The organism is Clostridium sp. KLE 1755, from assembly GCF_000466465.2.
GTDB lineage: Bacteria > Bacillota > Clostridia > Lachnospirales > Lachnospiraceae > Eisenbergiella > Eisenbergiella porci.
On the sequence record NZ_KE992738.1, the window covers coordinates 201,242 to 258,912 of the forward strand.

Consider the following 57,671-nt stretch of genomic DNA (forward strand, 5'->3'; position numbering starts at 1 on the left):
GTATCGGCGGCCATGTGAAGCATTCGGTCCTGTTTGCCGGCGTTATTGTGGAGCCTGGCGCAGATGTGGAGGATGCGGTTGTTATGGGCGGCACGGTGATCAAGGCGGGCGCGGTGGTTAAGCACTGCATCATTGCGGAAAATGTGGTTATCGGTGAAAATGCCGAAGTGGGCGCCATGCCTGAGGGTGCGGAAAATGGCGTGGCCACAGTGGGGGCAGGTGTGTATATCGGCGACGGCGCCAAGATAGGCACCAATGCCATGATCGATCATAATGTAAAGGATGGTGAAGTAGAATGGTAAACTCCAATGCAAATGCACTCGGCATCATTTTTCCCAACAGCTATGATTCCCTGGTACCTGAACTGGTTGCGGAGCGTCTGATGGCCTCCATTCCCTTTGCAGGGCGTTACCGGATGGTTGATTTTGTGTTGTCCAGCATGGTCAATGCCGGAATTGACAACATTTCCGTGATTGTCCGCAAGAATTACCATTCTCTTATGGACCATCTGGGTTCCGGGCGTGAATGGGATCTGACACGTAAAAACGGCGGGCTGAACATCGTCCCCCCCTTTGCGGAAAAAACGGTGAAGGTCTACAACGGACGTGTGGAGGCGCTGGCAAGCATTCTGGATTTTCTGAAGGATCAGAAGGAAAAATACGTGATTATGTCCGAGGCTAACTTGGCCGCCAATTTTGATTTCAAGGCCATGCTGAATGCCCATATTGAAAGCGGCGCCGATGTGACCCTGGCCTATGCCCAGGAGGAAATCCCGGAGGGGCTGATCAAACCCTTCGATGTGAATAAGGATCTGTACTATACCCTGGATATCGAGGACGGACGTGTCAGGGAAATCCAGATCAATCCGGAGGAGCCGGGGATTCAGAACCTGTCCCTGAATATTTATATTATTGAAAGGGAGCTGCTGATCAGCCAGATCTCCGCCGCGTTTGTCAGGGGCTATGTGTATTTTGAGCGGGATATCCTGGCGCCCCAGCTGGATAAGCTGAATGTGCGCGGCTATAAGTTCGGCGGTTATATTGCGCGTATCAGCAGTATTAAGAGCTATTTCGATGAAAATATGAAGCTTCTGGATGAGGAAAACCTGGACGCGCTCTTCGGCGGCAACCATATTTACACCAAAATCCGTGACGACAACCCGACCCGCTATATAAAAGGAGCGAAGGCGAAAAATATTATGGCCGCTGACGGCTGCATCATAGAAGGGGAAGTGGAAAACAGCGTTCTCTTCCGTGGCGTCAGGGTAGGAAAGGGCGCAAAGGTAAAGAACTGTGTGCTGATGCAGGATACCGTGATTGAACCGGGAGTGAATGTGGAATACATTATTTCGGATAAGAATGTGACCATCACTGCCGATAAGGAAATCAAGGGAACGGACAGCTTCCCTGTTTATGTGGCGAAGTATCAGGTGGTATGATATCAGGCAGTTATTTGCCGGATATGCAGGCAGGACAGCCTGAATAAACTGAAAAATGAATCCTGCGGCGGTTTTTTCTTAAACAGCCGCAGGACAGGAAAAAATATCCCGGATTTACTGCGGCGGACATTCCTTTACCGGAAAAGGCCCTGCAGCCCGGGGTATTTTTTTATTTACGGAAGGTTTGGCAAAAGGGCGGGATGTCAGGCAGATTTCCGCATGATACAGATTTGATGCATCTTTGATGCAGATTTGATGCCTGTGCGCTGTAATTTATTATTATAATCCTGACTTCGTATATGCCGGATGCGTAGGTATACACGATCTATTTGGTTCCGGCATGTACGAAGTGAGGGTTAGAAACTGTTAAAAGCGCAGCGCGCAGAGGAGAGCACAGATGAAAAATAAAGGAAACTGGCTGGGAATTATTTTTACAATGCTTATTTTGACAACCTGTTCCATGACGGTTCATGCAGCGGGAACAGACGGGGAGGGTGACACTACCCTCGCCCCATATTTTCTTATTGAAGGGACGGAGGCGTCGGCGGACAGCTTTCCGCTGAAGAAAACGGAGGTGGTGACCAATATCAACGGTGTCATTGCGGAAACCTTTGTGACTCAGACCTATACAAACGAGGGAGAGATCCCCATCAATGCAAGCTATGTTTTTCCGGCTTCCACAAGAGTGACCGTCCATGGGATGACGATGCAGATTGGGAATGAGGTAATCACTGCCAAAATCAAAGAAAAGCAGGAAGCAAAGCAGGAATATGAGCAGGCGAAAAGCGAAGGGAAAAGCGCTTCTTTGCTGGAGGAGCAGCGGCCCAATGTATTCACCATGGATGTGGCCAATGTAATGCCGGGGGATACCATACGGATAGAACTGCATTATACGGAGCTGATCGTTCCTTCCGAGGGGACGTATCAGTTTGTTTTTCCAACGGTTGCCGGGCCGCGTTATTCCAGTCCCCATGTACCCAAAACCATGGAAACGGACGGTTGGATAGCCAGTCCTTTTCTAAAGGCAGGGGAAGAACCATCAGAAAGGTACAATATTACCGTCAATCTGTCCGCGGGGGTACCTATTTCGGACCTGACCTGCAGCTCCCATGCCGTGGATGTGGCATGGACCGGTGATTCGGCGGCACAGGTGACGCTTTCCAATCCGGCGGAATTTGCCGGGGACAGGGATTTTATCCTGGATTATAAGCTGACAGGGAATCAGGTGAACTGTGGTCTGACGCTGGGAAAAGGGGAGAAGGAGAACTTTTTCATGCTGATGGTACAGCCGCCGGAACGCTATCAGACAGAGGACATTACGCCCAGGGAATACATTTTCGTACTGGATGTGTCAGGCTCCATGTATGGATATCCCCTGGATACTGCCAAGAAGCTTATCAGGGATCTGGTAACAAACCTGCGGGAAACGGACCGTTTTAACCTGATATTGTTTTCCGGCGCCTCGCTTCAGATGTCGCCGGTGTCGGTTCCGGCAACCGTTGAGAACATCGGGAAGGCGACGGCGCTGATTGATGCCCAGGAAGGCGGCGGCGGGACGGAGCTGGTGCCCGCGCTGGAAAATGCACTGGCTATTCCGGCGGAAAAGGAGGTATCACGCAGCATTGTAGTTATCACAGACGGTTATATTGCGGAGGAAAAAGAAATTTTTGATCTGATAAACAAGAATGCGGGTGCGGCCAGCTTTTTCTCCTTCGGCATAGGCTCTTCCGTGAACCGGTACCTGATAGACGGCATTGCCCAGACCGGAATGGGAGAAGCCTTCGTGGTTACCGATGACCAGAAAGCCGCGGAAACAGCCGAAAAATTCAGAACCTATATCCAATATCCGCTTTTGACGGATATCCAGGTGGATTATGAAGGCTTTGACGTATATGAGGTGGAACCCTCCGTACTGTCTACCCTCTTTGCCCAGCGTCCCATTGTCCTGTTTGGAAAATGGAGGGGAGAGCCTGCCGGGACGATCCGGATTACGGGAAAATCAGGCAGCAGGGATTATGTGCAGGAGATTCGGGTTTCAGACGCGGAGCCGCTGGAAGAAAATAATATAATCCGTTATCTCTGGGCCAGAAAAAAGGTGGAGAGGCTGACGGATTACGGTTTCAGCGAGGATCTGAAAGGAGCGGCAAAAAAAGAAGTAACGCAGATAGGCCTGGATTACAGCATGATAACGCCATATACCTCCTTTATCGCGGTGACGGAAACGATCCGCAATGAAAGCGGTGAAAGCACGGATGTGAAACAACCCATACCACTGCCCCGGCAGGTGTCGGATCTGGCTATAGGAGGCTATACCGTGGGTTCGGAACCGGGCTTCATGCTTCTGCTGGCATTTGCCGCGGCTGCGGCGGAGATAAACGTCTATTCCCGGAACAGGAGAAGAAGGACGGCAGGAAGGGATGATTAACATGGCAGGAAGCAGATGGAAGGCGGTGCTCAAAGAAAACCTGATATTTTATGCCGCAGGCTTTGTGGTGCTTTCATGTCTGAAGTTTTTTTACAGCAGGGCAGGAAGCGATGAACTGAGATGGATTCTGGCTCCCACGGCCCGGTGGGCAGGGAGCCTGGGCGGGATTTCCTTTGCCTATGAAGCGCAGCGGGGCTATGTAAATCATGAACTGCGTTTTATCATTGCTGCCTCCTGTTCCGGAGTCCAGTTTATGCTTGTGAGCATGGCAGCGCTTATTTACGGCTGCATACACCGGATGAAAACAGGAAAGAAAAAGACTATTTGGCTGGCGGGAAGCATGGTATTTTCCTATCTGTTTACTGTTTTTGTCAATGGTATCCGTATTGTGTCAGCCATATATCTGCCGCTTCGGCTGGAGGGTGTTTTGGCCGGAGGCGGGTGGCTGACGGCACAACGTCTTCATACGCTGATTGGGATTGTGGTTTATTTTATGGCGCTGCTGTTGGTTTATCAGGTGGCGGATTTTATGGCGGGGATAGTTGCAGGGGAGGTAAGACGCCAACGCAGACGAATCAAGTGGGCGGTACCGGTATTCTGGTATTTTGCCATCGTACTCGGCATTCCGTTTTTGAACGGAGCCCGGGGAAAAAACAGAGACGGATTTGGGGAATATGCGGCGCTTGTAACAACTGTGATTGTGGGAATAATTCTGCTTCTTTGGTTAGCTTCTCTGGTCAGGAACGGAAGAACAGGATGTGGAAGCGCTGACGCAGGCACCGGCAGAGGAGAAGAGCTGCCATAAATACTTTGTGAGGCGGTAAAAGCAGCGGCGGCAGGGAGAAATTTTACGGAAGTAAAGTTCTTTCCCTGCCGCTGTTTTTTTTGCAGGATTATGCTATATAAAACAGCTTGCGGGCTGAATGATTTTGTGATAAAGTATTTTCACGGCGGTTACCATTTCCCGGTAATCCGTTTTTCCATTTCAAAGGCCGTATGTAAGACGGCATCATGGCGAATCAGCCGGTATGAATTCCAATTTTTACGGAACAGGTCGGACAAAAGAAGGGAGAGATGCCTATGGACTGAGCTTCTGGTGTATTTTTTGCGCTCATTTTTTGGTTTGGCGCTTAAATATGCTTTTGGTGCTTAGATTTATTTATCAACCCTTTAAGGGACTTTAGAATCTCAATTTACACAACAATGAAGGAGGTATCCTATGGGATTACAAACGATAAGAAAAATAGCCTGGCTGGGGATTATGGCAGGCATTCTATGTCTGGCACTGATAACGGCGGGCCTGGGCGGACTTAAAATATCGGCGGAAGAAGCTGATGGCAGTGTATCCGCGTCCATAGTCCATCGACATGATGGCAGTGAGGAGAACGGAGGAAGCTGCTTCCGGGAATTGTTTCATGAGCATTCCGAGGAGAAGGGATGTTACCGTACCGTCAGCTGTACGGTTACCGTACATGGGAACGGCGGCTTCTGGTCGCAGGGGGATGCACACTGCGACTGCCATGGACAGGTACATGAAATCTATCAGAATGTCATTAAAAAACACAGTGCCTGCGGTGCGGCGGATCAATACACACAGATACATTTTACAGAACACCACGGTCCGGGAACGGACGGCTTCAAAGGCTACGACAGCACTACGCATACAGATAAAAAACTGGACTGCAGCCATGAAGGCGAGGTGACAGGTTATGAAATGTCCTGCGGTGAAACGGAGGGAGCGGAGGTCGCAGTATTGACGGTGCATCCGGATACCACGCAGTGGACAAGAGAAGTGAAGCTGCAAGCAGGGTATGAAATAAAAGGCAGCATTGCGGTTGCCTCCGACAGCTTTATCTGGAATGGAGGGGCTCCGTCCGCACAGAATGAATTATCTGTGGAAAGCAACGGAACCTATACCTGCAGGCTGAATGCCGGAAGCAACAACAATTGTGCGGAAGCGGAGGTATCTGTTGCTGTCAATAATATAGACAGAAGGGGGCCGGAGATTACGGAGCTTACCTATGCCGGAGACTGGACCGGCGGCGGTGTGGAGGTAACCGTAAAAGCACAGGACCTCCAGGAAAACGGCAATTCGGGATGCGGAATCGCTGAAGCGGGTTACAGCTATGACGGGGGAACCACCTGGAAGGAGAACATACATACATTTACGGAAAACGGTACTTATCTGATTAAGGTGCGGGATAAACTGGGCAATGAAGGGGAGAAGAGCCTGGTAATTAATACGATAGACAACACGGCGCCTAAAATTCATATTGACTGGGATACCGCGGCTAATGTCAGGGTAAACCGGGTGACAGTCCAGGCCGAGGATCTCCAGCCGGATGGCGGAGCGGGAAGCGGCCTGGCAGAGGAACCGTTTTCCTTTGACGGCGGTAAAACCTGGGGAAAAAGCAGCCAAATCGATATCAGGGAAAACGGTATCGTTACGGTTGCAGTGAGAGACAAAACCGGGAATATAGCAAAGCAGACGATTGATATTCAGAATATCGACACGACCCCGCCGGAATTTACCTTGTCCCTGGAACCGGAGGGCTGGAGCCGTGAATGCATCATAGTTGTGGATGCATCGGATAAAAATAATGCCGGCCTGCCGGGTTCCGGTGCAAAAGAATATTCCTGTGACGGCGGGAAGACCTGGGCGGAGGATAAAAGGTTACAGGTGAAGGAGAACGGTACCTTTCATATAGCAGTGAGGGATGGCTTCGGCAATCAGGCCACAGGGGAAATCCGTGTGGTTAATATTGACAGAACCGGCCCAAGGCTCAGTTTTACCCAGAAACCACAGCTATGGCTGTATGGTAAGGCAAGGATTATTCTGGAAGCGCAGGATTTGCAGCCGGATGGTGCCCCTGGCTGCGGATTGGCCCGAAAGGCCTTTTCAACAGATGGCGAGGAATGGACGGATACCGGAGAATATGAATTCAGCGAACCGGGCACCTATCATTTTTATGTGAGAGACAGACTGGAAAATATTACGGAAGCTTCATTTACCCTGCGGCGTATGCAGATACCGGACGAAGGCGGCGATGGAGGAAATCAGGGAGGCGGCGGGAACAGCAACGGCGGTAATGAAGACGGACCACCGGACGGCGGCCAAACGGATAATAACGATATGGATGATAACGAAACTGTTACTGCGCCTGATGATGGCGGGACAGATAATCCACTATTGGAACCTGACTTATCAGATGAAAAAGGCGCAGGAAAAGAACCTGGAAGAAAAAAGAAACCGGAAATTTCAGATAATAATATGAAGCAGCCGGATCGGAAGCACAAACCGAAGAAAGATAAGCCGGAAATAGAAACGTATACTGTGGAGGAAAGAAACGAAGGAGCAGACGAAAGGGTAGTGTCTGCTCTGGAAGAAACGGAAGAGCCGGCGGAATGTACCTGCCTTACCAGATGCAAAAAGAATAATCCTGACTGCCCGTTATGCAGCATTAACCCTGAAAACTGCCGCGCGGAGCAAGCAGGCTGGATGAGAACACTGAAGGCGGTAATATGCGCAGCAGTAGTTTTACTGCTTCTTGCAATCGTATTACTGTTTTTTGTCAGGCCGGCTCTTCTTTATGAAAAGGGAGAAGATGATAAATATCGCCTGCGTTCGGTAACAAGAATCGGCAGGAAAAATGGCGTATTTACAGTAATGCTTGGAGAACTCCGGGATATGCGCTGCGGGACGGGAGAGTTTATTCTCTTATGCGGAATCGTAGGAGGTATTTATGAAGGAGAGCTGCTTATTATAATGACAGCTGATGGTGAAAAGAGCGAAAAGGCACTGAAAAGAAAAGTTGAGTTTTTTCTTTAGAAAGATATCTGAGTAAAAGTTATAAGATGCTACACTAAGACATTTAATGGGCAGAGGACGTAAACAACTAATCCGCTTGCGTCCTCTTTTACTTTTAATATCCATGATAAAGGTTTGTTAAAAAATGAACAATATATTCATTTCCCAATATTATATATAAGTTTGTTTTATAGCTATAAGGATTGATCTGATTTTTTTACAGGTATCCAAATTTCGTAATGTCTTTTTCTTTTTTCATTTTTAGAATATAAATAATAAACCTCAATCTCATTATCCCGCGTTTGAATATATCCTGAGTCAGGTAACCATGAATCAAAAATCAATTCTCTGAGTTTTGGTAGTTCATCTCCGGCAAAGCCACCGCAATCTGTGGAAAAAACAGCATATGTACCGGAGGCAATTTCGTAAGGGAGAGTATTGGCTGGGACAGCTTCCATTTCATTTTTCGCAATCCAATAAGTTCCGCGCTCCCATATCCCATACCATATTCCCGGAATATCTTTATTGATCTGTTTCATGTAATCATCATATTCGTCTGCCCACATAATATGTTCCTGTTCAAAACGGTCAGCAGCAATTCCGATGAATTGTTTTGGTAAACCACGCAATCTGATGGGGGCTGTTTCCATAATTCTGAAGTTCATTTCTGTTGCTCCTTTTATTAAAATGTGAAATGAAATAGGCGGATATACTCTTAGCTGTTGATGCAGGCTGCGTGCCTGTGTTGGAGTGATGCCATGCTGTTTTGCAAACGCTTTTGCAAATGCATCGGCGCTATTGTAGCCGTACTTCACAGCAACATCGATAATTTTGATATCTGAACTGCGTAATTCATATGCAGCAAGTGTCAATCGTCTTCGACGTATGTACATATTCAGCGTTACACCACTCATATAGCTAAAAAAACGTAAAAAGCTATCTGGCGTTATACAGACAATTCGTGCAAGCTCATCCATATCAATCTCATTACACAGATTTGCTTCAATATAGTTTACTGCATTGTCGAGTTGTTTAAGAATATTCACCATCTCACCTCCAATAATTATTTTATTTGAGTTGTAAATTGATTACCCGACATTTCAGGGGCAGAATATTCTTTAATAGCAGAATTATTTTTAGATCTTGCTTCATTTTAGATGAAGGCACGGTAGTTTTATTAAAGACAGCATATCATGTGTATAGCTGTTTTTCCAATATATTACGTTTAGGCTTATAAAATGGACTTGTTTATACAATTAAATAAGGCTTTAATTAAAACGTAGTTGTTGATTTATTTTCAGAGTATTCACACAGAATATGTATTCTTTCATGTCTTTCTACTTATTTTATAAAAGTAAGAATTTTGTCTTTAAAAATCTTCAACCATCTATATTTCTTCCGATTCTCTTTGATATATCAGTTTATTGTAATTATATATATAAAAATAAGTAACTTACTATTGCATTGTAGAAAAAATGTTAATATAATGGAGGTAATTAATTGGACGTAAAAGTGAACAGAGTTTATAAGGACCGTTTATTCCGGTTGATTTTCAGCAGTAAGGAAGAACTTTTAGCGTTATATAATGCCGTGAGAGGTACACAGTATAAGGATGCCGAGGCATTAGAGATAACGACGTTAGATGATGTTTTGTATATGGGAATGAAAAATGATCTGTCCTTCCTGCTTGACGATGTGCTGAATTTATATGAGCATCAGAGTACCTATTGTCCCAACATGCCGCTCCGGGGAGTTTTCTATTTAGCGGATATATACAGGAAGTATGTGGATGCTTCCGGAGGAGATTTATATGGAAGCAGAAGGCTGATGCTGCCGTTACCTCAATATCTGGTTTTTTATAATGGAACGGCACAGCTGCCTGATCGAATGGTTTTAAAGCTGTCGGAATCTTATTATTTGCCGGAAGGGCTGGCGGCGGAGCCTTCCCTGGAATGCAGTGCGCTGATGCTGAATATTAATCTGGGCCATAATCGGGAGCTGATGGACAATTGCCGGAAATTATGGGAATATGCGGTGTTTGTGGAACGCATCAGGGAACGCCTTGCTGCAGGAGAACAACTGGAGGACGCTGTAAAGCAGGCGGTGGATATCTGTATGAAAGAGGGAGTTCTTGCGGATATTTTGCGGACACAGAGAGCGGAGGTGGAGGAATTAATGTGGGCGGAATTCAATGAAGAACGCTTTATAGCAAAGGAAAAGGAGTACAGCTGGGAGGACGGCAACAAAGCAGGAAAAGTCAAAGGAAGAGCGGAAAGTATTCTTGAAATACTGGAAGAGCTTGGTACAGTTCCGGAGGAACTGCGCAGAAGGCTTCTGGAGGAGACTGATTTGCAACGGTTGAAGAACTGGCTGAAGGAAGCAATTAAAGCCGCTTCAATAGAAGACTTTGCTGAAAATATGGATAAATAGGAAACATACATAACAATAGGGGAAGCCGCTTCTTCATTTCAGCGTATCTGAAGAACAGCTTCCTCTGTTTTTTGACCTGATTTTATGGTATACTTAAAACGTTTTCATGAAAGAAACGGCGTAAGACGGCCGCTTCCAATGCTGACTAAGCCGCGTGTGCTGCGGTGATGCGAAACTTTTGGACAGACAGCCTCTGCGAACTGGCCAGGCCATGAAAATATAAAAGGAACATAACTGTAAAACTTATACAGCCAGTATAAATCATCTAATTCATTCAACAGTCAGGATAAGATATGAAAAAATTAGTTATAGGAATTCTTGCTCATGTAGACGCCGGAAAGACAACCTTATCGGAAAGCATTCTATATCGCAGCGGCCTGCTGAGAAAGCCGGGCCGGGTGGATAACGGAGATGCCTTCCTGGATACTTATGCCCTGGAAAAAGCCAGGGGGATTACCATATTTTCCAAACAGGCAAATTTTAAATGGAAAAGTATGGAGGTATCCCTCCTGGATACGCCGGGACATGTGGACTTTTCTGCGGAGATGGAACGCTCGCTTCAGGTGTTGGATGCCGCTGTGCTGGTAATCAGCGGAGCGGACGGGGTACAGGGACATACGCAGACGCTGTGGCAGCTGCTGAAGCGGTATGGGATCCCTGTTTTTCTTTTCATAAATAAGATGGATCAGCCGGGGACGGACAAAGAGGCGATTCAGAAGGAACTGAAGGACAGGCTGGATGAGGGCTGCGTGGATTTTTCCGGGGAAATGGATGAAGCGTTTTATGAACAGGCGGCCATGTGCGATGAGGCGGCGCTGGAGCAGTTCCTGGAAGAGGATCGGCTGGAGGAAGAACAGCTGATACAGCTGATCCGGGAACGGAAGCTTTTTCCCTGTTTTTATGGTTCTGCGTTGAAGCTGACCGGTGTGGATGAGTTTTTAGACGGATTGGATCGCTATACTGTACAGCCGGTTTATCCGCAGGAATTCGGCGCCAAAATATTTAAAATCGTCAGGGATGACCAGGGAAACCGTCTGACCTATATGAAAATAACCGGCGGAAGCCTGAAGGTAAAAAGTATGCTGACCAATGCAGGGGCGGAGGATAAGCTCCGGCCGGGTCAGGAGGTCTGGGAGGAGAAGGTCAACCAGATCCGTATATACTCCGGAGATAAATATGAGCTGATAAACGAGGCGCAGGCGGGGACGGTCTGTGCCGTGACAGGCCTGGGACATACCCGTCCCGGAGAGGGGCTGGGCGTGGAGCAGGCCTCCGCAGCGCCATTGCTGGAGCCTGTCCTGACTTATCAGGTGAAGCTTCCGGAGGGCTGTGAGGTGCCGGTCATTCTTCCCAGGCTGCGGCAGCTGGAGGAAGAGGAGCCTGCGCTGCACATCGTATGGGATGAGCGGCTGCAGGAAATCCAGGCCCAGGTTATGGGAGAAGTGCAGATTGAAATTTTGAAAAGCCTGATTCAGGATCGATTTGGCGTGGCGGTGGAATTCGGGGCCGGACACATTGTATATAAGGAAACGATTGCGGATCGTGTGGAAGGCGTGGGACACTTTGAACCGCTCCGGCATTACGCCGAGGTCCATCTGCTGCTGGAGCCGGCAGAGCGGGGAAGCGGCCTGCAGTTTGCCTCCGACTGCAGTGAGGATATTCTGGATCGGAACTGGCAGAGGCTTGTGCTCACCCATCTGGAGGAAAAGGAGCACAGAGGCGTGCTGACCGGCGCTCCCATCACGGATATGAAAATCACGCTGCTCACCGGGCGTTCCCATCTGAAGCATACGGAGGGCGGAGATTTCAGGCAGGCAACCTACCGGGCGGTGCGGCAGGGACTGATGCAGGCTCACAGCATCCTTTTGGAGCCCTGGTATGCCTTCCGGCTGGAGGTGCCGGAAAAGCTGGTGGGCCGGGCCATGACGGATATTGAAAAAATGAACGGCAGCTTCAATGCGCCATTTACGGAAGGAGACATGGCCGTATTGACCGGTGTCTGCCCTGTGGTGACGATGCGGGATTACCAGAAGGAGGTAATCGCCTATACGAAGGGCTATGGCAGGCTGTTTTGTTCGTTAAAGGGCTATGAGCCCTGCCACAATGCGCTTGAGGTTATGGAGCAGAGCGGCTATGATCCGGAGAGGGATACGGAAAACCCTACCGGTTCGGTATTCTGTGCCCATGGAGCAGGCTTTGTGGTGCCATGGGACAAGGTGACCGACTACATGCATTTGGAATGCAGGAGGTTTGATGATCTGCTGCCGGGACAGGAGGGCGCTGACGGAAGTGATGGAGTGTTTGGCACAGATAGCCCCGGCGGAGAGAGAAGCGGGGACGGCAATGGGAATGCGGAAGGAAATCCCGGAGGAATAAAAAGGGCCGATGCCGGAAAAAAGGGAAATGCGGCGGCCGGGGAGTGGATTGATGTGGAAGAAATTGACGAGATTCTGTCCCGTACCTTCCATGCCAATAAAAGAAATAAGGAGCTTCCAAGGAAGGACGGCTGGAACCGTTTTGGACATAAAACAGCCGTACCGTCCAGGGAAACCGTATATACGGGAAGCAGAAAAGACGGGGCGCCCAGGGAAAAGTATCTTCTGGTGGACGGCTATAATATTATTTTTGCCTGGGAGGAGTTAAAAAGCCTGGCGGAGGCGAATATTGACGGGGCGAGAGGCCGCTTGCAGGATATTCTGTGCAATTACCAGGGCATGGTGCATTCACAGGTTATCGTGGTATTTGACGCCTACCGTGTGCAGGGGCACACAACAGAAGTGCTTGACTATCATAATATTCATGTGGTATATACCAGAGAGGCGGAAACCGCGGATCAGTATATTGAAAAGTTTACCCATGAAAATGGGAAAAAATATGATATTACAGTGGCTACCTCGGACGGCCTGGAACAGATTATAATCCGCGGCCAGGGCTGCCGGCTGCTTTCTGCAAGGGATTTGCAGGAAGACATTGAACTTGCCGCGGCCAGGCTCCGGGGAGAATATCTGGAACAGCAGAAAACAGAAAAAAGCTACCTGTTGGATTCCATGTCCGAGGAGGTACGCAGGCAAATTTCTGCTTGCCAACAGATGGAAACAATACAAGAGGATGAGTAAATTTGAAATTTATATATGAGATTCCTGGCTCCTTCTGGGGCCTTTTCCGGTCCGTAAACCGGGATATCTATATGGAAGCGCTCCTTACCATAGATGATGAATATCAGTACAACAACTTCTTTTTAAGCAGGGAAGCATGTGTGCAGATTCTGGCGGATATGTGCGCCCGGCGGAGGTTCCAGCTGGAAAAGGAAGAAACGGAAACAGAAGAGGAGGCGCTGGAAGCGGTTCCAAAGCGTATCCTGAACTGGCTGCTGCGGGCAAAATGGCTGCGGAAAATAGAAGATTATACCACGATGACCACCAACATAGTCATTCCCGACTATGCGGCGGTTTTTATCGCTGCCTTTGAACAGCTGGTGAACCAGCCGATGGAGGATACGGATATTTATATCCAGAACGTATATGCCACTCTTTTTTCCTTCAAAAATGACTCCAGGATGAATATTGCCATGCTAAAGACCGCCCTGGTCAATACCAGGAAGCTGAATAAGGCGCTTCAGGATATGCTCCATAATATGGATAAATTCTTTGACCGCCTGCTGGCAAAACAGTCCTATGGGGAGCTTCTGGAGGAGCATCTGGAGGGCTACGTGGAAGAGGTGGTAAAGAGAAAATACCACATCCTGAAAACAAGCGATAATTTTTACATCTATAAAATGGATATCAAACGCTGCCTGAAGGAAATGCGTGAGGATGATGTATGGATAGAGCGGATCAGGGCAAAGCAGAGCGCGTCTCAGGACAAAAAGGAAAAGGAGCCGGAAGGCTTTTTTAAGAAGCGGCAGGATGACGATGTGCTGGATCTGATTGACCAGATCGAGAGGGGCTTCGAATCTATTGAACACAGGATAACCAATATGGATCGGGAGCACAGCAAGTACATCCGCGCTACGGTAAGCCGCCTGAATTATCTTTTAAGCGATGAAAGCGACCGTCATGGCCTGGTGATCCAGCTGCTGAACAAGCTGGGAGAGCAGGAGGAGGACGGAGCGCAGCTTGCGCGGATTAACAGGGTGGCGGAGAAGATGAATCTTTCCGCCTGGGAGGTACTGAATGATAATCCCCTGTACAGGCGGAGGCGTCGGAAGAATTTTGCCGGAGATCTGCTGCCGGAGGAAGAAAACAGGGAGCTTTCCAAAGAAGAGGTACTGCAGCTGAACAAGATCCATCACCGGTTTACCAAACAGCAGATTGAAAGCTTTATTGAAGAGCATATGAAGGACGGCGTGATGGAGACAGGGACGATGGCCCTTGAGAGTGAAGAGGATTTTGAAAAGCTGATCCTTGCCTATGACATCTGCATGCGTAAAAACAGCCGTTTTGAGGTGCTCACCTCGGGAGAACAGGTGGAAGGCGAACGCTTTGCCTACCCCGCAATGATATTCGTTAAGAGAAAAGGGGAAAAAGAGGATGCTGGAAATATATGAACAGCTGACGCAGGAGGAACAGGAAAAGCTGCAGGATGTCATCAGGCAGCTGTACCGTCAGACCTTCCTGCTGGAAAGAAAATATGATAAAAAAGCAGGCCGGCTGATTGCCAATAAGGATTTTTATTTCTGCGACAAGCATATGGAGTTTTTGACGGCATATTTTGCGGTGGCGGGCGTACGGCTGAACCAGAATACGGAGCTGGGAACTATCTGGCTGCAGGGGGAGGCTACCATGGGCGAACGGCTGCCCAAGCTTGCAACCATCTATCTGCTTTTGCTGAAGCTGATTTATGATGAACAGATGGCGGCGGTATCCTCCAGCGTGAACATTGTCACCACCTTTGGGGAGCTGAACGGGAAAGTGGGAGAGTTCCGGCTGGCAAAAAGCCTGTCCTCCCTTACAGAGATAAAAAGGGCGCTGGCGCTGCTGAAAAAATACCAGATGATAGAACTGATTGACGTGCTGGAGGAGCTGAACGAACACACCCGCATTATTATCTATCCCTGCATCAACCTGGTGCTGATGCGGGAGGATATTCTGAAGCTGCTTAATAGCTTCAGTGAGGAAGAAGCCGTCCCGGATGCAAATGAGGAAGAAGAAGGAGAAATGCCAGATGGAGATACAGCAGACACAGACAATGCTGCCGGAGAGTTCACAGATCCGGACGCCGGATACACAGACAGCGGTGATGCAGATGCCGGATACACAGACGCCGGATACACAGATGCCGAGTACACAGACACAGCAGCTGACTGAGGCCGGCCGCCAGTCCTTCAAGGCGATTACCAGAATCGCGCTGAACAACTGGCATTACATTGATCATAAAATACTGACGCTGAACAAAAGCATCAACTTTTTTACCGGCCATTCCGGAAGCGGCAAATCCACGGTCATTGACGCCATGCAGATCGTCCTGTATGCGAATACCGACGGCCGGGGTTTTTTTAACAAAGCGGCAGCGGACGATTCGGATCGAAGCCTGCTGGAATACCTGCGCGGCATGATCAATATCGGGGAAAACAACCAGGCTGAATACAAAAGAAACCACAATTTTTCCACCACCATCGTCCTGGAGCTGGAGCAGACCGGGAGCGGTGAAAAGGAATGTGTGGGCGTTATTTTCGATGTGGAAACGGCAACCAATGAAATCGGCAGGCTGTTTTTCTGGCATCGGGGAGGCCTGCTGGAAAACAGCTACCGGACGCAGGAGCGGGCTATGGCCATCGGGGAACTAAAGAGTTACCTGCAGCACAATTTTGCCAGGGACGACTGGTTCTATACCTCCAATAATGAACGGTTCCGCAGGAATCTGTACGATGTTTACCTGGGCGGGCTGGATATGGAGAAATTCCCCCGGCTGTTCAAGCGCGCCATTCCCTTCCGCATGAATATCAAGCTGGAGGATTTCGTAAAAGAGTATATCTGCATGGAGCAGGACATTCATATAGAAGATATGCAGGAGAGCGTCGTCCTTTACGGCCGTATGCGCCGAAAAATTGAGGACGCCATGCAGGAAATCAACGAGCTGACAGGAATCAAAAATCAGTTCGACCGTTTTGTGGAGGGAAAAAGAAATACCGAAAGCTGCCGTTATCGTCTGGATAAGCTGACAATTCTCCAGCTGACAGAGCTGATCGGGGAGCTTGGGCTGCGGGTGGAGGTAGGGAAAAAGGATCTTCTGGCCCAGAAGGAAGCCCTGGACGCACAGCTTGCACTGAAGGAGGAATATGGGGCCGCCTACGATGAGATCAACCGCCAGATCATAGGCAGCGGGTATGCCGAGCTGGAAGCCAAGCAGAAGAGCCTGGAGGAGAACCTTGCTCTGCTTGAGCGAAGTGAACGCAGGTGGGCCGCGCTTTCTGAAAAAATCGGCAGCTGGGAGGAGGAAGAGAACATTTCCAACCAGACAATCTGGGATATTGATAAATTCCGGAAAGGAACCATCTCCGGCGAGGAGCTGGGCCGTCTGAAAAAGAGCCTGCAGGAGGTGCGGACCGACCTGGAGAAACAGCACCAGGAGGCGGCAGCCGAGTGTAAGAGCCTGCAGAAGGAAGCGGATCTGATTCAAAAGGACCTCATGGAAATCATGCTGGGACGGAAAACCTACCCCAAGGAGCTGGAGGAGGCCAGAAGAGAAATCCAAAAGGGCCTTTACGAGCAGTTTGGCAAAAACATACCCGTCCGTATCCTGGCAGATCTTCTGGATATCCGGGATGAAAAATGGAGAAACGCCATCGAAGGCTATCTGGCCTGGAACAAGCTTGCCCTGATTGTGGAGCCGAAATATGTGAAGGCGGCCATGGAGATTTACGAACAGCTGGATGCCAAAAAATTCTGGCGGGTTTCCCTTGTGGATACGGAAAAGCTCATCGCCCAGGAATATCCTGTCCGGGAAAACGCGCTGGCAGAGGAAATCGAATGTAAAGAGCCTTATGTGAAGTCCTTCATTCAATTTTTACTGGGAAATGTAATCAAATGCGAGGATGTTGCAAAACTGCGCCAGTGTAAAATCGGCGTGACCGCAGACTGCCTGCTGTACCAGAACTTCCAGCTGCGCCGCCTGAATCCGGAGAACTATACCAGGCGCGCCTTTATCGGTGAAAAAAGTATGCGTAAGCGCCAGAAGGAGCTGCAGGAGCGTCTGGAGGAGCTGAACCGCAGCCGGGAAGAATATGAAGCCATGGCAGCGGCCGCAAAGCGCCTGCTGGATTTTGAATATCTGCAGGAACCTTCCGAAAACTATCTGGAGCTGTTCCAGGATATGGAGGAGAAAAGGAAAAAAGAAGCCCAGCTGCGAAAGCTGGAAAAAAGGATGGAAGAACTCGGTGCGGGAAGCGTGGATATCCTCCGTCAGCAGCGTAAGGAAATCATGGAAAAGCAAAAGGTCCTGGACGGTCATATCGACAGCCTGAAGCTGCAAATCCATGACCGGGAGAAAAAAATAGAAGCGGACAACGCCGCCTACATCGAGAAAAACGAGGAGCTTCTTGACAGACAGAGACAGCTGATTGGCGCCCCTGCCTGGGAGGAGGATTTTGACGCCTGGTTTTCCCAGGTGAAGAATCCCAGATACGATGCGCTGATCCGCCAGACACTTTCCGCAATCACCGAATCGGAGGAACGCCTGGAGGCGGAGAAAAACCGCCTGGTTGACGTCCGCTCCGAGTACTTAAGACGCCACCCCAACCGGGATTTCTCCGCCAGCGCGGAAAATAACGGGGAATATCAGCAGCTGCTGGATGAGCTGGCCTGCGACCGGATCCGGGATTACGAAGAAAAGGCGATGGAGCAGGCCAGGGTGGCCGTGGAGCATTTTAAGGAAGACTTCATTTACAAAATCCGAAGCGCCATCAAGGAAGCCTATATCCGCCGTGACGAGCTGAACCGCATTATCCGCAAGCTGAACTTCGGGAAGGACCGCTATCAGTTCAGGATAAGCAAAAACAAGGGGCTGGATGGGGAATATTACGATATGTTCATGGATGAATCCCTGGAAATCGATCCGGCCACCCTGTCAGGATCCGTGGAGCATCAGATAAACATGTTTTCCATGGATCATGAGAGCAGGTACGGCACATTGATGAACGACCTGATCCATATTTTCATCCCTCCGGAAAATGCCAGCGCCAGGGAGCAGGAGGAAGCCAAAAAGAATATGGAAAAATATGCGGACTACCGCACCTATCTTTCCTTTGAAATGGAACAGATTGTGGAAGGCGAGGAACGTCTTGTCATAGGCTTAAGCAAAATGATCAAGAAAAACTCCGGCGGGGAGGGGCAGAACCCGCTGTATGTGGCCCTTTTAGCCAGCTTTGCCCAGGCCTACCACATCAATCTGTCGCCCAAGCTGTCCCGCCGTCCCACCATCCGCCTGGTGGTGCTGGATGAGGCTTTTTCCAAAATGGACGCCGAGAAGGTGGCCAGCTGTATCGAACTGATAAGGGGGCTGGGCTTCCAGGCTATTATCAGCGCCACAAATGACAAGATCCAGAACTATCTGGAGAACGTGGATAAGACCTTTGTTTATGCCAATCCCAATAAAAGAAGTATTTCCATACAGGAATTTGAAAAGAAGGACTTTTCCCAGCTTATAAAGGAAGAATAAGTTGTGTGCGCCATGCGGCCCCTGAGTCCGCCACCTTCCCTGTCCCCGCCGGCTTCTGTCCGGGCCGGGCGCCGTTCTGTGCGGTCAGACGCAAAAACAGGAGGAGCTGATAGGCAGCAGGGAATGGAAACCCTGGCTGCTGGACAGCCTGGAGGAACTGAGGAAGCCGCTGGAAGCTGGAAAGATACCCAGAGTGTATGAGAAAAAAGAGTATTATTTGAAGGCTCTTGCCGGGCTGAACCAGTTAAATGAACCGATTTACAAAAGGGTGTTCAGTAAGCATTTCCTGGGAAAATCGAAGGTATTTGAGAATGAAATTCAGGGAGTTGTAATCAGCGCTGCCAGGAGGTTCCATCCTGATGTGGATTCTGATCCGGAGGTAATGAGCGCCGAAGAGGTTCTGAGTCAGATTTTTGTGGAAACCTATAGTCAGGAATTGTGGATAAAGGGACCGCTCAGGCTTCAGGTATGTGGAAAAGTTTCCGGTTTTTCGGAGTTTCCGTTTGGCGTCGGGCTGAATGCGGATATGCTGAAAAATGCGGAGATTTGCCAGGAACAGGATATATGTAAGGTAGTTACCGTGGAGAATAAGGCAAATTTTATGAAGATGCCTTATGAAGAAGGCGCCCTGTTGGTTTATACCCATGGATTTTTTTCCCCGAAGGAACGATTTTTTCTAAAGAAGCTGGAGACGGTTCTTAAAAAGAAACGTGTGGAATATTTTCATACGGGCGATCTTGATTATGGAGGAATCCGGATTTTCCAGCATATTCAGAAAAATATATTTCCAAAGCTTCAGCCGTTGTGGATGGATGAAGAAACTTTTTTGAAGTATGCGGAGGAAGCAGCGGCGGTAGAGGAAGCTTACCTGGATAAGCTTCGTAAATTGAGTGTGCCGGAAACTCTGGAAGGACTGAAAAAATGTATTCTGGAAACCGGTAAGGTGATTGAACAGGAATGTATGCTATGGAAGGAGTAAGCCTGCCCTTGTAAGAGGGACTCAGGCAGGATCCGGGATAAATACCTGCAGGGGATCATGCAGGCAGGGAAGCAGTGAAACTTTCAGATATTATAGTAAGAAAAAAATGTCCTGCAGCCGGCGGGGGTATTCTGAAAATACTCCCGCATGCTGCGGGGCAGTTGTATTATAGGGGAGTTTTTTCCGGATTCTGTGAGGTGTAAGATCATACAAGACAGCCCTTCCGGCGTATGGTAAAGTGGATATACATGCTCTGAAGCGGAACTGTGGATGGTGAACCGGACAGGGCGGAAGGAAAGGAGAACGGCCATGCTGCAGGAACAGGAACAAAGGCATGTATATTATGATCGGGATCTGGATATTGAGGCTTATAATCTGAGCGGTATTGTCCAGAAATTTCCCAATCATTTTCATGAATATTATGTGATTGGCTTTATTGAGGGAGGAAAGCGCCATCTGTGGTGCAAGGGGAAGGAGTATGATACGTCGGCGGGGGATCTGATTTTGTTCAATCCCAGGGATAATCATTACTGCGCGCCTGTAAACGGGGAGCTTTTAGACTACCGGGCGGTGAATATCAAGCCGGAGGTGATGTCGCGGGCGGTGAAGGAAATTACGGGCGAGGCTTATATGCCTTATTTTACGGAAACTGTGGTCTATAAGAGCGATATTGCGCAGTCCGTACAGGATCTTTACCGGGCGGTGCTGAATGATGCGCCTTTGCTGGAAAAGGAGGAGAACCTGTTTTTCCTGCTGGACCAGATTCTCAGGGAGTATGCGTCCGATTTTGAATCGGCGGATGTGCTGCGTCCGAACCGGCAAATCCAGAGCCTGTGCCAATACATGGAGGAGCATTTTGCAGAAAACGTGACGCTGGATGATCTGCTTTCCATGACGGATTTCGGGAAATCCTATCTGCTTCGTTCCTTTACCAGGCAGACCGGGGTGTCGCCTTACCGGTATCTTCAGACGATCCGGCTGGACAAGGCGAAGCGCTTCCTGGAGGAAGGGATTGCGCCTATTGATGCGGCAGGGATGGCCGGATTTTCGGATCAGAGCCATTTTACCCACTTTTTTAAGGAGTTTATCGGGCTGACGCCCAAGCAGTACCAGCGTATTTTTCAGGATAAGGAAAAAGACAGCAATGAGACAGGAGAGGGCGAAGATGAAACAAAGTGATATGAAAGGGCATTTGGCGGCGTTTGTAACGATTTTTATCTGGGGGACCACATTTATTTCCACCAAGGTGCTGCTGAAGAGCTTCAGCCCCATTGAGATACTTTTTATCCGTTTCCTGATAGGCTATGCCACGCTGTGGCTCGTATATCCACATCAGTTGAAGCCTGCGGAGAAAAAACAGGAATTGTGCTTTGCGGCAGCGGGACTTTGCGGCGTTACGCTTTATTATTTAATGGAAAACATGGCGCTGACGTATACGCTGGCCTCCAACGTGGGGGTGATTATTTCCATAGCGCCATTTTTTACGGCGATTTTCAGCTTCTTCCTGCGCAAGGGGGATAAGCCGGGAAAAAGATTTTTCCTGGGCTTTGTGATGGCCATGGCCGGAATCTGCCTCATCAGCGGCAGCAGCGGAGCGGCCCTTTCCCTGAACCCTCTGGGGGATGTCCTTGCCATAGGCGCTGCCATTATATGGGCGGTCTACTCTTTGCTTACCAGAAAAATCGGGGATTTCGGCTACCATGTGGTGCAGGCGACCAGAAGGACCTTTTTCTACGGGCTTATTTTTATGATCCCTGTTCTTTTCCTCATGGATTTCCACGTGGAGGCCGCACAGCTTATGCAGCTGTCCAATCTGGGCAATCTGCTGTTTCTGGGGCTGGGAGCCTCGGCGCTTTGCTTTGTAACCTGGAATTATGCGGTCAGGGCGCTGGGAAGCGTGAAAACCAGCGTGTACATTTATATGGTTCCGGTCATTACCGCGGTGACCTCGGCGCTGATACTGGGAGAGAAAATAACCGCAGCCTCCGCCGTGGGCATCCTTCTGACGCTGGGCGGCCTGTTCCTGTCCCAGAAATGGGGGAAAGAAACGGCTAAGGATGCCGCGGAGGCGGCCGTACAGCCGGAAGGTGAGCAGCAGGCGCTGGAATAAAACAGAAAAGAAGGAAATGAGGACAGAAACGATGGAAGCTGAAAACAGAAAATGTGTAATGATACTGGATGAGGAGCTGCCTGCGGGTGTGCTTGCCAATGCGGCGGGAATCCTGGGGATGACGCTGGGAAAACAAATCCCGGAGGTAATCGGCCCGGACGTGCTGGATAAAAACGGAAGGGAGCACCTGGGAATCACCGCTTACCCCGTGCCGATCCTGAAAGCGGACAAGGAAAAGCTCAGGCAGATCAGGGAACAGCTTTATCAGCCGGAATTTGCAGAATGTGTGGCGGTTGATTTTTCCGATGTGGCGCAAAGCTGCAGGACCTATGATGAATTTATCAGCAGGGCCGCGGCGGCAAGAGAAGAGGATATCACCTATCTGGGCATCGGCATCTGGGGAACGAAAAAGCAGGTAAACCGGCTGACAGGGAGCCTGCCGCTGCTGCGATAGGGCAGTTTTTAAACATGCCTGAGCCGGTTTGTGAAACATAACCATATTTTTCCAGAGAACACCTGAAAATTTATTGGCAAAAAGGGATGAAAAAAGAACCCTGATTTGTTATACTATAACGTGAGGGCAGAGGGACAACCTCTGTGACAAGGAACAGCAACGGAAATTTACAGGTGCGCAGATAAATATGATAAAGTTAAAATATATGACCATGGTTCTTCTATGCAGTCTGTGTATGGCAGTGCTGCCGGCCTGCGGGACAGGTAAGCAGGAGAATATCGACCAGGGCATGAAGCTGATTGAGCAGCTGAATTATGAGGAAGCGCTGAAGTGTTTTGATGCGGCGCTGCTGAATAAGGAGGATGCAAGGCTTTCCTACCGGGGACAGGGACTTGCCTATATGGGGCTTACTGAATACGACAAGGCGGCGGAGTATCTGGAAAAGGCGCTCAGCTACAGTGACTTTAATGTGGAGCAGATGGATTTTGATATCAATTATTATCTGGCCACTGCTTATTACAAGCTGGGTGAGCTTGACAAGGCCAAGGCCGTCTACGATTCGATTACGGCGCTTCGCCCCAAGGAAAAAACGGCGTATTACCTGAAAGGGGTCATCGAGATCGAACAGGGTGACCAGGAGGCGGCGAAAGCTGACTTTGACAAGGCGGTGGAAATTGAGCCGCAGGATTACGACATGCGGATTAACATTTTCTGCAGCTGTGCGGAAAACGGGCTGCAGGAGCTGGGAGAAGGGTATCTGCAGACGGTTCTTGACAACGACGATAAGAAGCTGAGTGATTATAACCGGGGCAGGATGAGCTTTTACCTGGGAGATTACAACAGCGCGAGGAACAGCCTGGAAAAGGCAAAGGATTCCAACGCCGGTGTGGATGTGGTAAGCCTGCTGGGACAGACCTATGAAAAGCTGGGCGATTATAATTATGCGGCAAGTGTGTACAGCAATTACCTGAGCAATACGCCGGACGCGCAGATATATAACCAGCTGGGGCTGTGCGATTTGAAAATCGGTGAGTACGAAGCGGCGCTGAATGCCTTTCAGGCGGGGATTGCAATTGAGGGCAACGAGCTGATGCAGGTGCTCAAATTTAATGAAATTGTGGCGTACGAATATCTGGGAGATTTTAAACAGGCAACCGTACTGATGCAGAAATATATCAGTACCTATCCGGATGACGCAAAGGCCCAGAGAGAGTACGAATTCCTTCAGACACGGTAAAATATTCAGACACCGGAGAACGCCTCCGGTGTCATTTCGCACTACATTTATGTCAAGATTTTACCACTAATACAATATGTTGTGTTGTCCATTGACTTCACCTGGGAATGGTGATACAATGATTCCAACGCCCGATAAGGGGGCAAGTGTTCATCCGGAAAGGATGGACACTTGCTATTTTTAAGCATAAAGGACTGATGAACATGTTAAAGGAAAGCAGTAAAATCACAGAGGGGGAAGCAATATGTTCCATGTAATTAAGAGAAACGGCGATACGGCAGACTTTACGCTCACTAAGATCAATGATGTCATTATGAAGGCATTTAACGCCACAGGTATGGAATTCAGCAACGACATTATTGATTTGCTGGCGCTGCGTGTTACCGCAGATTTTCAGGATAAAGTAAAGGACTCAGCGGTGCATGTGGAGGATATCCAGGACAGCGTGGAAAAGATTCTGGAGCAGGCGGGCTATACAGAAGTAGCCAAGGCTTATATCCTTTACCGCAAGCAGCGTGAGAAAATGCGTAATATGAAGTCCACTATCCTGGATTACAAGGACGTAGTGAACAGCTATGTGAAGGTAGAAGACTGGCGCGTGAAGGAAAATTCCACCGTCACCTACTCGGTGGGAGGTCTTATTTTAAGCAACTCCGGCGCTGTAACTGCAAATTACTGGCTTTCTGAAATATATGACGAGGAAATTGCCGAGGCACACAGGAATGCGGACATCCATATCCATGATCTTTCCATGCTTACCGGATATTGCGCGGGCTGGTCCTTAAAGCAGCTGATCACCGAAGGCCTGGGCGGAATCACCGGGAAAATCACTTCGGCTCCTGCGGCACATCTTTCCGTGCTCTGCAACCAGATGGTTAACTTCCTGGGAATCATGCAGAACGAATGGGCGGGTGCGCAGGCTTTTTCTTCCTTTGATACCTACCTTGCCCCTTTTGTGAAGGCTGACAACCTGACCTATCCGGAAGTGAAGAAATGCATTGAATCCTTTATTTACGGGGTCAATACCCCCAGCCGCTGGGGAACGCAGGCGCCCTTCTCCAACATCACGCTGGACTGGACCGTGCCGGATGACCTGGCGGAGCTTCCTGCCATCGTGGGCGGCAAAGAAATGGATTTCAAATACAAGGACTGCAAGCCGGAGATGGATATGGTGAACAAGGCTTTCATCGAAATCATGATCGAAGGCGACGCCAACGGCAGAGGCTTCCAGTATCCGATTCCCACCTACTCCATTACCAGGGATTTTGACTGGTCCGATACAGAAAACAACAGGCTCCTTTTTGAAATGACTGCTAAGTACGGCACCCCGTATTTCAGTAATTATATCAATTCCGACATGCAGCCCAGCGACGTGCGCTCCATGTGCTGCCGTCTCCGCCTGGATCTGCGTGAGCTGAGAAAGAAAACAGGCGGATACTTCGGCTCCGGCGAGAGCACCGGAAGCGTGGGCGTGGTTACTATTAATATGCCCCGTATTGCCTATCTGGCCGCTGATAAAGAAGATTTTTACAGACGTCTGGATAAGATGATGGATATTTCCGCCCGTTCCCTGAAAATCAAGAGACAGGTGATCACCAGGCTGCTGAATGAAGGCCTGTATCCTTATACAAAGAGATATCTTGGAAATTTTGACAATCATTTTTCAACCATCGGCCTCATCGGAATGAACGAGGTCGGCCTGAATGCGAACTGGCTGCGTGAGGATATGTCCAGCAAACATACGCAGGATTTTACCAAGGAAGTGCTGAACCATATGAGGGAACGCCTTGCCGACTATCAGGAGGAGTACGGTGATCTTTACAATCTGGAAGCAACTCCTGCAGAAAGCACCACCTACCGTCTGGCAAAGCATGACAGGAAAAGATGGCCCGGAATCAAAACCGCAGGAAATCAGGGAGATACGCCTTATTACACCAATTCCTCCCATCTTCCGGTTGACTATACCGTTGATATTTTTGACGCGCTGGATATCCAGGATGAAATCCAGACGCTTTACACCTCAGGCACCGTATTCCATGCGTTCCTGGGCGAGAAGCTTCCCGACTGGAAGGCGGCGGCCAACCTGGTGAGGACCATTGCTTTAAATTACAAGCTTCCTTATTATACCCTGTCACCCACCTACTCCATCTGTTCTGAGCATGGTTATCTTACCGGCGAACAGAAGGTGTGCCCGAAGTGCGGCAGGGTAACAGAGGTCTGGAGCCGTATTACCGGCTACTACCGTCCCGTGCAGAACTGGAACGACGGAAAGGCACAGGAATTTACCAACAGAACGGAATATGATCTGTCCAGATCCGAACTGAAGCATTCCTCCGCGGTGGTTACCCTGGCGGATTACGAGAAGAATGCCGCTATAAAGGCGGAGTCTGCGGATGATGTGAAATATCTCTTTACCACGAAGACCTGCCCCAACTGTAAGCTGGCGAAGGAATATCTGAAGGATGAAAGCTATATTCTGATCGATGCGGAAGAAAATGCGGAGCTGGCCGGCAAATACGGCGTGATGCAGGCGCCTACCCTGGTTGTGGTGAACGGGGAAGAGTATCGTAAGATTATCAATGCATCCAATATTAAGAAATATTCGGAGCAGAAGAATGTGGTGAACGCATAGGACTCCTTCTGCCCTGTATGGAATTAAAAAGAAAAGCTGTTGTTTCCTGCCCGTAGTTACGGTAAGGGGATGGCGGCTTATCTTTTTTTGTTATAAAATAGAAGGTAACTGTTCAGTATCTTACAGTTACGATAGAAGCATCAAAAGCGGGAAAGAGGAGGAACGTATATGAAGCTTTATATGCCAACCAAAGTTTATAATGAAAAGAACTGTGTGGAAAACCACAGCCGCGAACTGGCTGCGCTGGGGACAAAAGCCCTGATAGTGACCGGAAAGCATTCCTCACGGATCAACGGCTCTCTGGAGGATGTGAAGGGCGCGTTAGAAAGAGAGAGGATACCTTATGTTATTTTTGATGAAATAGAAGAGAATCCTTCCGTGGAAACGGTGATGAAGGCGAGGGCGCTGGGAGTCAGCGAGGGTGCGGATTTTGTCATCGGCGTGGGCGGCGGTTCTCCCATGGATGCTTCCAAGGCCATTTCACTGATGATGGCGAACCCGGAGCATGATGAGAGGCTTCTGTACACCAAAGTGCAGACCTCCGCGGACGGCCCGGTCAGGGAGGCATTTCCGGTGGCTGAGGTGCCCACCACGGCAGGAACCGGTTCCGAGGTGACGCCTTATGCCATTCTGACGAAAAATGTGCTTCCGGATATTGTGCTTACCACGGTTCCCCTGGAAAAGGACCGGGAGGCCTTTGCCCATCTGGAAAAACGGACGAAGCAAAGCATCAGCCATCATATTTTCCCGGCGCTGGCCCTTGTGGATGTAACTTATCTTCAGACGGCCTCCCGCACCGGCTGCATCAATACGGCGGTGGACACACTGGCCCATCTGATAGAAAGCCACCTGAATACCAACAGTACGGAATACAGCAGGATATACAGTGAAATGGGGTTACGGACCTGGGCGAAAATCAAGGATAAGCTGCTGCGTTTTGAAATCGGTGAAGAAGAGCGCCAGGCGCTTATGCGTGCCTGCACGTTGGGCGGCATGGCAATTGCCCATACCGGAACGAGCCTGCCGCATGGACTGAGCTATCCCATTACCACTGAAATGGGAGTGCCTCACGGCAAGGCAGTGGGTATCTTCCTGCCCGGCTTTATCCGGAACTATGGAAATCAGGAGGAAGCAATGAAGGTGCTGTACCTGCTGGATTTCGGCGGAGAGCAGACCTTCTGCGAATATATCAGGCAGCTGCTGGGAGAGGTGGCGATATCAGAGGAGCTGTGGGAAAGAACGATGGATGAGGTGCTGGCCAATCCGGCGAAGCTGAAGAACTATCCGTTTATGCTCGATCGGGAAAAACTGCAGGGATACCGGTAGATTTTACCTGGTTTTACATACTTTTTGCGTGAACACGTCAATAGATTTAAGGTTGGCTCTTTATAATGAACCTGTCGATTGTACATACTACAATATGGAAGGAGATTATGAAGAGAGTGAAAAAGAAATTGGTTTCGTTATTGATGACAGGAATGCTGCTGGCGGGTGCGCTTACCGGGTGTTCGGGAGCGGGCGCATCGCCGGAGGCTCCGAGTGAGGCGGGCAGCGAAACGGTGCCGGGGACGCAGGCTGTGGGGGATATTCAGGCTGTGGAGGATATTCAGACTGCGGCAGGCGCGTCGGCGGTTGAACAGGTTGGGGCGCAGGACTCTGTGCAGGCGGGAGCGCCTAAGTATGTGTTCCTTTTTATCGGGGATGGGATGAGTTATCCTCAGGTGCAGCTGACCAATTATTTTTTGAGCGCTTCCCAGGCGGACGCGGGGAAAACGGTCGCTGTGGACGGGGAGGAAAAGACGATCCTGCAGAGTAAAAATCATCTGGCCATGATGGATTTCCCGGTGGCCGGATCCGCGCAGACCTTTGACAGCACCTCCTTTGCACCGGATTCCGCATCTACGGCGACCTCCATAGCCACGGGCAAAAAGACCTGGAGCGGAAGCATCAATGTAAGTGAGGATTTTACGCAGACCTATGAAACGATTGCGGAAAAGCTGAAAGCACAGAAGGATTATAAAATCGGCGTGCTGTCCACGGTAAATTTAAACCATGCCACGCCTGCCGCATTTTATGCGCATCAGGCGTCCAGAAGCAGCTATTATGACATCGGCCTGGAGCTGATTGAGAGCGGCTTTGATTATTTTGCCGGAGGAGGCCTTTTGCAGACAACCGGCAAAAATGAGGATCAGGAGGATCTTTACACACTGGCGGAAAACGCAGGCTACCAGGTGGTAAAAACACAGGCGGAGGCGGAAGCGCTGGGCGCGGACAGCGGAAAGGTCATCGTTATCGACGAACATCTGGCAGACAGCAGCGCCATGTCCTATGAGCTGGATCGCGGGCAGGAGGAATGGGCGCTTGCTGATTATGTGGAAAAAGGCATTGAGGTGCTGGATAATGAAACTGGCTTTTTCATGATGGTGGAAGGCGGAAAAATCGACTGGGCCTGCCATGCCAACGACGCCGCTTCCACAATTACGGATACCATTGCCCTGGATAATGCGGTGGAGAAAGCCGTGGAATTCTATGAGCAGCATCCGGAGGAAACCCTCATCATCGTCACCGGGGATCATGAAACCGGCGGTTTGACCATCGGCTTTGCGGGAACGGATTATGATACCTTTTTAAAGAATTTTGAAAACCAGAAAATCTCCTATGCAAAATTTGATTCCGACTATGTATCTGTTTACAAGGAAAATAAAACGGATTTCGCGCAAGTCATGCTGGATGTGACAGAGCTGTTCGGCCTGCAGGCGCCTGCCGGGGAAGGAAGCAGCGCCACACAGCAAAAGGACAGCGCAGATTTGCATCCGGAATCAGGAAATGACGGCGCCCTGGTCATGACGGATTATGAATACGGGCTTCTTAAAGGTGCTTACGAAACGACCATGTCCCGCACCGGGGAGGAAGAGGAGTTCGCGCAGGACGAATATATCCGTTACGGCAGCTACGAACCGCTGACCGTAACCATCACTCATATTCTTAATAACAAGAGCGGCGTAAATTTTGGCTCCTATGCCCATACAGGGCTTCCCGTGGAAGTGCTGGTTAAGGGAACCGGAGCGGACAGCTTTGACGGCTACTATGATAATACGGATATTTATAACCGTCTGGCCGCCCTGTCAGGAGTGGAATGATGAAAATAATGTCTTTTTTCAAAAGGCAGAATTCCGTAGTACTTACCACAATTTTCGGACTGATAGTCATCGGTATCCTCATATGCCTTCCCACAGGCTATGAGGATGCCCTTATTTATCAGGGGACGGAGCGCGCCGTGGGCAAGGTAGTGGGTACGGATAATTCTGCGATTATTACTTCAGGCCTGATCCAGTCCGGCGAACAGCTGTGCACCCTGGAAATCGGGAACGGAATTTTTGCGGGGCAGACCCTGGAGGGCGTGAATTTCCTCAGCGGTTCCCTGGAAAAGGATAAAATTTTTAAAACAGGGGATCGCGCCCTGCTTACCATAAGCTACAAAGGGCAGGAAATAAAATCCGTAATCCTGTCGGATCATTACCGGCTGGACAAGGAGTTTATCCTTCTGGCGGTTTTCGCCGTATTCCTGGTGGTTTTTGCAGGAAAAATCGGGTTTCAGGCGATTCTTTCCTTTTTTATTACCATATTAATGATATGGAAGGTTCTTGTTCCCTGCTATCTGAAGGGCTGTTCCCCGGTCTGGACAGGCATCGCCATCACGGCTGTTCTCACTGCCATTATCATCTTTTTTGTATACGGCCCGGACAAACGTACCCTGTCCGCAGTCCTGGGCGCGCTTCTCGGCGTAGCCACCACCTGTATACTGGGAATCCTGTTTACGGATCTGTTTAAAATCCACGGCGCGGTCATGACAAGCTCCGAATCCCTCCTTTACAGTGGCTACCAGGATCTTGATCTGACCTCTATTTTTATGGCGAGTATTTTTATCGGCGCTTCCGGCGCCATGATGGACCTGGCTGTTGACATTACCTCGGCCGTATACGAGGTCATTTCCAAAAAGCCGGATATCCTGCCCGCGGAAGCAGTTCTGTCAGGCCTGCGCGTGGGCCGCGCAGCCATGGGCACCATGACGACTACCCTTCTTCTCGCCTATTCCGGCGGCTATATTTCCCTCCTCATGGTTTTCATGGCCCAGGGAACCCCCATCGATCACATCCTGAACTATAAATATGTGGCCGCCGAAGTCCTGGATACCGTGGTAGGCAGCTTCGGCCTGGTAACCGTTGCTCCCTTCACCGCCCTCATGGCAGGCCTGCTCCTGACAAGAAAAAAAGGCAGCATGCCATCTTAAACTTCTGCTTTTCCTGTCCCTCAAACATAAGCTGTGTGTTCCATCCGGCCAACTAATCTCTTGTGCGATACCTGTAAATATGTTACAATTCTCATAACTGTTCAGCAGGTCAGCGCATTTACTGCGTTGACCGTAAGAAAGTGATTCAAGAGTGCTAAAATCCATCGCCAAAGGCGATTTAGGATGGATTTTAGCAGTAACTGTGAGGGGTACTGAACAGTTACAAATTCTCATAACTGTTCAGCAGGCCGGACAACGGTAGACGAACCGCTTCCGGGCGGTTCTGTTTTTGCGGACAAAAGAAGCTTCGTTCGTAACTGTGAGGGTACCACGCAGTTACCTTCGTTTAATATCTATAATGGAAAGGAACGAATGTATTATGATTAACAAGCTTGTGGAAAAGATAAAAAAGACCAATGCGCCCATCGTTGTGGGGCTGGATCCGATGTTGAAGTACATCCCGGAGCAGATTCAGAAGCGGGCCTTTGAGGAGTACGGAGAGACCTTAAAGGGAGCGGGAGAGGCCATCTGGCAGTACAACAAGGGGATTGTGGATGCGGTTTACGACCTGATTCCCGCGGTGAAGCCTCAGATCGCCATGTATGAGCAGTTCGGGATCGAAGGCATGATCGCTTACCAGAAAACCGTGGATTACTGTAAGGAAAAGGATCTGGTGGTTATCGGCGATATCAAGCGCGGCGACATCGGTTCCACCTCGGAAGCCTATGCCGTGGGGCATCTGGGCAGAGCGAAGGTGGGAAGCAGCCGTCTGTCCGGCTTCGGAGAGGATTTTGCCACCGTGAACCCCTATCTTGGTTCCGACGGCGTGAAGCCCTTCATCGATGTGTGCAGGGAAGAGAAAAAGGGTATTTTTGTTCTGGTAAAGACCTCTAATCCCAGCAGCGGCGAATTCCAGGACAGGCTCATTGACGGCCGCCCGCTCTATGAGCTGGTGGGTGAGAAGGTTGCCCAGTGGGGGGAGGAAGCCATGGGAGATTCCTACAGCTATGTAGGCGCTGTCGTGGGCGCAACCTATCCTGAAATGGGAGCGGTCCTCCGTAAAATTATGCCCAAGGCATACATCCTGGTTCCCGGCTATGGCGCGCAGGGAGGAAAAGGCGCTGATCTGCTTCCTTTCTTCAATGAAGACGGGCTGGGCGCTATCGTGAATTCCTCCAGGGGAATCATCGCGGCATATCAGCAGGAAAAATATGCGCAGTTTGGCGCCGCCAACTATGCGGACGCATCCAGGCAGGCAGTGCTTGATATGATTGACGATATCTCCACTGCGCTGGGAACAAAATAATCATAATACGTTTGGAAAAAAGAAGCCCAAAAGGCGGAAGGTGAGGCAGAAATGGAACAGTATAAGCAGGAATTTATAGATTTTATGATTGCAAGTGATGTTTTGAAGTTCGGTGATTTTACGCTTAAGAGCGGCAGAAAATCCCCGTTTTTCATGAATGCCGGCGCATATGTGACAGGAACGCAGCTCCGTAAGCTGGGGGAATATTACGCAAAGGCGATTCATGACAACTACGGGCTGGATTTTGACATCCTCTTCGGGCCCGCCTACAAGGGCATCCCGCTGTCCGTTGCCACCACAATGGCGATCAGCGAGCTGTACGGAAAGGATATCAGATACTGCTCCAACCGGAAGGAAGTAAAGGATCACGGCGATACTGGCATCCTTCTGGGAAGCAAAATGAAGGACGGCGACAGAGTGGTTATCATCGAGGATGTAACCACCTCCGGCAAATCCATCGAGGAAACCTTCCCCATCATCAAGGCCCAGGCCGATGTTGAAATCAAGGGACTGATCGTTTCCCTCAACCGCTGCGAGCGTGGAAAGGGAGAAAAGAGCGCGCTCCAGGAAATCCAGGAGCTGTACGGCTTTCCCGCAAATGCGATCGTAAGTATGGAAGAAGTGGTGGAATATCTGTATAATAAACCTCATGACGGCAAGATTATAATTGACGATGCCATGAAAGCGTCAATTGATGCATATTATGCGCAGTATGGAGTGAAATAGGTTACTGAAGGGCTGCAAAACAGGAGGACATCATATGGATGAAAAAATTTACAGAACCATGAAAGGCACCGGGGCCATGAATATCGTCCTGGGAATCATTGCCATGGTAACAGGGATTGTCAGCGGAACTTTGCTGATTATCGGCGGCGCGAAGCTGCTGTCCGGAAAATCGAAGATTATTTTCTGATTTTACAGGGTGTCTTTTGTGCGGCGGCCGGAGGAGGAAGCTTATTTTCCCGGCAGCAGCACGGGGCACCCTTTGACAGCTCCCGGAGTGGGTTTGTAAATTCATTCACAGGGAAAACGGAGGAAGCAGATGGGACGTAAATATATTTTTACGAACAAGAAAGAGTCAAAAAAAGGGATCATGTCCGCAGTGCTGGGGATAATTGCCCTTGTATCCCTGTTTTTGGCCGTGTATGAAACCTTCAGGAATCAGGGGCAGGCGCTGGTGAAATACGGAGTGGCTGCTTTATTCGCGCTGCTTTTTGCGTTGGCCGGAATCGTATTAGGTATCATGTCTAAAATGGAAGAGGACAGATTTTATCTTTTCTCTTATCTGGGGATCATCCTGAACCTGCTGGCAATTGCGGGGATTGGATTTATCATTTATGCAGGAGTGTATGGAATATGAGTGAGAATAAAAAAGAAGCGGTGCAGGATGAAATGCTGGCGGAACGTTTTGCACTGAGCTGTGAACGAATTGCACAGATTTTGCAGGAAGAGGCCGTGGACGCCGCGTTCAGGGATTATTTTGTACGCACGGCGGGCCTGATTGATCTGTTTGTACAGGAATTCCATTATGTTGCGGACGGAAATCTGGAAAAAGCGGGAATGGAGGAGCTCAGGGAGCATAACCGCCGTCTGTATGAGGATATCCTTCCTGAAAATTATGGAAAAAGCTACGCTAACCCGTCTTTTGCCGCCGCCCGCCTGGGAAAGGAATTCGGACAGATGCTCTCCTTCCTGGCTGCGGAGCTGCGCAGCCTGATCGCCTTTGCTTATGAGCAGGATGTGGAATCCATGGTGATCCGGATGGAGCTGTTTTTGGAGGTTTATCACGCTTTTGTTTCAGCGGCGGAGGAGGGTGTCAGCCCCAGGGCAGAGGAAATCAGGGATATGATTTACTGGTTTGCCAGCGACTATTCCGAAACCATGCTGGAAAAAAATATGCGCTCCACCTTCGACTGGAAGGAGGATTTCGCACTGCGCATCATTATGGACAGTGACTTGCAGGATCTGCGTTATCTTTACCGTTTCGGGGAATATGTAACGGAAAATGAGCTGCGGATGGCCCGTTATGTGAATAGCCTGCCGGAGGAAAAGATCGCCCTCATGGCGGATACCTATACGGAGGGCTACCGCATCGGCTTTGAGGTGACCGGCAAGGATATCGGGAAGAAAAAATCGGTGAATATCCGGTATTTCCTCGGCTTTGAACGTGTTGTGCGGAAAGCTGTGGAAAATTTTGCAGGGATTGGGCTGGAATCCGTAATATACCGGGCGCCCGCCAGCTTCCTGGAGGGCAGAAAGCTGAGCAAGAACGGGTATTACGGCGCCTGCGCCAATAAACAGTTTGAATACGATCATGAATATGATCAGGCGCTGTACTATGACAAAAAATATGTGCATCACCGTCTGGAAAATTACCGAAATGCTCTGGAAAGCGTGAAGGAGCTGGCGGCCGTACACGGCGGTCCTGCGGTGATTGAAGAATTCGGCGGCATTCCCTTTGAACCGGAAAGCAAGGAAGAAAATCTGCGCCTGAATGAGGAACAGCAGAAGCTGGCGGTGGAATTCCAGTCCGCGGCGGGTGCGCTGATGAATGAATATGTAAAGGGAGAAGAGCGCAGCTTTACGATTATCGCTTTCCCTGTGCCGGAAATCGGGGACAATTTCGAAGAGATTTTCGACGGCGTGCTGCGCATCAACACGCTGGATTATACCCTGTATCAGGGCATTCAGCAGAAAATCATCGACACGCTGGATAAGGCGGCATATGTCCGCATCAAAGGCTGCGGCGTCAACAGGACGGATCTGAAAGTGGTACTTCACAGGCTGGAAAACCCGGAGAAGGAAACCAACTTTGAGAACTGTGTGGCCGACGTGAATATCCCTGTGGGAGAGGTTTTCACATCACCGGTGCTGGCGGGTACGCAAGGGAAGCTTCATGTTTCCAAGGTTTATCTGAACGGGCTGAAGTACCTGAACCTGGAGATTGATTTTAAGGATGGCATGATTGCGGATTACAGCTGTACCAATTTTGACACGCCGGAGGAAAACCGGAAGTTTATCCGGGAAAACGTGCTTCACCATCATGATACGCTGCCCATGGGTGAATTTGCCATCGGTACCAACACTACGGCGTATGTATTTGCCGATAAATACGATATCGGGGATAAGCTGCCGATCCTGATTGCGGAGAAGATGGGTCCTCATTTCGCCGTAGGCGACACCTGCTATTCCCATGAGGAAGAGCTTACAACCTTCAATCCGGACGGAAAGCGTCTGATTGCCAAGGAAAATGAAGTATCAGCCCTGCGCAGTGAGGATCTGGGCAAGGCTTATCTGAACTGCCATACGGACATTACGATTCCCTATGATGAGCTGGGTGAGCTTACGGCCGTAGACGGCGGCGGACAGGAATATGTGATTATCCGCGACGGCCGTTTTGTGCTGGAGGGCTGTGAGGAGCTGAACAAGGCGTTTGAGGACGGGCTGTAAAAAACGTAACGTAACAGTTCCGGATGGCAGAGCCTTTCAGGAAGATGTGTCCTCCTGAACTGTTATAAATGAACTGATAAAAAAGCAGCGCATCGTTTGTGATGAGCTGCTTTTGTCTGTATTACCATTCGAAGCCGCAATGCCCGCAGTGCCATTGTTTCTTCCCTTTCCTTGAAAATAAACCAAGGAAGCCGCCGCCGGAAGATATTTTCTGAATTTGCCCGGAACCACAGTTGGGACAAGATGGCATCTGGCTCTGATTCCCTCTGGCATTCTGATATTGTCCCGGGTGCAGTCTCTGATTGCATGTTTCTTCACTGAACATTTCATCATTTTCAAGAAAGGTTTTCCGGATAAAATCCGCGACGTTCTGTTCTGTTGACGGCAAGCCGCCGGATTGTTCCAGATATTCATTATACATGTCGGTAAAATCAGGGGTAAGAATATCCGAATACCGGATTTTTGTTCCGCAGAATTCACACCTGTCTATTCCTTTTTTGAGTGCATCGGATTTCGGATAATACTTGGCACATTTGGGGCAGTATCCCTGGACATCTAAATCAGGCCTTAAGTTATTTCCCCAGCGGGAGGCCATTTCCCAGTTAAATTCCGGACCGTTTCTGACTCTTTCCATTTCCTCCCGGACGATGGACTCTTTGTCAGCACTTTCCATTTTCATCCATTTCTCTTTGCGTGCCAGCAGCTTTATCTTTCCGCCGCATTTTCCGCATGTGGGATATCCACTCTGCTTTGTTGTGTTTTCAATCCGGCTTTTGGTAGTAAAAAGGAAACTGCCGCAGCTTTCGCAAACAGAGAAAAATTCCGTTCCCGGTGTCACATCGGGAGCATTTAACTCATCTGCCGGGCTATCACCGCTTTTGTCTGTGTTGATGGGATAACCGCAGTGGATACATGCGGGCGCCTGATCTGAAATCTCTTTGCCGCATTCCGGGCATTTAACAAGTGGCATAAAGTACCCCTCCTTAGTCATAAATGTAGTAATTTCATTATAGCATACAGGTAATACTATGTCATTTATTTTCGGCGGCAGCAGCTGGCTTTAGGGGGCTTTGGCCTATTTTTGCGGATATTTCTCATTCATTTTCTCTGTGACCCTTTGCGTGATTTTATCCTCCAGGGCATTCAGCTCATCCTCACTGAGCATGCCTGCTGATTCAATATCCTTCACATAGTACTGGGCCGCCTCTTTCGACAGGGTGACGATATACTTAATCTGTCCGGAGGAGTCTCTTAAAACCGATAAATCAACAGTACCTTCTTGATCCTGCCATGCTGTATAATAATAATTTTCGCTTTCATTCTTATCGACAAACAGCCTTACTCTTTGTCCGTTAAAGTACATGATTTTTTTATCCGCATTCAGGGTAATCCCAAAAGGTGCATAGCTGTCAAATTTATTTTCCTTAGGGGCGGGTTCGCTGTTTACTTCGTCATCGCTGTTATCTGAATTTATTTCACTTTTAATATCGTCTTTAAAAAATGCGGCCCGGATCTTTTGGGCTTCATCCTCGGCCAGGGTACTCAGGCCGGAAATTTTCCCGGAGGAATTGTACGCAGCGCGCAGGTTAACCGTACCCTCCTCATCATAGTAAAAAGCCTGGCCGTCAGCGTATTCATCCACAAAAAGCTTTACCTTCTGCCCATTATAGAGAAGCTTCTTTCCATCCTCTGAGATGGAAAGGCCCATGGAGAAATACTTTCCATAAATTTCGGGAGTGGGCTGGAACCTGTAGCCATAAGAAAAGCTTTCCTGGGTATAGATAGCTTTGGGAGCGTTATCCGCATCCTCATTGGCGGCAGAGGCAAACCCGGTTCCAAAGGTGAGCAGCAGTACGCCACAGAGGACGGCAATGCCTGTTTTTTTGCTTCGTGTGTCCATGATGGAAAATATTCTTTTTTTCATGCCTTTTTTACCTCCGTAAAAATTAGTTGCCAGTGCGGTTTTCAGATTCGACTGGTATCTGACCACGCCTATGATTGTTTCGCTGTAATGGAGCCGCGTATCGGCATCCGTCCTGTCCACCACTTCGGAATCGCAGGATATTTCACACTGTATGTTAATGGCTTTTGCAATCAGATACACAAGCGGATTGAACCAGTGAACGGCGGTTGCGAGCAGTATGAGGCTTTTGTACCACAGATCCTTACGCTTATAGTGGACAAGCTCATGATAAAGGATAAAGCGAAGCTCATCTGCGGCAAAATGTATGTGGGGGAGAAGTATCCTGGGGTGGATAAAGCCTGTCAGCATCGGCGTGCCGGCACATTCACATTGGTAGAGGTCGATTTTACCGGAAATGCCGGCTTCTTTTCTGATATCCTGAAACAGCCTCAGGACTTCGGCATCCGTAATGGGATCGCTCCAGCGCTTTGTCATTTTGAGGAAGCGGCAGTGCTTTACCATATGGTAAATAAGGTATATAACCATTCCCGTTACCCATATAGCGGCGGCGGCCTGCCACCAGGTCAACGGCATGGCAGGAGAGGCCGGGGCAGGCAGAGAAGCTGCAGTGGGGGCAATGGGGGAGGTAAGCTGGGTACCGCTGCCTAACTGAATGGCAGGCATTGTTGTATCCGTGGATATTATTTTGACAAAAGGGTTCTTAAAACGGGGCCGGAAGGGGATAATGAGTCCGATTATGATAATCAGCCACGCATAGTACTGGCCCTTCGGGGAATAGCGCTCTGCCAGCAACGGAGTAACCGCCATATAGAATATGCCCAGCACCGACATGGTAACAGAACATATCAGCAGCGTTATTATAAAATTCTGCATTTCATCCCCTCCGTTCTTTTGCCCACCGGAGCAATTCATCAACATCCGCATCACTGAGAGCCTTATCGTTATAAAGCGTATTGACAAGGCCCAGGACAGAATTGTCATGGTATTGTTTTACAAAATTGCTTGTCTCAAACTTCAGGTATTCCTCTTTGCTCACCAGGGGGTAATAGGTGCGCTCCTTTCCCTGCTTCTCCGTGCTCAGAAAGCCCCTGTCCACAAGCCGGAGCATAAGCGAGATAACGGTCTGGGCTTTCCAGGCCCGCCCGTTGCCAAGCTGCTCCATGATGATATTTGTTGTAATCGGAGGTTCGTTTGCCCAGACTACTTTCATGATATCAAACTCCGCATCGGGCAGTTTTTTCATAGTATCCATAAATATCAGCTCCTTTTCTACATTTGTCTATATTTGTATTCTACACATGTCTAATATAATTGTCAACACATTTTTCGGCAAATGTAGAAAATAAATTTTATTCCCGCGAGCAACGAGCCAAGTAGCCATGCTTGCATGGATATTTGGCGACTGCCGCGAGGGTCAAATACCCCGCTGCTTGCAGCGGGGTATTTGATTTATGTATCCATACGCAATTTCATTTTATAAATGCATAAAGAAATTCCTTTTATACGTCCATACGGAAAAAGGTGGGAGCAAACATGGTAAACAAGCTTCCAAAGTCAGCCCTCACCTTTTTTCAACAGGGCGCAAAACCAACGCCGCCCTTTGTTTTATTCAGGCGGCGTTGGTTATTGACAGGTTATTGGGCAGTAAGCTGTTAGAAAATAAGAAAAAGAAGTTACTTTTTGTTCAGTGTAATCGATCCGGTCTGTGTGCTTGCGGTAATCTGATAGTAGGGCGCGTTTCCGTATTGGACCGGAGATTGTGCGGAGGCGGATTTTTTATCCGGTATCGGGAAAAAGGCATTGATACTGCCTGGGCCGATGTGGGCTGCGTAAAATTCCAGCCCGGTATTTTCCGGGATAGAGGCCCGGATGCTGCCGCTGCCGTTGTCCATGGAAACCGGTCCGGTGGGGATTAGTGTTCCTGCCTTGATACTTCCGCTTGCGCAGGAGAGGCTGCCGTTTCCGCTCAGGCCCGTCAGCTTCAGGCTGCCGCTTGCGGTGGAAACGGTGTAGGCGGCTGCGGATACCTGGCCCAGAGCTGCGGGTCCGGAGGCGGTGGACAGATTCAGACTGCCGGAGACCGTTACATCGCCCGTTTCCATATGGCCGCTGGCATTGCTGATGATACACTGGTAATCCGAGGCCGCCGCCGCAGTTGTGCCAACGGTGATATTGCCCGCTGTGAGGGAGCCGGAGCCGTTGGAAATAATACCGTTCATGGAGGCGTTTACGGCATTCATGCGAAGGCTGCCACTGGAATTGTCCAGTTCCGCCTTCGTGCAGGTGACAGAGCCTGTTTTTGTGGAACCGGAGCTATTGGAAACAACAAGTCCGCTGCGGCTGTTTACATCGGAAAAGGTCATGCTTCCGGAAGCGGTATCCAGGGCTACGGTATCAGCCGTTACCGCCATCGTGCTTTTCATGCTGCCGCTTCCGATGGAGGCGGACAGGTCAGCGCTGAGGTCGGCGGGCAGATAAATGAAGATCTTCGACTGCCATTTCCGGTAAGACAGGCGGGACCATGCCTTATTCCACACACCGGATTCCAGGACCAGCGTGCCGTCTTTTAGGCTGAGCGCTGCAATTTCATTTTCTGCATAATTCCAGGAATTGTTTCCGCAGAATATGTAGGTCAGCGTATTATCGGCGGAAGGGTAAATTGTTACATCCTCATAGGAAAGTGACAGCTGCAGCTCCTTTACGGCCTCCAGGGAGACCGATTCGGTCCGAAGGGCCGTATAGCCTGCCGGAATCTGAGCCTGTTGTGCTGCAGAGGGAGTCTGTGAGGAAACGGGCATCAGGGAGGAAGCGGCGGTGAGTGATACCGGTGAAACCGCATTTTTCCCGGATAAGAAGCTTTCTTCCTGCAGAGGATCGGCGGGAGCGGCCCATGCGCCCAGATAGAAAGCGCCGAAACACAGGCCGGCAGTCAGGGCAGGGGTAAGTACCTTGATCAGGGTTGTTTTTTTCTTTGACATTTTAATGGTATCCAGCCTTTCTTTGATGAATTTTGCGTTTCCGCACAGCGATGCGGAAACAGAATTGATGTGTGCTGGTCCCCTGGCTTCCAGGGCGTTCAGAAGCGTTGAGCCATAGGCTTTCCGTTCCCCGGGGGTCATATTTTTTACCACGGTTTCATCACAGGCAAGTTCGCAGCAGCGGCTGACTTCATGGCAGACCGCATGGGAAACCGGATTGAAAAAGTGGATGCAGGCTGTCAGCTGGAAAATCCATTTAAACCAGACATCCTTTCTTTTGTAATGGATCAGCTCGTGGCGGAGTATGCAGGCCAGGGAGCGCATATCCGGTTCTTTTGCGGCAGGCAGAATAACAGCGGGGCGAAGCATACCTGCCAGCATGGCGGTATCCGTTTCGGGACTGGCCAGCAGCCGGGGAGGTCTACGCACGGACAGTTCCCTGCAGACCGAAGCATAACAGGCGGTGATTTCCTGTGCGGTGACGGCATGGGAAGCGGCATACAGCTTTCTGAGAAAAGCGCGGGAGGCAGCAGCTTTATGCAGAAACAGGAAAACTGCCGTGGCAAGCCAAAGGGTGAAAAGAACAGCGGATACAGGTTCCGCCGCCGGGGCGGGCGGAGCGGAATCCAATGCGGCAGGAACGGCGGCGGACAGTGTGCCCGGCTTTTGGGACTCGTCTTTTACTGCTCCGGAAGCTTTCTCAGGGAATGCTTTGGAAACCGCATTGTTAAACACCTGGTCTGAGGGCAGAGCGGCAGGGGCTGTATCCTCCATAAATGCGGATAGTGCGGATAACTGCCGCATGGCGGCTGACGGATCAGCAAGCAGACTGCCTACCAGGTTCTGCCGTGGGGCAAAGGGCAGCAGCATCCGGAGGGCTACGATGCACCAGATGTAGTACATCCAGGCCCGGCTCAGGTTCCTTTTCAACAGAGGGCGCAGAAGGAATAAAAGCAGCGCCAGCAGAGTACCTGACAGGGACATGGAAAGCAGGAGGAGAAGGAATTCATTCATCATCCGCCTCCCAGAGCTGCCGCAGTTCCCTGATATCCTCCCGGCCGATTTTCCTGTTTTCCACAAGCATGGAAACAAGCTGTCTGGAATCGCCTGCAAACAGGCGGTCTACCAGGGATTCCGTCTGTTCCAGCATGTAATCCTGTTCCGTGAGAGAGGCCGAGTAGTAGGAAACCACCTTTTTATCCCGTATGAGAACGCCCTTTTTCACGAGCTTGCTCAGCATGGTATAAATGGTGGTGTCTTCCCAGCCGCATTTGTCCTTAAGCCGGCGGACAATATCCGTGCTGGGCACCGGTTCCCCGGCTTCCCAGATCACCTTCATGATTTCCAGTTCGGCTTCACTTATTTTATTGTTTTTTTTCATTGTATATCACCTTTTTCTTATTTAACTCTATTGTTATAGAGTATGTGTTCACTCTATCATGATAGAGTACATATGTCAAGGACAAAAAGCCACGGAATTGGGAATGTTTATTCGGTGTAAATCATGATAGAATAAATAAACGGCTGAGAAAAAAGGCAGGTTTCCAAGGCTGCCGGAGGTCGCATTTGCCGGGGATATAGGGGATATAAAGAACAGTTTGAATGGAAAAGGCATCGGTTCAGCCTGGTCTGAACTGTGATTGGAAAAGAGGCAGAGAGGATGAAAACAACACTGAAGGGCTGCGTGGTGGAAAAATGTATCCGCATTTCCGCCCTGTTCAGCGCTTTTGAACGTATTTTTGATAAAGATTATTATTTTGGCGGGGAGACCCATGATTTCTGGGAGCTGGTCTGCGTGGTGGAAGGAGCTATCCGGGTGACGGCGGGCGAAGATATTTTTATGCTGGAGGAAGGACAGGCGGTTCTCCACAGTCCTATGGAATTTCACAGCTTCTGGTCGGAAAAGGGGACTATGCCGCACATCATTGTGGTGACCTTTGCCGCGGATGTCATGCCTGCGCTGAAGGAGCGGAGATTCCGGCTGCTGGAGGGGGAGATAGAAATGCTTTGCGGACTTCTTTCAGAGTCGGAGCGGATTTTCCGGTTTGAACAGGAGATACTTGTGCATCAGATCAATGCCGGCAGGGAAGCGGATGCCCATCTGTTCGTCAGCGGGATTGAAAATATTATCCTGTCAGCCTGTTCCAGGCGGGGAGAGGGCTTTACGGTGATTGAATCCGCCGGCGCCGGAAATTACCGCGCCATTGTCCGGGTACTGGAGGAGCATATGACGGAGCGGCTGTCTCTTCAGGAGGTGTCCCAGCTGTGCAGTATGAGTGAATCCACCATTAAGAAAACCTTTTCACGCTATGCGGGAATCGGGATGGTGGAGTATTTTAACCAGATGAAGATGCGGCAGGCGGCAAGGCTTTTAGAGGAGGGGAAAAGTGTGGGCCAGGCTGCGGAAGCGGTGGGATTCCATGATCAGAATTATTTCAGCACCGTTTTCAAACGTATCGTGGGGATGTCTCCCAGAGCCTACCTGGCGCTGCGGAGGTAGGAAAGGATGGCTTTGGCCTGTTCCGTCTGTTGTGTGAGGATAAGCCGGGAGGCTTGGGCAACAGAAAAAATATATGTCTGAATTCAAAGATTTTATCCCCCAATTCCTATAGAAATATAATTTTGGATATGGTAAAAGTAGAATAAAAGGAAATAAAATAGTGACTGTGAGGGGGACTGAACAGTTACATAAAATAATAAATGGGGGATAAACCAAATGGAAAAATTAAGGGTAGGAGTTATTGGACTGGGAAGCAGAGGACATGGGCTGATGAAGGAGGTTATTCTTCAGATGCCGATGGTGGAGGTAACGGCAGTATGCGATGCTTACGCAGACCGTGCGGAGGAAGGGGGGAGGCTGACGCAGGAAATGTGCGGCAGGCTGCCGGCGGTAACGACGGATTACCGTGAGGTCCTGCGCAGGGAGGATGTGGATGCTGTTGTCATTTCCTGTGCATGGGAAAGCCATATCCCGGTGGCAGTGGAAGCTATGAGGGCCGGAAAAGCTGTGGGAATGGAGGTTGGCGGCGCTTATAGCGTGAAGCAGTGCTGGGATCTGGTGGATGCTTACGAACAGACAGGGACGCCGTTTATGTTCCTGGAAAACTGCTGCTACGGAAGGCGGGAGCTGATGGCGTTAAATATGGTGAAGCAGGGGCTGTTCGGGGAAGTGGTGCACTGCCGGGGCGGTTATATGCATGATCTGCGCACGGAGGTGGGGACAGGCTGTGAGATGCGTCATTACCGTCTGCGTAATTACATACACCGCAATGCGGAGAATTATCCTACGCATGAGCTGGGGCCGATTGCAAAAATTCTTGGCATCAACAGCGGAAACCGTATGCTGACATTAACCTCCATGGCTTCCAAGGCGGTGGGGATGCATGCTTATGCCGCGGAGAGAAATCCGGAAAACAAGTCGTTGGTGAATACGCGTTTTGCCCAGGGAGATGTGGTGAATACTATTATCAAATGTGCGGGAGGGGAAACCATTCTGCTGACGCTGAATACAACATTGCCCCGGTTTTACAGCAGGGATTTTACGGTATGCGGTACGAAGGGGATGTATGAAGAGGAAAATGACACCGTATTTCTGGATCAGAAGTATTCCGAGGAAGATGAATTTGCCTTTAGTAAATACTGGGGGAATGCGAAGGAATATGAAAAGGAGTATGATCATCCGATTTGGAAGAGCTTCCTTAATGACGGCGTGACCGGAGGGCACGGCGGTATGGACTGGCTGGTATTCAAAGCTTTCTTTGAAAGTGTTCTGGAAAAAAGGCCCTGTCCGATAGATGTTTATGATGCGGCGGCCTGGATGAGTATTTCCGCATTAACTGAGGAATCTATTGCCCTCGGCGGGCAGCCGGTTGCAATTCCCGACTTTACAAACGGCATGTGGATGAACCGGGAGGAAACAGCGCTGTAAAAAACAGATTCACTGAAAATACCGTCCGATTTCGGAGAGCTCCGGAATCGGACGGTGTTTTTTTCTACGGACAAAGGTGCTGCGGACGAGTGGTCGTGTCCGCCTTAACCGATGGTTTTCCAATGCTTATCGACTTTGTTCAGGACTTCACAGCCTTCTGCGGTAACAAGAACCAGATCTTCAACCCTGACGCCGAATTTGCCGGGAAGATAGACGCCCGGTTCGATGGAGAAGGTCATTCCTTCCTGCACAACTGCGGTATTGGAAAGGCTTACATCGCCTGGCTCATGATCCTGCAGGCCGATGGAGTGTCCCAGACGGTGGTTAAAATATTCGCCGTAGCCCGCCTGTGTAATGTAATCCCTTGCAGCTTTATCCAGGTCGCAGAAACGGACGCCGGGACGGATAAGGCTTTCGGCTTTTTCATTGGCCTTTCTGACAAGATCGTGGATTTTCGCATAATCGGGATCTGCTTCCTGACAGAAAAAGGTCCGTGTCATATCGGAACAGTAGCTGTCCTTGCGGCAGCCCATATCGATTACGATGCAATCACCCGGTTTTAAAACAGTATCATCAGGCTCATGGTGGGGATCCGCGGCGTTGACCCCGAAAGAAAGAATGGTGTTGAAGCCTTCTTCGACGCCTTCCGCCTGATAAAGAGAACGGACGTAATCAGCGCATTCTTTTTCCGTCATACCCGCTTTTACGAAAGCGGCGGCTTTTTCCATACAGGCGTCATTGATCCGGGAGGATTCCCGCATTTTTTCTTTTTCATATTCATCCTTGATGGAACGGACGTTATCCACACAGGAGGAGGCATTGACATAACGTACTCCGGGATTGCGTTCCATCAAATCAAGAAGGAAGCGTGCGGGCCAGCTTTTGTCTATGCCCATATCAGCTTTTGCGTCCACTGCAGCCGCTACGGTTCCGATACAGTCGTCCGTATCTGTCATCCATATTTTCTCCACATCAATTTCAGGGATGACGAAAAGCTTGTTCAGGAAGAATTTATGCTTCCCATCTGTTCTGAGATACAGCGCATAGAGTCTTTCGTAAGGTTCAATCCAGACACCGGTAAGATACCAGATGCTTAAAGGATCACTTACGATCATCTGTGTCAGCTCTTTCTTTTCCATTTCGGCGCATACCCGGCCAAGGCGATCCAAATAAAGTTGATTCATTTTTGCTCCTGTCTGCGCGTTTCGGCGCTTATGTTTTGTAATTTTATTCATGCAGAAAAAAACGTCCGGGAGAGCTTTTCCCGGCCTTCCCGATAGCCAGGGGAGACGGCATGCGGCTTTAACCGCATAAGACTTTGGGGATAGGGAAAGTTAAGCTTTATATACCTGTAAGGAAGTGAAAAGCTTCTGATCCCTATTTATTATAGATAGATTACGGAAAAAAGAAAATAGGCGAGGCCGCTTTTTTTAGAAAGATTGCCGCTTTTCGGTAACGGTTCAGCGCCATCTGCAATGTTACGCTTTTTGAAACAACTGTTTTATAAAAGGTTTGCATGCAAAAGAGAAGGCTGTATAATGAAGGTAGCATGGAAGCCCTGAAGGACCTGAGCCGTTTTGGGGCATAGCACCAAACGGCAGTGGGAGGCAGTGCGACATATGGAAATGGGATATGCCGGAAGGGGAAAAGCATAAAAGACGGGAACAGGGAAAGGGGAGCTGTTATGTTTCAGTTACCGGAAATGATATTGTTCGACTACGGTCAGACACTTATCGATGAGACAGATTATGATACTATCAGGGGGAATCATGCTGTGCTGCAAAGGGCGGTAAGCAATCCGCGGCAGATTAACGCTTCACAGCTCCAGAAGCTGGCAGATGAGCTGTCAAAGGATATGGCAGAGCTTTTCGGGCCGGAAAAAAGAGCCTTCCCCGGAGGGGAGTTTTCCAGTGCTTCCTTTAACAGGTATCTGTATGAGTATCTGGATATCAAGCTGGACATTCCCTGGAATGAAGTGGAGCGTATTTTCTGGGATCATGCAGCGCCGGGATATCCGACAGCCGGTATGAAGCAGCTTCTCGGTTTTCTTCATGAAAAGGGAATCCGGACCGCGGTGGTCAGCAATATGATGAAGAATTCGGAAACGCTGACACTTCGGATTAACAGATTCTTTCCGGAGAACCATTTCGAGTTTATTATGACCTCCTGCGATTATCTGTTTAAAAAGCCCCATCCCAGGATTTTTAAGATGGCCTGTGCGAAAGCAAAGCTTTCTGCAGAAAAAATCTGGTACTGCGGAGATAATCTGATTTGTGATGTGAAGGGCTCTTACCAGGCGGGCATGAGTCCTGTGTGGTATGGCGCCTGCGCAAAGGCAAACCAGACGCTTGCTGAAGATATTCCTTATTTGACGGTTATGGACTGGAAGGAACTGATTCAGAAAATAGACCGGCTCATTGCAAAAGAGGAACGGTAACTTAATAACAGGAATAAGCAGAAGTCAGAGAGGATGAACATATGGATAAAAAGAAAATAACAGCGATAGTGATCGCAGGCGCCGTCCTGCTTTTCATCATCGCTGTGGTTCTTTTTCTGATAATGTCCAAAAAACAGGATCCGGTAGAGAGCCTGCAAAAAAGCATTGGATATGCGGATGGAAAATTACAGTTTACCATACCTGAAACGTACAATGATTCCTGGTACATCCAAATCAGCGGCCGTACGCAGACGGAAGAGGGCGGCGTGAGCGTGCATTATCTGGAAGAAAACAGCACAGGGAAGAGCTGGGAGAAAAACAGGACATATTCCTTTGAGGTACAGGACGGATACAGCGAGCTGACCATGTTTCTTTCCATTGACGGACAGGATACGGAGATAGACCTGCTGCGTTACTTGCCTTCTTCGAAGTAGGAAGCACAACAGATTGGGTATAAGTTACAGCAAAAATTTCAGGGAGGGAATCCACATGGCAAGACAGCCTAAGCAGGTTCATATCTATTTATATCGTAAAAAAGAGAATCATTATGAATATGCAATACTTCAAAGAGAAGATATGCCCTTTTGCTGGCAGGGAATATGCGGCGGACTGGAGGATAATGAAACAGAAGCTGAAGGCGCCCGGCGAGAGCTTATGGAAGAGGCTGGCGTTATGGAGAATCTGCCTCTTTATCCTCTGGAAAGCGCAAGCAGCCTTCCGGCTAATATTTTTGATAAAGAAACACAGGAACTGTGGGGAAAGAATGTTGTGGTAGTTCCAATGATTTTTTTCGCCATGCCATTTGACGGGACAGTAAAGCTGTCGGAAGAACATACGGATATAAAATGGCTTCCTTATGAAGAAGCTTATGAACTGGTCTATTTTATGGACCAGAAGATAGCCTTATATGAGCTGAATGAAAAATTATTGCGGGGCATTTTGCCACATTAAACAACTAAGACAAACGAAAGCAACATAAAAGAAACGGCCTGACCAAAAGTAAAGGGGACTTTTGGCCAGGCCGTTTTCATGACCGAAAGCGAAGCGATCCGCCCTCAGGTAATGAACTTTGATGGTAACTGTTCCGCAGGTCGGTGCATTTACTGCGCCGTCCATAAGAATGTGCTGCAAGAGAGCTCTGATTTTACTGTACGGCCTTATCCTTCATAAAGCTGTACTGGGACATAAACAGGTTATAGTAAGGTCCTTTGTTCAGCAGCAATTCTTCATGGCTTCCGCTTTCCTGAATCTTGCCTTTATCCACATATAGGATGCGCGTACAGTTCTGGATGGTGGAAAGACGGTGGGCGATGATGAAGGAGGTACGTCCTTTCAGCAGCTCGTTCAGGCCTTTCTGCAGGATGATTTCCGTTTCGGTATCGATGCTGGAGGTCGCCTCATCCAGAATCAGTATTTTCGGGTCGGCCAGCAGTGCGCGGGCAAAGGAAATCAGCTGGCGCTGTCCTGCGGAAAGACGGCTTCCGCGTTCATTTACCTGGGTATAATAGCCGTCCTCCATCTGCATGATGAAGTCATGGGCGCATACGGTTTTCGCAGCCAGGATTACTTCATCGTCCGTCGCCGTCCGGTTGCCGTAGCGGATGTTATCCATAATCGTTCCGGAGAAAATGAAGCTGTCCTGCATCATGACGCCCATCTGCGTGCGCAGAGAATGCAGCGTCACCTTGGAGATATCCGTATCATCAATATAAACCGTTCCGCTGCCGATATTGTAGAAGCGGCTCAGCAGGTTGACAATGGTGGTTTTTCCCGCGCCAGTAGGCCCTACGATAGCGAAGGATTCGCCGGGCATGGCCGTGAAGCTCACGTCATCCAGTGTTTTTATGCTCTCCTCGTAGGAGAAGGATACATGGTCAAAGGTAACTTTGCCAATGATAGGCGGCATTTCCACTGCGCCGGGGGCGTCCTTGACAGCGACAGGCTCGTCGATGGTTTCAAAAATACGTTCCAGATAGGAAATGGCCGTTAACAGGGAGTTATAAAAGTTTGCCAGTGTGGTGATAGGAGACCAGAAACGGCTGATATAGCCGGTAAAGGCAACCAGTACACCTACGGAAGCCGTTCCGCCGCTCATGGCCATATCCACGATTGCCACATACAGAAACGCCGTGGTCACTGCGGAAATAACGTCAACGGTGGGTCCCATCATAAAGTTAAAGCGGACAGCGCGCATCCAGGACTGGCGGTAGCCGTCACTGAGACGGTTGAAAATTCCGCTGTTTTCTTTTTCGCGGACAAAGGACTGGGTCACCCGGATGCCGTTGATGCTTTCTGCAATATAAGCATTCAGGTTGGACTGCTTGTTGCTCTGTATCTGCCATGCGCGGTGCTGCTTTTTCTTAATGAGGCTGGCAAACAGCGCCAGTACGGGAAGGCCGCACATACACATCAATGTCAGCTTCACGTTAATGGAGAGCATGAAAAAGATGATGAAAATCAGGCTGCACAGGTCCGTTATTGTATTCAGCAGACCGTTGGAAAGCAGGTCACTTAAATTATTTACATAGTTTACGACCCGGACCTGGATTTTCCCGTGGGGCCTGTCGTCATAGTAGGAGAAGGGAAGCTCCTGCAGGTGGCAGAAGATATCGGTTCTCAGCTGATGGATGACGGACTGGCCCACCCGGTTGGTAATTTTTATTTTGGCCTTCAGGGAGAACACGGAATACAGGATGATCAGCAGCGTGTAAAAACTGATTCGCAGCAGTCCCTTAACATCCCCCTGGGGAATAATGTCATTCATCACCGTCATGAAAAAACGGGGAATGAGCATGGTCAGCGCACTTGCGGAGAGCATGAGGAAGGCCGCCAGGGCCATATCCTTTTTAAAGGGAAGGACATAATGGCCGAGCCTTTTGAGCTGCCCTAAGTCAAAATGGTCTTCCATGACTTCGTCGATATCGTATCTGTTGCGTGCCATTTTAACGTCCCTCCTTTGCCGGTGTGTGATACTGGTGCTCGAAAACCCGGGCATAATAGCCGTTGTTTGCAAGCAGTTCATCGTGTGTTCCCCGTTCCGCGATACGGCCGTGATCCAGAACCAGAATCTGATCCGCATCCTTCAGGGAAGAAATACGATAGGCAATAATGAAAATTGTATGGTTGCCCTCCAGGTTTTTCAGCTGCTTCTGTATGTAGGATTCTGTTTCCATATCCACCGCGGAGGTGGTGTCGTCCAGAATCAGTATGGCAGGGTCCTTAAGCAGGGCGCGGGCCAGGGAAATACGCTGTTTCTGGCCGCCGGAAAGACCGACGCCGCGTTCCCCCACAATGGTGTCGTAGCCGTCCGGCATAGCCTGGATAAAATGGTTGGCATCCGCGGCAATGGCCGCTTTTTTAACCTTCTCAAAAGGACAGTCGGGCCGGCCGTAGGCGATGTTTCCCTCAATGGTATCGGAAAAGAGGAATACATCCTGCATGGCCATACCGATATTGTCCCGCAGCTCATATAAATCCATGTCCTTTACGTTGACGCCGTCCACCAGCACCTCGCCCTCCGTTGCGTCATAGAAACGGCAGAGCAGGTTCATGATGGTGGATTTCCCTGCGCCGGTAGGACCAAGGATACCGATGGTCTGGTTGGGCTTCACAGAAAAGCTTACATTCTGGATAATATCCTCGCCCTCGGCCTGATAGGATACATTGCGGAATTCAATGCTTCCCTTCAGATGCTTTTTGGTAATGGCATTTTCCGGCTTGCAGATATGAGGATCCTCGGAAAATGTGGTATGTATTTTTTCCACGGAGGTGACGAAGCGCTGTACGTCGTTGACGAACCAGCCCGCCATACGCATGGGCATATTGAGCATCCACAGGTAGCCGTTTACGGTTACCAGGCTGCCCAGGGTTACCTCGCCCCGGATGGCCATGATGCCGCCGTAAAGCATGAGGACAACGGTAAGTATGTTGGAAAAGAATTCAAAAACAGGCACATATTTGGACCAGATTGCCGCACAATCCAGCTCCGCTTTTTTGTAGCCGTCGTTTTCGACTTCGAATTTTTCGGTTTCGTAATCTTCCTTGGCAAAAGCCTTTACCACCCGGTTGCCGCTGATATTTTCCTGGACGAAGGCGTTCAGGCTGGAAAAATGGGTACGGATGTTATGGAAGGCCGGTTTTACCTGCTTGAACTGGCAGAGCGTGAGCACCAGCGTAAAAGGCAGGATGCAGAGCATGCACAGCGCCAGCTTCGTATTGATGGTAAAAATCATGACCAGCGCGAAGCAGAAATACAGGATATTTTCATAAATGGATGAGATGACGTTTGCCACGAAATGGCGGATGGCATCCATATCACCTGTCTGTCTGCTCATCAGGTCGCCGGTGCGGTTGCGGTTATAGAAGTCAAAGTCTTCCATCAGGAGCTTTCTGTAAACCGCATCCCTCATTTTGTACAGCACACCCTGGGAACAGATTTCGAAGTTATAGGGAACCAGGAAGCGGAGAACGCTTCGCACGGCCGTCACCAGCAGAAGTATGGCCACAAGCACAGGCAGCTTGTGATACTGTCCGCCGCTGATAACGTCGTCCACGACCTTACCGCTGACGATAGGATTAATGATGGCGAGTCCTGCCAGAAATGTTACGAGAAACAATCCCAGAAAGAGCCGCTTTCGATAGGGCTTGATAAAGGAATAGAACCATTTCATTGGTGTCATAGGATAATCCCCTCCCGGATGATTAAAAAAAATTACAGTTGCCGCATTCCTTTTTTGTGGAATGAAGTACCTTTTTATATTAGGTGATCGGGAGAAAAATAAAATGTATTTTCTTGTTTTGTTTTTGTATTATTTTGTTCCGGCACAGATAATGCTATACTTGTATTATTCCTGCATAAATATAGAAAAAGCTGCCGGACAAAAAAGACGGCCTACAGCTTGGGGCAGGGAAGCGGCGGCAGGCCAGGTATGGTAATAATGCTCTGATTTGCCGTCAGGAAGGGCAGAGGAGGAACAGGGCCGGATGGATAAAATATTGATTATAGAGGATGAAGAACTGATAAGGGAGGAATTGAAAACACTCCTGTCCAATGCGGGTTATCTGGTGGAGGCCGCAGAGGAATTCGGTAACGTGGCAGAGCTGGTAAGGGCATTGGCCCCGGATCTGATACTGCTGGATGTCAATCTGCCGGGCAGGGACGGATATCATCTGTGCGCCGATATCAGAAGCTTTTCAGATACGCCCATCCTGTTTCTGACAGGACGGGATACGTCCATGGATGAGCTGTATGCGCTGACGATTGGCGGAGATGATTATATCACAAAACCATACAATGTGCCTATTCTGCTTGCCCGGATAAAGCTGCTGCTGAAAAGAGGAAAAAGAGGAGAACAGGCGGAATTGCCGGAATATAAGGGAATGCGTCTCAGCCTGGCCTCGGGTACGCTGTCCTTTGGCGGCCGGGAGGCGGAGCTGACGAAAACAGAGCTGAAGCTGATGTATTATCTGTTCACGCACGCGGGAGAAATAGTCCCAAGGCTTGAACTGGTGGAATTTTTATGGGACAGCCAGATCCATATTGATGACAATACGCTGAGCGTGAATATGATGCGGATACGGGAAAAACTCTGCGCGCTGGGAGCCGGGAACCTGATACAGACAAAAAGAGGGATGGGATATAAAATATGACAATTTCCGATTATCTTAAAAGTACAAGGGCTGTGATTCTCACCTGTCTTGCAGGCGGTTTTTTCTTTTCCGTGCTGTTGCTTCTTTATGGAATTACGCCCCAGGAAATGATCCTGCTGTGGATATGCTTTTTACTCATCGTTGCTGCCAGTCTGTGCTGCGGATATGTGCGTCTTTACAAAAGGCTGCGGTATCTGCTGTCAGTGACGGATTCGCTGGAGAAAAAGTATCTGACGGCGGAGATTGCAGATAAGCCTGTGTCCGCCGCGGAAAAGGTATATTTTCAGATAATGAAGGAAGCGCTGAAGTCCATGACGGACGAGGTGGCGCAGAACAGAAGGACAAACACGGAATACCGGGATTTTATAGAACAGTGGGTGCATGAAATCAAGGTCCCCATGACTGGGATACAGCTATTATGCGAAAATAACAGGTCGGACGTGATCCGGAAAATTATGTCGCAGACAGAGCAGATTGAGCGCGAGGTGGAGCGGGTGCTTTTTTTTGCAAGGCTGGGGAGTGTGGAAAAGGATTATTTTATCCGGGAAATCTCTCTTAAGGATTGTGTCTTTGAGGCGCTTGCCGCAAACAGGCAGTTCCTGATACAGAGCGGGGCCTGCATTCATACGGACGGAATTGGGGATACCGTATATTCGGACAGCAAATGGATAGTCTTTATTATCAGCCAGGTCATAATCAACAGTGTGAAATACCGGAGTGAGGCTTCTCCCGTAATCACGGTGGAATCCGGGAAGAGGGGGGACAGTGTGGTCTTGTCCGTGACGGATAACGGCGTCGGTATTCTGCCCAGTGAAATCGGAAGGATTTTTGACAAGGGCTTCGTAGGGAGCAACGGAAGGGCGGGAAAGGGGGCCACGGGCATCGGTCTTTATCTGTGCAGGCAGCTTTGTCTCAGGCTGGGGATTGCCATGGATGCGCTGTCTGAGCCGGGGAAATTTACAACGATCCGCCTGACCTTTCCTAAAAGCGGGCATCTCACGGTGTAGGACGGTGCTGTTTTAATCCCTGCTGCCTGTAAATTTTCAGTCAGCATATGTTGGATGTGAGCGGCTGACGGTATCCTGTAACTGTTCAGATGACCGGCTGTTACGGTATCTTACAGATTTGTCACATAAGATCAGGAAACATGTATACAAGAAAGAGGCGCCTCCCGGTACAATGGGGTTGGATTCAGGCAGCAGGAGCTTTTGCAGGACTGCCGGTCCAAAATATTAAGGAGGTGTCCATTATGGAGCGTGTATACAGACAGGGAAGGAAAAGGGGCGGACGGAAGGCTGCCTGGATATTGGCTGTTGTTTTTATTTCTCTGGCTGCAGTCCTGTTTTTCCTGGGCGGATCCAGGCAGATCCGATCGGATTCACCGGGAGTGGAATGGATTCAGGAAGAGGGGAGGATTACCCAGGTGGTTATTGACGGGCAGTTCCCTTACTGCAACATCATACCGGCTGTTACAGAGGAGAGTATCAGGGATTCCGGAGGAAATGTGACGGCGATCACCCGGACATATGCCTTTGAGGCCGGATTTTCACTGCGTATGCGGGGAACTTATAAAATTGACATGGAATCTGCCTCAGACATCGCATATACGTATATATTAAAATTTGCAGACAGGGATGTTGTCATTGAAAATGGAAGGGAGGCCGGGTAATTGGGCTGTGCACAAGAAATTCTTCTACGGGTGGAGAATATTGAAAAATACTATGGCGGCCTGGGTACCGTAACCCGGGCGCTGGATCAGCTCAGCTTCCATGTCCGTAAGGGAGAGTATATCAGTATTATGGGCGCTTCCGGTTCCGGGAAAACCACGCTGCTCAACTGCCTCTCCACCATTGATTCTGTGAGCGCCGGGCATATTATGCTGGATGGAAAGGATATTACAAAGCTGCGGGAGGAGGAGCTTGCCGCGTTCCGGCGGGATAACCTGGGCTTTGTATTTCAGGAGTATAATCTGCTGGATACGCTTACTCTGGAAGAAAATATGGCGCTGCCCCTGACGATTCAGGGACTGGGGCCGGAGAAAATTAGCCTGCGGGTCAGGAAGATTGCAGATAAGCTGCAGATTGGCGATGTGCTGGGGAAATTCCCCTTTCAGACGTCGGGAGGGCAGAAGCAGCGTTGTGCCTTTGCCCGCGCTGTGGTATGCGGCCCCAAAATAATTTTTGCGGATGAGCCGACAGGGGCTCTGGATTCCCATTCCGCCCGTGTGCTTCTGGAAATTATTTCACAGCTGCATGAAGATTTGGAAACCACGGTTTTTATGGTGACCCATGATGCATTCTGCGCCAGTTATGCGGAGCGCATCCTGTTTTTGAAGGATGGGAAGATATTCAACGAGCTTGTGAAGGGAGAGAAGACAAGGGGCGTATTCTACCACGAAATCCTGGACGTGCTTTCTCTTTTGGGAGGTGACGGCCAATGCTAGGAAAACTGGTGCTGCGCAATGCAAAAAGGCAGCTGGGGGATTATGTGCTGTATTTTATTACGATAAGCTGTGCCGTGGCATGTATGTATGCTTATAATTCGCTGATTTTTTCTGAGCAGGTCAAAAGGCTTCCCAGGCTGGAGATACTGCCGCTTATGGTGATTGCCACATCCCTGCTGATAATTCTTGTGCTGGGCTGGCTTGTAAGCTATATGACCGGCTATATGCTCAGGAAGCGCAGCAGGGAGCTGAGTATATATATGGTTTCCGGGCTGTCTAACCGGACCATTGCAGGTTTGTTTTTATATGAAAATCTGATGATTGCAGGCATGGCGTTTGTTTTCGGACTGCTGGCCGGCATTCTGTTGTCCAGGCTTGTGGAGGCCGCGGTGCTCAGAATGTTTGGCATGACGTTTACCCTTGGTTTTTCCGTTTCCTTTCAGACGGCAGGAGTGACATTGTTATATTTTGCCGGAATGTATCTGTTTGCCCTGCATAAAAATAAAAGACGGCTCCGGAAAATCAGGCTGTATGATCTGTTGTATTACGATCGGCAGAACGAAGGCAGGCTGCTGAAGCAGAAAAGTTCTTTCCCGGGAGTTTTCATATTGTCACTGCTTGTTTATGCTTTGGGTAACATGCTGATCATACTGCGGCCCATGGGGAAGGGATACGATGTCCTTTTGGGGCTGGCGTTTGTGGTGACTGGCCTTTTTGCTTTCTTTTTCAGCGTGCCCTCTTTTCTGGCTTCACAGCTGGAAAAAAGGAAGGGATGGGCGTACCGGAAAAATCATCTGATTATTTTCAGGGAGTTTACGTCAAAGCTTCGTTCCATGAGTGTGGTGCTTGGAATCCTGTCAGTTTTATTTATGCTGGCGGTATTCTTTTTTGGAACAGGGGCTGCTGCCCGTATTTTTGCGGATCGCAGCGTCGAGCTGAATGTGTTTGATATAATGATACTGCATCCGGGCGGTATGATGGATTTCAGCGCTTATGAAAAACGGATTGGGGAAAGCTTTCCCATACAAAAGAGCTGTTCCTACGGAATCTATGGCTGGGAAAGCAGGGAATTTTTTTCTTTAAGGCGGCAGGCGGCGCAGGAGTTGGAAAAGCCGCAGCGGCTCATATATGCGGAATATCTGTCGGATACGTATATGAAACAGAGCGACTATCTTTATCTGAGGCAGATGCTGGGATATGAAATCCCGGAGGTTTACGAAAATACCTGTTATGTCCACTGCACGCCGTCTCTTGCCGGCAAATTTTCGGATTATATGGAGAAGGCCGGGACAATAGAGGTGAATGGATATGAACTGAATGCAGGAGGCGTTTTCTCAGAGCCGTTCAGCCAGAATGATACCTACGGCAATGGCCTGGATTATGTTGTTGTGGTTCCTGATAAGGTGACGGACGGGATGGAGATACGGTACGGTCTGTATGCGGCAGTTACGGAGCAGCCTTTGAACAGCGCGGAGCTTGAACAGCTGACGGACGGCGGGCTTATTCTTTTGGACAGGGGGAATGGGAAATCTGTTTCCCAAGGGAAATCTGTTTCCGAAGGGAGGCCTGCCTCCCCGGGAAAGTCAGCTTCCTGTGAGGGGTTAACCTCCCGGGATGAATCAGTTCCCCCTGACGATTTACTATCTATGGAAACAGGACGGGCGGTCACTTCTTTGATATATCCGGATAAGGATTACCTGTCAGGCAAGTGGGTGCAGAAGGAATCGCTTTCTCAGATTTATGTGCTGCTTATCTGCTTGGTATATCTGTCTGTCATTCTGGAAATTACCGGGGCGGCAATTCTTGCAACGCAGGCCCTCAGTGACGGTGAAAAAAAGAAAAGACGGAACAGTATTCTTGGACAGCTGGGAATGAGCGGGAAACAGATTGCCAGGTTAGATAACCGACAGCTGATGCTGTTGTTTCTGCTGCCGCTGCCTCCGGCTCTTATTACCAGCGGCCGGCTGATATATGACGGGGCGCGAAAGCTGCTTCTTGATACTTTGGGAATGCCTGTATTTACGGGAAATATGTGGATTTGGCAGGCGGTGGCAATGGCGGTTGGATTTTTTGCGGCATTGTACGGGATTTATTATGGGGCTGTGAGAATAGCGGCTGAAAAACAGATGGGATAAAGCAGTGCTTCAATAGAATAGCAGAACGGGTAAAATGCAGCCGCAGCAGGCAAATGAAATCATATCAAACCGGCTGCGGCTCATATTGTTTGTGAGCCGACGGTTACTGTCCGAGAATCATCTGCGCTATCTGCAGGTCGCTCACGGAAGGGCCTTCAGCGATTAATGCCATTACTTTTTCAACATAGGCGGTTTCCAGTTCCAATTCTTCTGCTATGGCAGAAGCATCAAGCCCTTTCGCTCTCTTTTTCCTGATGATAGCTACAAATTTTGCTTCCACTTCAGCTTTCCCTTCGGCAAGCCCTTTTTCAAATCCGTCATTTACAAGCATTTTCCCAAGTTCTGTCATTGCAATTACCTCCTTCACTTCGGCCAATTCCTTTTTATTTAAAAATTTAAAAGCTAATGTATACAGCACGGCCTTCATTTTTTCCAGTTCAATCGGAGTTACCGTTTTTGAAGCATACTGTATAAAATTCAGGCTTTTTATAATCCGTTCCCCGATTCCCATATTCCCGGACATCAGGGGCGTCAGAAGCAGGGAAACCAGATCTTCTTTCTCCAGGGGCATTCCCTGCTCCTGCTTTTCTTTTACGCAGGCGAACAGCCGGTCCGAATCCTTATTCTTCAGACGGATAAGCTTTACATGATAAACATTGATGCCCTCTGCCAGTGAGCTTATGGGCCTTTTCACTTTAGAGGAGCAGATTACATAAGTAATGACCGCAACATTAAAGGTTCGGGCCGTTGTTGCCTCGTATTCCCGGAACCGTTTCAGATCCTTGCGTGTGACGGAGTCACTTTCAAACTCCAGATGTACCCAGAGGTTATTCGTTGAGATGTAGTTGAAATCCTGGTACATCTGTTTCGCTTCCAGCGTCACATTTTCAGTGGGGGCAACGTACCGTACGTTATCGGTTATCCCCAGCAGAGGCAGAAGCTCTTCGCCGAAATACTGCGCC

At 49.4% G+C, this 57,671-nt stretch carries 44 protein-coding genes (1 of these 44 cut by a window edge); 34 read left to right on the forward strand and 10 right to left on the reverse strand.

Annotation, left to right across the window (positions count from 1 at the left end; all coding sequences use genetic code 11):
* The 5 genes from HMPREF1548_RS30645 to HMPREF1548_RS20065 form a co-directional block, all read left to right on the forward strand.
* Window positions 1-302, forward strand: a 302-nt coding sequence (locus HMPREF1548_RS30645) for a GlgC family sugar phosphate nucleotidyltransferase (protein ID WP_021638338.1), incomplete at its 5' end; no start/stop codon positions are given.
* Window positions 296-1,438: a glucose-1-phosphate adenylyltransferase subunit GlgD gene (glgD, locus tag HMPREF1548_RS20045; protein ID WP_021638339.1), complete on the forward strand. Its 1,143-nt coding sequence runs from the start codon at window positions 296-298 to the stop codon at window positions 1,436-1,438. The genes HMPREF1548_RS30645 and glgD, both read left to right, overlap by 7 nt.
* Before the next feature lie 397 nt (window positions 1,439-1,835).
* Complete coding sequence (locus HMPREF1548_RS20050) at window positions 1,836-3,863, forward strand: VIT domain-containing protein (RefSeq protein WP_021638341.1); 2,028 nt, start codon at window positions 1,836-1,838, stop codon at window positions 3,861-3,863.
* Entirely contained in the window at window positions 3,856-4,668 is an 813-nt protein-coding gene (gene xrtK / locus HMPREF1548_RS20055; protein WP_021638342.1) for an exosortase K, read from the forward strand. Before HMPREF1548_RS20050 ends, xrtK begins: the two co-directional genes overlap by 8 nt.
* A gap of 414 nt (window positions 4,669-5,082) precedes the next feature.
* Window positions 5,083-7,692 carry a hypothetical protein gene (locus HMPREF1548_RS20065; RefSeq protein ID WP_021638344.1) on the forward strand — a complete coding sequence of 870 codons (2,610 nt, stop codon included), beginning with the start codon at window positions 5,083-5,085 and terminating at the stop codon, window positions 7,690-7,692.
* A gap of 173 nt (window positions 7,693-7,865) precedes the next feature.
* On the opposite strand, the gene HMPREF1548_RS20070 is transcribed toward HMPREF1548_RS20065, so the two are convergent.
* The gene (locus tag HMPREF1548_RS20070) at window positions 7,866-8,720 is read right to left on the reverse strand and encodes an AraC family transcriptional regulator (RefSeq protein ID WP_021638345.1); all 855 of its coding nucleotides are present in this window, start codon (window positions 8,718-8,720) and stop codon (window positions 7,866-7,868) included.
* A gap of 451 nt (window positions 8,721-9,171) precedes the next feature.
* Here HMPREF1548_RS20070 and HMPREF1548_RS20075 point away from each other — a divergent pair, with 451 nt between their 5' ends.
* The 19 genes from HMPREF1548_RS20075 to HMPREF1548_RS20170 all read left to right on the forward strand — a co-directional run bounded on the left by HMPREF1548_RS20075 (window position 9,172) and on the right by HMPREF1548_RS20170 (window position 35,215).
* Window positions 9,172-10,101 (forward strand): hypothetical protein, encoded by a 930-nt coding sequence (locus HMPREF1548_RS20075; protein WP_021638347.1) that lies wholly within the window; start codon window positions 9,172-9,174, stop codon window positions 10,099-10,101.
* Window positions 10,102-10,394: 293 nt separating this feature from the next.
* A complete protein-coding gene (locus tag HMPREF1548_RS20080; protein ID WP_021638349.1) occupies window positions 10,395-13,217 on the forward strand; it encodes a translation factor GTPase family protein in 2,823 nt (940 codons plus the stop codon).
* A 2-nt stretch (window positions 13,218-13,219) separates the two neighbouring features.
* The gene (locus tag HMPREF1548_RS20085; RefSeq protein WP_035323019.1) at window positions 13,220-14,647 is read left to right on the forward strand and encodes a Wadjet anti-phage system protein JetA family protein; all 1,428 of its coding nucleotides are present in this window, start codon (window positions 13,220-13,222) and stop codon (window positions 14,645-14,647) included.
* Window positions 14,631-15,407 carry a DUF4194 domain-containing protein gene (locus tag HMPREF1548_RS20090; RefSeq protein WP_021638351.1) on the forward strand — a complete coding sequence of 259 codons (777 nt, stop codon included), beginning with the start codon at window positions 14,631-14,633 and terminating at the stop codon, window positions 15,405-15,407. The genes HMPREF1548_RS20085 and HMPREF1548_RS20090 overlap by 17 nt, the downstream gene beginning before the upstream one ends.
* Complete coding sequence (locus tag HMPREF1548_RS20095) at window positions 15,376-18,756, forward strand: ATP-binding protein (protein ID WP_021638352.1); 3,381 nt, start codon at window positions 15,376-15,378, stop codon at window positions 18,754-18,756. Before HMPREF1548_RS20090 ends, HMPREF1548_RS20095 begins: the two co-directional genes overlap by 32 nt.
* Before the next feature lie 193 nt (window positions 18,757-18,949).
* Window positions 18,950-19,735, forward strand: coding sequence for a Wadjet anti-phage system protein JetD domain-containing protein (locus HMPREF1548_RS20105; RefSeq protein WP_021638353.1), 786 nt, complete (start codon window positions 18,950-18,952; stop codon window positions 19,733-19,735).
* A 309-nt stretch (window positions 19,736-20,044) separates the two neighbouring features.
* Entirely contained in the window at window positions 20,045-20,914 is an 870-nt protein-coding gene (locus tag HMPREF1548_RS20110; RefSeq protein ID WP_035323125.1) for an AraC family ligand binding domain-containing protein, read from the forward strand.
* Complete coding sequence (locus tag HMPREF1548_RS20115) at window positions 20,901-21,845, forward strand: DMT family transporter (RefSeq protein ID WP_051358442.1); 945 nt, start codon at window positions 20,901-20,903, stop codon at window positions 21,843-21,845. The genes HMPREF1548_RS20110 and HMPREF1548_RS20115 overlap by 14 nt, the downstream gene beginning before the upstream one ends.
* A gap of 31 nt (window positions 21,846-21,876) precedes the next feature.
* The gene (locus tag HMPREF1548_RS20120; RefSeq protein WP_025488916.1) at window positions 21,877-22,299 is read left to right on the forward strand and encodes a DUF2000 domain-containing protein; all 423 of its coding nucleotides are present in this window, start codon (window positions 21,877-21,879) and stop codon (window positions 22,297-22,299) included.
* Between the two features lie 187 nt (window positions 22,300-22,486).
* Window positions 22,487-23,536 (forward strand): tetratricopeptide repeat protein, encoded by a 1,050-nt coding sequence (locus HMPREF1548_RS20125; protein ID WP_021638358.1) that lies wholly within the window; start codon window positions 22,487-22,489, stop codon window positions 23,534-23,536.
* A 244-nt stretch (window positions 23,537-23,780) separates the two neighbouring features.
* Entirely contained in the window at window positions 23,781-26,168 is a 2,388-nt protein-coding gene (locus tag HMPREF1548_RS20130) for a ribonucleoside triphosphate reductase (protein WP_021638359.1), read from the forward strand.
* Between the two features lie 168 nt (window positions 26,169-26,336).
* Window positions 26,337-27,494 carry an iron-containing alcohol dehydrogenase family protein gene (locus HMPREF1548_RS20135; protein ID WP_021638360.1) on the forward strand — a complete coding sequence of 386 codons (1,158 nt, stop codon included), beginning with the start codon at window positions 26,337-26,339 and terminating at the stop codon, window positions 27,492-27,494.
* A gap of 107 nt (window positions 27,495-27,601) precedes the next feature.
* The gene (locus HMPREF1548_RS20140; protein WP_035323021.1) at window positions 27,602-29,308 is read left to right on the forward strand and encodes an alkaline phosphatase; all 1,707 of its coding nucleotides are present in this window, start codon (window positions 27,602-27,604) and stop codon (window positions 29,306-29,308) included.
* Window positions 29,308-30,459, forward strand: a complete 1,152-nt coding sequence (locus HMPREF1548_RS20145) for a YibE/F family protein (protein WP_051358443.1) — start codon at window positions 29,308-29,310, stop codon at window positions 30,457-30,459. Before HMPREF1548_RS20140 ends, HMPREF1548_RS20145 begins: the two co-directional genes overlap by 1 nt.
* A 379-nt stretch (window positions 30,460-30,838) precedes the next feature.
* Window positions 30,839-31,765: an orotidine-5'-phosphate decarboxylase gene (gene pyrF, locus HMPREF1548_RS20150; protein WP_035323022.1), complete on the forward strand. Its 927-nt coding sequence runs from the start codon at window positions 30,839-30,841 to the stop codon at window positions 31,763-31,765.
* 51 nt (window positions 31,766-31,816) lie between these two features.
* A complete protein-coding gene (gene pyrE / locus HMPREF1548_RS20155; protein ID WP_021638364.1) occupies window positions 31,817-32,491 on the forward strand; it encodes an orotate phosphoribosyltransferase in 675 nt (224 codons plus the stop codon).
* A gap of 34 nt (window positions 32,492-32,525) precedes the next feature.
* A complete protein-coding gene (locus tag HMPREF1548_RS30095; protein WP_021638365.1) occupies window positions 32,526-32,678 on the forward strand; it encodes a hypothetical protein in 153 nt (50 codons plus the stop codon).
* 129 nt (window positions 32,679-32,807) lie between these two features.
* The gene (locus HMPREF1548_RS20165; protein ID WP_021638367.1) at window positions 32,808-33,125 is read left to right on the forward strand and encodes a DUF6142 family protein; all 318 of its coding nucleotides are present in this window, start codon (window positions 32,808-32,810) and stop codon (window positions 33,123-33,125) included.
* Entirely contained in the window at window positions 33,122-35,215 is a 2,094-nt protein-coding gene (locus HMPREF1548_RS20170) for an aminopeptidase (protein ID WP_021638368.1), read from the forward strand. The genes HMPREF1548_RS20165 and HMPREF1548_RS20170 overlap by 4 nt, the downstream gene beginning before the upstream one ends.
* Before the next feature lie 121 nt (window positions 35,216-35,336).
* Here HMPREF1548_RS20170 and HMPREF1548_RS30650 read toward each other — a convergent pair whose 3' ends face one another.
* The 5 genes from HMPREF1548_RS30650 to HMPREF1548_RS20195 all read right to left on the reverse strand — a co-directional run bounded on the left by HMPREF1548_RS30650 (window position 35,337) and on the right by HMPREF1548_RS20195 (window position 41,498).
* A complete protein-coding gene (locus HMPREF1548_RS30650) occupies window positions 35,337-36,185 on the reverse strand; it encodes a zinc ribbon domain-containing protein (protein WP_025488922.1) in 849 nt (282 codons plus the stop codon).
* 105 nt (window positions 36,186-36,290) lie between these two features.
* Window positions 36,291-38,012, reverse strand: a complete 1,722-nt coding sequence (locus HMPREF1548_RS20180) for a M56 family metallopeptidase (protein ID WP_021638370.1) — start codon at window positions 38,010-38,012, stop codon at window positions 36,291-36,293.
* Between the two features lies 1 nt (window position 38,013).
* Window positions 38,014-38,391 (reverse strand): BlaI/MecI/CopY family transcriptional regulator, encoded by a 378-nt coding sequence (locus HMPREF1548_RS20185; RefSeq protein WP_021638371.1) that lies wholly within the window; start codon window positions 38,389-38,391, stop codon window positions 38,014-38,016.
* 421 nt (window positions 38,392-38,812) lie between these two features.
* A complete protein-coding gene (locus HMPREF1548_RS20190) occupies window positions 38,813-41,134 on the reverse strand; it encodes a M56 family metallopeptidase (RefSeq protein ID WP_021638373.1) in 2,322 nt (773 codons plus the stop codon).
* Window positions 41,124-41,498: a BlaI/MecI/CopY family transcriptional regulator gene (locus HMPREF1548_RS20195; RefSeq protein ID WP_021638374.1), complete on the reverse strand. Its 375-nt coding sequence runs from the start codon at window positions 41,496-41,498 to the stop codon at window positions 41,124-41,126. Before HMPREF1548_RS20195 ends, HMPREF1548_RS20190 begins: the two co-directional genes overlap by 11 nt.
* Window positions 41,499-41,777: 279 nt before the next feature.
* On the opposite strand from HMPREF1548_RS20195, the gene HMPREF1548_RS20200 reads away from it, so the two are divergent.
* Together HMPREF1548_RS20200 and HMPREF1548_RS20205 are read left to right on the forward strand one after the other, a co-directional pair.
* Complete coding sequence (locus HMPREF1548_RS20200) at window positions 41,778-42,617, forward strand: helix-turn-helix transcriptional regulator (protein ID WP_035323024.1); 840 nt, start codon at window positions 41,778-41,780, stop codon at window positions 42,615-42,617.
* 216 nt (window positions 42,618-42,833) lie between these two features.
* Window positions 42,834-44,045: a Gfo/Idh/MocA family protein gene (locus tag HMPREF1548_RS20205; protein ID WP_021638377.1), complete on the forward strand. Its 1,212-nt coding sequence runs from the start codon at window positions 42,834-42,836 to the stop codon at window positions 44,043-44,045.
* 104 nt (window positions 44,046-44,149) lie between these two features.
* Here the strand turns inward: HMPREF1548_RS20205 and HMPREF1548_RS20210 are convergent, their stop codons facing one another.
* Entirely contained in the window at window positions 44,150-45,229 is a 1,080-nt protein-coding gene (locus tag HMPREF1548_RS20210; RefSeq protein WP_035323133.1) for a M24 family metallopeptidase, read from the reverse strand.
* Between the two features lie 500 nt (window positions 45,230-45,729).
* On the opposite strand from HMPREF1548_RS20210, the gene HMPREF1548_RS20215 reads away from it, so the two are divergent.
* Genes HMPREF1548_RS20215 through HMPREF1548_RS20225 form a run of 3 tightly spaced genes read left to right on the forward strand, consistent with a single transcriptional unit; the run spans window position 45,730 to window position 47,433 of the window.
* Window positions 45,730-46,482, forward strand: a complete 753-nt coding sequence (locus HMPREF1548_RS20215; protein ID WP_035323025.1) for an HAD family hydrolase — start codon at window positions 45,730-45,732, stop codon at window positions 46,480-46,482.
* Between the two features lie 41 nt (window positions 46,483-46,523).
* On the forward strand, window positions 46,524-46,916 hold the full coding sequence (locus HMPREF1548_RS20220) for a hypothetical protein (RefSeq protein WP_021638381.1): 393 nt from the start codon (window positions 46,524-46,526) through the stop codon (window positions 46,914-46,916).
* Window positions 46,917-46,971: 55 nt separating this feature from the next.
* Window positions 46,972-47,433 (forward strand): NUDIX domain-containing protein, encoded by a 462-nt coding sequence (locus HMPREF1548_RS20225; RefSeq protein ID WP_021638382.1) that lies wholly within the window; start codon window positions 46,972-46,974, stop codon window positions 47,431-47,433.
* A 193-nt stretch (window positions 47,434-47,626) separates the two neighbouring features.
* Here the strand turns inward: HMPREF1548_RS20225 and HMPREF1548_RS20230 are convergent, their stop codons facing one another.
* On the reverse strand, window positions 47,627-49,423 hold the full coding sequence (locus tag HMPREF1548_RS20230; RefSeq protein ID WP_021638383.1) for an ABC transporter ATP-binding protein: 1,797 nt from the start codon (window positions 49,421-49,423) through the stop codon (window positions 47,627-47,629).
* A gap of 1 nt (window position 49,424) precedes the next feature.
* Window positions 49,425-51,161 carry an ABC transporter ATP-binding protein gene (locus HMPREF1548_RS20235; protein WP_025488930.1) on the reverse strand — a complete coding sequence of 579 codons (1,737 nt, stop codon included), beginning with the start codon at window positions 51,159-51,161 and terminating at the stop codon, window positions 49,425-49,427.
* Window positions 51,162-51,465: 304 nt separating this feature from the next.
* On the opposite strand from HMPREF1548_RS20235, the gene HMPREF1548_RS20240 reads away from it, so the two are divergent.
* From HMPREF1548_RS20240 to HMPREF1548_RS20260, 5 genes are all read left to right on the forward strand, one after another.
* Window positions 51,466-52,131 (forward strand): response regulator transcription factor, encoded by a 666-nt coding sequence (locus tag HMPREF1548_RS20240; protein WP_021638386.1) that lies wholly within the window; start codon window positions 51,466-51,468, stop codon window positions 52,129-52,131.
* Window positions 52,128-53,138 carry a sensor histidine kinase gene (locus tag HMPREF1548_RS20245; protein ID WP_021638387.1) on the forward strand — a complete coding sequence of 337 codons (1,011 nt, stop codon included), beginning with the start codon at window positions 52,128-52,130 and terminating at the stop codon, window positions 53,136-53,138. The genes HMPREF1548_RS20240 and HMPREF1548_RS20245 overlap by 4 nt, the downstream gene beginning before the upstream one ends.
* 242 nt (window positions 53,139-53,380) lie before the next feature.
* The gene (locus tag HMPREF1548_RS20250; protein ID WP_147331889.1) at window positions 53,381-53,800 is read left to right on the forward strand and encodes a hypothetical protein; all 420 of its coding nucleotides are present in this window, start codon (window positions 53,381-53,383) and stop codon (window positions 53,798-53,800) included.
* Window positions 53,801-54,574 carry an ABC transporter ATP-binding protein gene (locus HMPREF1548_RS20255; RefSeq protein WP_021638389.1) on the forward strand — a complete coding sequence of 258 codons (774 nt, stop codon included), beginning with the start codon at window positions 53,801-53,803 and terminating at the stop codon, window positions 54,572-54,574.
* Window positions 54,568-56,709 carry an FtsX-like permease family protein gene (locus HMPREF1548_RS20260; protein ID WP_021638390.1) on the forward strand — a complete coding sequence of 714 codons (2,142 nt, stop codon included), beginning with the start codon at window positions 54,568-54,570 and terminating at the stop codon, window positions 56,707-56,709. Before HMPREF1548_RS20255 ends, HMPREF1548_RS20260 begins: the two co-directional genes overlap by 7 nt.
* Window positions 56,710-56,812: 103 nt before the next feature.
* Here HMPREF1548_RS20260 and HMPREF1548_RS20265 read toward each other — a convergent pair whose 3' ends face one another.
* Window positions 56,813-57,671, reverse strand: partial view of a hypothetical protein gene (locus HMPREF1548_RS20265; protein WP_243005918.1) — the 3' portion only. Its footprint extends 83 nt past the window's final position; 859 of the gene's 942 nt are visible here — the last part of the coding sequence; its start codon lies beyond the right edge, outside the window; it ends in the stop codon at window positions 56,813-56,815.

Coding starts and splice junctions, on each gene's coding strand:
- HMPREF1548_RS20240 (WP_021638386.1), top strand. CDS start 51,466: ATGGATAAAATATTGATTATAGAGGATGAAGAACTGATAAGGGAGGAA.
- HMPREF1548_RS20090 (WP_021638351.1), top strand. CDS start 14,631: ATGCTGGAAATATATGAACAGCTGACGCAGGAGGAACAGGAAAAGCTG.
- HMPREF1548_RS20065 (WP_021638344.1), top strand. CDS start 5,083: ATGGGATTACAAACGATAAGAAAAATAGCCTGGCTGGGGATTATGGCA.
- HMPREF1548_RS20120 (WP_025488916.1), top strand. CDS start 21,877: ATGGAAGCTGAAAACAGAAAATGTGTAATGATACTGGATGAGGAGCTG.
- HMPREF1548_RS20200 (WP_035323024.1), top strand. CDS start 41,778: ATGAAAACAACACTGAAGGGCTGCGTGGTGGAAAAATGTATCCGCATT.
- HMPREF1548_RS20115 (WP_051358442.1), top strand. CDS start 20,901: ATGAAACAAAGTGATATGAAAGGGCATTTGGCGGCGTTTGTAACGATT.
- HMPREF1548_RS20250 (WP_147331889.1), top strand. CDS start 53,381: ATGGAGCGTGTATACAGACAGGGAAGGAAAAGGGGCGGACGGAAGGCT.
- HMPREF1548_RS20230 (WP_021638383.1), bottom strand. CDS start 49,423: ATGGCACGCAACAGATACGATATCGACGAAGTCATGGAAGACCATTTT.
- pyrF (WP_035323022.1), top strand. CDS start 30,839: ATGATTAACAAGCTTGTGGAAAAGATAAAAAAGACCAATGCGCCCATC.
- HMPREF1548_RS20185 (WP_021638371.1), bottom strand. CDS start 38,391: ATGGATACTATGAAAAAACTGCCCGATGCGGAGTTTGATATCATGAAA.
- pyrE (WP_021638364.1), top strand. CDS start 31,817: ATGGAACAGTATAAGCAGGAATTTATAGATTTTATGATTGCAAGTGAT.
- HMPREF1548_RS20125 (WP_021638358.1), top strand. CDS start 22,487: ATGATAAAGTTAAAATATATGACCATGGTTCTTCTATGCAGTCTGTGT.
- glgD (WP_021638339.1), top strand. CDS start 296: ATGGTAAACTCCAATGCAAATGCACTCGGCATCATTTTTCCCAACAGC.
- HMPREF1548_RS20110 (WP_035323125.1), top strand. CDS start 20,045: ATGCTGCAGGAACAGGAACAAAGGCATGTATATTATGATCGGGATCTG.
- HMPREF1548_RS20070 (WP_021638345.1), bottom strand. CDS start 8,720: ATGGTGAATATTCTTAAACAACTCGACAATGCAGTAAACTATATTGAA.
- HMPREF1548_RS20130 (WP_021638359.1), top strand. CDS start 23,781: ATGTTCCATGTAATTAAGAGAAACGGCGATACGGCAGACTTTACGCTC.
- HMPREF1548_RS20165 (WP_021638367.1), top strand. CDS start 32,808: ATGGGACGTAAATATATTTTTACGAACAAGAAAGAGTCAAAAAAAGGG.
- HMPREF1548_RS20180 (WP_021638370.1), bottom strand. CDS start 38,012: ATGCAGAATTTTATAATAACGCTGCTGATATGTTCTGTTACCATGTCG.
- HMPREF1548_RS20210 (WP_035323133.1), bottom strand. CDS start 45,229: ATGAATCAACTTTATTTGGATCGCCTTGGCCGGGTATGCGCCGAAATG.
- HMPREF1548_RS20135 (WP_021638360.1), top strand. CDS start 26,337: ATGAAGCTTTATATGCCAACCAAAGTTTATAATGAAAAGAACTGTGTG.
- HMPREF1548_RS20190 (WP_021638373.1), bottom strand. CDS start 41,134: ATGATGAATGAATTCCTTCTCCTCCTGCTTTCCATGTCCCTGTCAGGT.
- HMPREF1548_RS20195 (WP_021638374.1), bottom strand. CDS start 41,498: ATGAAAAAAAACAATAAAATAAGTGAAGCCGAACTGGAAATCATGAAG.
- HMPREF1548_RS20260 (WP_021638390.1), top strand. CDS start 54,568: ATGCTAGGAAAACTGGTGCTGCGCAATGCAAAAAGGCAGCTGGGGGAT.
- HMPREF1548_RS30095 (WP_021638365.1), top strand. CDS start 32,526: ATGGATGAAAAAATTTACAGAACCATGAAAGGCACCGGGGCCATGAAT.
- HMPREF1548_RS20170 (WP_021638368.1), top strand. CDS start 33,122: ATGAGTGAGAATAAAAAAGAAGCGGTGCAGGATGAAATGCTGGCGGAA.
- xrtK (WP_021638342.1), top strand. CDS start 3,856: ATGATTAACATGGCAGGAAGCAGATGGAAGGCGGTGCTCAAAGAAAAC.
- HMPREF1548_RS20235 (WP_025488930.1), bottom strand. CDS start 51,161: ATGACACCAATGAAATGGTTCTATTCCTTTATCAAGCCCTATCGAAAG.
- HMPREF1548_RS30650 (WP_025488922.1), bottom strand. CDS start 36,185: ATGCCACTTGTTAAATGCCCGGAATGCGGCAAAGAGATTTCAGATCAG.
- HMPREF1548_RS20215 (WP_035323025.1), top strand. CDS start 45,730: ATGTTTCAGTTACCGGAAATGATATTGTTCGACTACGGTCAGACACTT.
- HMPREF1548_RS20080 (WP_021638349.1), top strand. CDS start 10,395: ATGAAAAAATTAGTTATAGGAATTCTTGCTCATGTAGACGCCGGAAAG.
- HMPREF1548_RS20095 (WP_021638352.1), top strand. CDS start 15,376: ATGCCGAGTACACAGACACAGCAGCTGACTGAGGCCGGCCGCCAGTCC.
- HMPREF1548_RS20205 (WP_021638377.1), top strand. CDS start 42,834: ATGGAAAAATTAAGGGTAGGAGTTATTGGACTGGGAAGCAGAGGACAT.
- HMPREF1548_RS20225 (WP_021638382.1), top strand. CDS start 46,972: ATGGCAAGACAGCCTAAGCAGGTTCATATCTATTTATATCGTAAAAAA.
- HMPREF1548_RS20220 (WP_021638381.1), top strand. CDS start 46,524: ATGGATAAAAAGAAAATAACAGCGATAGTGATCGCAGGCGCCGTCCTG.
- HMPREF1548_RS20050 (WP_021638341.1), top strand. CDS start 1,836: ATGAAAAATAAAGGAAACTGGCTGGGAATTATTTTTACAATGCTTATT.
- HMPREF1548_RS20245 (WP_021638387.1), top strand. CDS start 52,128: ATGACAATTTCCGATTATCTTAAAAGTACAAGGGCTGTGATTCTCACC.
- HMPREF1548_RS20145 (WP_051358443.1), top strand. CDS start 29,308: ATGAAAATAATGTCTTTTTTCAAAAGGCAGAATTCCGTAGTACTTACC.
- HMPREF1548_RS20140 (WP_035323021.1), top strand. CDS start 27,602: ATGAAGAGAGTGAAAAAGAAATTGGTTTCGTTATTGATGACAGGAATG.